The following is a 57,671-nucleotide window of genomic DNA, read 5'->3' as shown; positions in this document are numbered from 1 at the left end:
CCATGAAACCTACCGCGGCACAGAGCTACGTAACCTTCATGAATGATAATTTATTTAACCATATTGACATTGATAAAGCAAATATCCATATCCCTGACGGTACGCTGGAGCAATACCAGATAGCCCAGTTTTGCCTGGAGTATGAGCAGAAAATAACCGCGTTGGATGGCATTGACATTCAAATTTTGGGGATAGGCCGTACCGGGCACATTGGTTTTAATGAACCGGGATCTGCCCCCAACTCGGGCACGCGCCTGGTAACTTTGGATGACCTGACCCGCAGTGATGCCGCGCGTGATTTTGGCGGTAAAGAAAATGTGCCCGACAAGGCTATCACCATGGGGATTGGCACCATATTTAAAGCCCGCGAAATTATATTAATGGCCTGGAACCAAAAAAAGGCCGACATTATAAAAAAAGCGGTCGAGGGTGAAATATCAGGCGAAGTACCTGCCACTTACCTGCAACTATCAGACCATGTGGAATTTATTTTAGACGAGGGTGCAGCATCTGCTTTAACTCGTTTTAATACGCCCTGGCTGGTTAAAGACTGCGTATGGACAAAGGCGCTTAAAAAGAAAGCGATAATATGGCTGGCTAATACGCTTGACAAACCTATACTAAAACTAACCGAAGAAGATTATAACAATCATGGCATGGCGCAATTGGCCGTACAACAAGGGCCGGTATATGATATTAATATTGATATTTTTAACAAGCTGCAACACACCATTACCGGCTGGCCAGGCGGCAAACCAAATGCTGATGATTCTCAACGACCGGAAAGAGCTGAGCCTGCCTTAAAGCGGGTCATTATATTTTCGCCGCATCCGGATGATGATGTAATATCAATGGGTGGTACGTTTATCCGATTGGTTGACCAGGGACATGATGTACATGTGGCCTACCAAACATCGGGCAATACCGCGGTTTGGGATGATGATGTATTGCGTTACATGGAGTTTGCCATTGATTTTAATAAAAGTATAGGCGATGATAATACCCGGCTTAAAGGTATTTATGACGATATGCGCCAATTTTTTATCCGTAAGCAACCTAACCAGATCGATACCGCCGAAGTACGAGATGTAAAAGGTTTTATCCGCAAAAGCGAGGCAATATCAGGCGCACGTTATGCCGGGTTGGAAGATGATCATATACATTTTATGGCTTTGCCTTTTTATGAAACCGGTAAAACAAGAAAAAACACCGTAGGCGAAGAGGACATAAAGCTCACCATGCAACTGTTACAACAAGTAAAACCGCACCAGATATTTGCCGCCGGCGATTTTGCCGATCCGCATGGTACACATGTGGTTTGTTTTAATATTATACTGGCCGCACTGGATCGTTTACAATTGACCGAGGATTGGGTGAAAGATTGCTGGTTATGGATGTATCGGGGCGCCTGGCATGAATTTGCCATATACGAAATTGAAATGGCCGTACCCCTTTCTCCGCAAGAAGTGATAGGCAAACGCAACGCTATTTTCAAGCACCAGTCGCAAAAAGACCGGCCGGTTTTCCCCGGCGAGGACGCGCGCGAATTTTGGGTACGGGCCGAGGACCGTAACCGTGACACAGCACGTTGCTATGATGAACTTGGCCTGGCCGAATATGAAGCTATGGAAGCTTTTGTTCGCTATAAATTTTAACAGGTACATTTAGCTGTAATGGCAGCATCGCCCGAAATGAGGCGGGTGGTGTTTGCCGTTATCAGCGTTATATAAAAAAGCACCTGCTAATCATCATTATCTTTCTTTTTCTTTTCTAAAATAACAAACGCGCTGCGTTTAGGTGCAGGCATTACAGCATTCTCGCCTTTTATTGCTTTCCAGATCACCTCGTTCATATCCCTGTCGGGCACTTTATCTTCATTGGCCAGGTTAAAAAACTCTGATCGCCTGCTGCTTTCGTTAACCGCTACGTTACGGCTTTCAATGTTAACTTTTGCAGGTATTAACTGATAAGGGGTAAGCACAGGTTTATTTGTAAAACATTCATAAAATGGTAATGCGGCCGCATCATACTGGCTCATTGGCGGCAGGCCCAAAATCAGTTCAATAGTACGCAGCATCCCCGATGTTGAATACATGCTATGTATTACCGTATTGCGTTTTACATAAGGCCCGGCAACATATACCGGCGAACGGTGCGCATCGATATGATCGGGGCCGGACTGCGCGTCATCTTCCAGGATAAATACCACTGATTCTTTCCAGATAGGGCTTTGCGACAAATGCTCAACTATACGGCCTACGGCCAGATCATTGTCGGCAACGGAAGCTATAGGCGAATACTCACCGACCTTTTGGCCACTGGTATGGTCCTGGCTTATACGCAGCGTATTTAATTGCGGCACCGCATGAATGTTTAACAGCGAGTCAAAATCGCGTATCCAGGCATTAGCCCGTACCTGATCCTTGATCTTTAAATTGAAGCCGGGCGAGTAAGGGCCCATGTGTCCCTGTAGCGACTTGAGTGAAGCTTTCTTGTACGAACCGAACTCGCCGTAGCTGCGGTAAGTTACACCGGCACGTTTACAATAATCCCAAATATATCCATCATTAGCGCCCGATGCCTGGCCGCTATAGGCAGGTCCGCGCGATGCATAATTTGTTGGCCATGTTTTCTCAATAATGTCTGTAGCGTAAGCGCCCATGCTCCAGTTATGACCGTCCTCGCTCACTTCGGCATCTACATAAAAATTATCAAGCAATACAAACTGTTTAGCCAGCGCGTGCTGATTGGGTGTTATATTTTTACCGAAAATACATAGCGAAGTATCACCATTTCCCTCGGGCATATCGCCTAATACCTGATCGTAAGTACGATTTTCTTTTATAATGTAAAAAACATACTTAATGGGCGACTTCTCGCCAAGCTTGCGCGGTATTGGGTTGCCGGCTTCTCCATCCGCTTGAATGGTTTTTTTTGGTGTAAAGGGTGTGTTGGCATACACCTGCTTTGTATAGGCTTTAAGCTGCTCGGGTTTTGGCGCGTCAATAAAAGACAGCGCTCCTTTAAATAAACCGCCGATATACTGTATCTTGCTATTAGCGGTTTGGCCCACATGTTCGCCTATATTATTATCTTTTAAAAATGGTTGGGGCCCTAGCGGGTTTGCTTTAGAGGTTAAGCCCTTGCCGTTAGCTACAATAATTTTACCGCCTAATGTTTTAACATTGGTTGGGTACCAGCCAACGGGTATAAAACCCTGGCTCTGGCTGTTTCCAAATTTTGACACATCAAAAACAGCCAGGCAATTATTGTCAGCATTGGCAATATAAAGCGTCTTTTCATCTGCTGATAATGCAAGCCCATTAGTGGTAGAGCCTACCAATTTGGTTGGATACAAAGCAGTTGCTATTGTTTCTGTAAGCTTATTAGTTTTGGTATCAATTACTGCAACCGTATTATCATTAGCGTTGGCCACAAAAAGGCGGTCGCCCCTCTTATCCAGCAATAACTCATTAGGATGACTGCCAGAATAAATAGTGGTAGTAACGGCACCGCTAAGCGTATTATAAACCGCTACCCCTTTACCTCCCCATAGCGAAATATACAGCGTCTTTTCATCAGGCGATAAAACACAATCGTAAGCAATAGTTGATAGCTGTAGTTTGCTTAAAATACTTTTGCTGCCTGGGTCAATAACATATAATGAGCTGTCGCCTTTAGTAACGGCATATAGCCTTGAGTTATTTTTATTAGTAACCAGGCCTGTAGGACAAACAATTTTTTTTGGCCAGGGCAGCCCCAATTTAATGGTATCTGCAATAGCTAATTTATTATGTTGTATATGGAAGTCAAGCACCCAGTTATCATAACCGCCCGATACATATAAATGATCTTCGTCATGGCTAAAGGCCAAACCGTACCAGGATTTCTTCAATACTTTTTCGTCCAAAACTTTTTCACTTTTAGGATCAATGAGTTGAACCGATTGTGTGCTTTGCCCGTTATTGGTAACCGCCAGTAATTTGCCACTGCCGCTCAATTGCATATTCAAAGGCAAATCACCCAAAGCGAGTTGCCGGCCTGCCGGGCTTAGCTTCCACCCGTTGGGTAAAAGTACCTGGTCGGTGTTTGTAATCTTTCCAGGCACTTGTGCATCAGCGCGTAAACTAATAAAAACCAAACCAGCTATATATAACAGCTTTAGTTGAAAAGTGATTCTTGACATAGTTTTAAATTTTTGTTAAATGTTACGGCGTCATTTTTACCGTTGTAAAAATGGCTTTTTATAAAATTGAAATTTGCAATTTTTCCGTTACATAAGTATATCTGCATCAATTGATAACCCTCAAGTAAAAACAGATGCGACATGTGGTATATTATAAATTAAATATTGATATTTAGCTTTTCACTAAACCTTATAATATGCGATATAAATATTTGATCCTGGCATTAACACTTACGCTTAGTTTTAACGCATTTAGCCAGGCCCCACCTGCTGAGTTTATGACCGGCCTGAAACAAATTATGGCTTCTGACAGGGTTAATGCCAAACAGAACTTTTTAATTTCCATTAATAAAGAACCCGCCTTTTTTGGCTCGTATCATTTTTTGGGCAGTATTTATCAGTCTGCCAACAACCTTGACTCGGCGGCCTGGTATTTTAAAAAGTCGATTATGCTGAATAGCAATAACATGAACCATACTAAAGAAATGACTTATTTGCGATTGATAAACAATTACGCATACCAGCACGATTTTAAAAACGGCTTTGCTATTGCATGGGAATCATTAAAACTTTATCCTGATAACAAGACCATACAATCAGCCCTGAAAGATCTTTGCTTATGGTCTTTTTATATTAAATATGATCATTTAGACGCTTCGTACTTAGCTATGGATATTAAGGATGAATTTGTAGTAAACTCTATTAATCAGGAGTATTTGATCATGAGGAAATTAAGGGTTGATGATGACGCACCGGTTATGGTTAACCAAAGCTTAGTATCTAAAAACAAAGCAAATTATGATGTATTTAACTGCACGTTGCCTGCCACCAAAAAAAGCATAACGCTTAACTTTAAACTAAACTGGGATATGCTGAAAGACTTTGGCGGTAAAATACCACCAACCGAGCCTGTTATAAATAACGCTAAAAATCCGGTTTATGAAAGAATTGGCGCAATGCTGATTGCTGATGACAAAACCGATGTAAAGCTAGCGATAGAAAAATGGGGAATTAATTAAACAGGCAACATAAACCAAAAGGTACTGCCCTTGCCTAATTGGCTGTCGACCCCTATTTGGCCGTCATGCTTTTTGATGATCTCGGCACAGATGTAAAGCCCAAGCCCAAGGCCCGAACCTTGAATGCCATGTGTTTGAACGCGATAATACCTGTCAAACAAATGATCTAATTTATCTTGTGTAATGCCTGGCCCCTCATCTGTTACAGACACTTTGGCCATATTATCTATCTTTTCAATATGCACCTTAATAATTTTTGTTTCCGGAGCATATTTAATGGCATTATTTACAAAATTGATGATCACCTGGTTCATCCTGTCAGCATCCGCGTAAACCTTTAGTTTCATGTCCCCTTCGGTAACAATGTCATACAAACCCTCTATGCGGATATAACCACAGCATTCCTCTATCATTTCTGATAGGACGAATTTTGTTTTGTTTAACTGTATTTGCCCTTCGTTAACCTTGGTGGCATTTAACAGATCTTCAATTAAAACGGTTACCTTATCTAAACTTTTGTTGGATTGCGCTATCAAATTTGGCAGCATTGTATGAGTAGGATTATCTTTCATACGGTTTAAAAGCTGTAACGATGCTTTCAACGTAGTTATCGGCGTTTTAAGCTCATGGCTGGCAATACTTATAAAATCATCCTTTTGCTGCTGTAATAATCGCAATTCATGAATATCAGTTGCTGTGCCAACCCATAGCAAAGTTTCGCCATCCTCATTGTTAATAGGCATCAGGCGGCTTAGGTGCCATCTGTAAATACCCTCGTCATTTTTAAGGCGTATCTGAAACTCGCCGCCATCAATGCTGTTTCTTATTTTTCTAAACTGTTCCAGCGTATATTGCAGATCCTCGGGGTGGATTATTTTACGCCATCCCCATGTTTTAGTTTGCTCATTAGTTAGCCCGGTATAATCATACCAGCGCTGGTTATAAAATATAACTTCTCCCGCAAAAGTATTTGTCCACGCTATCTGGGGGATGGTTTCCATCATGTTTCTAAACTGGGTTTCGCTTTCGGCCAGCGCTTTTGTACGGTTTGCTACCCGTTCTTCCAACTCCTGGTTTAACAGCGTAAGGTCCTGGTTTATTACCCTAACTTTTTCTTCCTGCTTAATAAGTAAGTGTGTTTTTTCATTCAGTTCATCGTTAGCTTGTCTTAGCTCTTCCTGCTGTACATTTAATTCGGCCGTTAATACAGCCAGATCCTCTGCCCTCTTTTCTTTCTCTTCGTTTTGTATAACCAGCTCTTTATTAGCAACAATTAGTTCGGCCGCACGGTTCTCCTTTTCTTCGTTTTGAAAAGCAAGCTCTATGTTAGCTATCAACAGCTCGGCAGCACGGTTTTCTTTCTCCCCATTCTGAAAAGCAAGCTCAACGTTAGCTATCAACAATTCGGCGGCCCGGTTTTCTTTCTCGCCGTTTTGAAAAACCAGCTCTTTATTAGCAATAATTAGTTCGGCCGCACGGTTCTCCTTTTCTTCGTTTTGAAAAGCAAGCTCTATATTAGCTATCAACAGCTCGGCTGCACGGTTTTCTTTCTCCCCATTCTGAAAAGCAAGCTCAACATTAGCTATCAGCAATTCGGCGGCCCGGCTTTCTTTCTCGCCGTTTTGAAAAACCAATTCATTATTAGCTATAACCAATTCGGCGGCCCGGTTTTCTTTCTCGTTATTTTGAAAAACAAGTTCAGTATTAGCGATAGCCAGTTCGGCCGCGCGATTTTCTTTTTCTTTATTCTGAAAAGCTAGTTCTTTATTGGCTATTACCAATTCGGCGGCGCGATTAGTTTCGCCTACTTTTTGCAGCGCGAGTTCTACATTGGCCGTGACCAATTCGGCAGCGCGGTTTCTCTTTTCTTCGATCTGAAAAGCTAATTCTTTATTAGCAACCGCTAGCTCGGCAGCCCGACTTTTTTTCTCTTCATTTTGAAAAGCAAGTTCTTTATTAGCTACCGCCAGTTCGGCCGCACGGTTTTTTTTCTCCTCGTTTTGAAAAGCCAGCTCTTTATTAGCTAACGCCAATTCGGCGGCGCGGCTTTTTTTCTCACTGTTCTGAAAAGCAAGCTCCCGGTTAGCTACAACCAATTCGGCAGCACGATTCTCCTTTTCGCGATTTTGAAACGCTAGCTCTTTATTGGCAATCACCAATTCTGCAGCACGGTTTTCCCTCTCCTTGTTTTGAAAAGCAAGTTCTTTGTTGGCAATTACTAGTTGATCCGAAATTTTCTTTTCCATAATTTACTTAAAAAGTATTGATTTAGCATTGCCAAATACATTTATGGGCTTGATAAATTAACGGCTTAAAGCGTATTCTTTTTTAGGTAGGTATGGTAAAGGTAACATTAATTACATGGTTTATTTTTTATATTTATAAAACCAACCTTTTACTACAGCAACTGGCATCCCGATAGTCATTAGGATGCCAGTCTAAAGGATTCCTATGGATGTATATGCTGTATACGTATGCACTCACCAGATATAAAACGTGCATACGACAAATACATCACCATTAAAGCCTACCTTTACCACCCACGCATGGAAGAAAGAAAATATTTAACAACCTGGAGAAGATACATACCGGTAATACGCTTGCATCTTAAAAGAAGCCTTACCTCAGAGCAAAGCTTTAAATTAAACATTACAGATTTTGAATCGGCCGGTGACCGCGGCAAATCAGGCTACACGTTTAACATCACAATGGAAAACGGTAAAGTAACCAACAACATCAGCGGATCAGCCGTAGCGCGCGATCTGTATGAGGCCCTGAAAACAGATGACTTGATCAAAGCCATGTTACAGGATAAAGCTATAAAAATAAGCGTTGGTAAATCATTTTTATTAAGTATAAAAACAAGCCATATATCAGCTTATAAGGAAGTATAACATTTTAAAAAAATATGAATTAGCCGGCATAAAAACATGCCGGCTTTTTTAATAAAAAAGCCGGGTAAGTTGTTGTATTGTAGCGTTTTATTATTTATATCTTTATATAAACTAAACATACAACAACATGAAAAAAATTATCCTTGGTGCAGCCGCGGTTGCTGCTCTTTTCCTTTCTGCCTGCAATAGTAAGACAGGAACAACTGCTAAAACAGGCGATAGTACAGCTACCACCTTAGCTAAAAACAAACAAACTGCTTTAAACTCAGATCTTGCTTTTAATAAAGGTGATGTAGATGGCGCGTTTAAAGACTATGCAACTGATTTTGTTGAATATGGTGAAGGATCTTCCAAACCCATTAAGAACGTTGATTCACTGAAAATAAATCTGAAACAGTTTTTTGCCTCATTCCCTGATTTTAAGGGCGAGAAATTGCATGCCGTTGCAGAAGGTGATACGGTAATAATAACCGGTATTTGGGGTGGTACTTTTAAAAACCAATTCATGAAAATGAAAGCCACCGGCAAATCATTTAAAAGCCCTGATGTAGATATCTTTACATTTAATAAGGATGGCAAAATAACTTCGCATAGTAGTATACAATCAAATATTTCGGCTATGTACCAATTGGGTGTACCGTTGACTACGAAGAAAAAGTAGTTTTATTCAATATCTATAAAAAAGGCAGATAAGTTGATTACTTACCTGCTTTTTTTATTTTTTTTGTGAATTTAAGTTGTTTAATAAGCCTATCTTTAAAAACAATCTTTCATCTTAATATCTTACTATAGTAGCAAGTTGACATTCAGGCATATTGCTTATTGTTATTCATAATGGCGAAAGCAATAAAAGAAAAAATTTCATCAAATCAGTTTCCGGTTGTTGGCATTGGTGCCTCTGCAGGCGGTTTGGAAGCTGTGTGCTCATTTTTAAAGGCGCTGCCTGCTAAACCGGGTATGGCATTTGTTTTTATACAACATTTAAGCCCTACCCACGAAAGTACTTTGCCGGAGATACTTCAAAAAGTAACCCCATTCCCTGTTCAGCAAATTACGGATAACATACATTTAGAGCCTGATAATCTATATATTATCCCCCAAAATAAAATAGTAACTACCACTGATGGCATTTTAAAACTGGCGCCTTTAGATAAGAAAAATAAAAAAGGTAATACTATTGATCTTTTCTTTTCTTCATTAGGTGTGGTACACCAGAGTTATGCCGTTGGCATTGTGTTATCCGGCGCTTTGAGTGATGGTACAGTGGGTTTACAAGTAATAAAGTCATATGGTGGTTTAACTTTTGCCCAGGACGAAGGTTCGGCAGCATTTGATAGCATGCCCAGGAGCGCTGTACAGGCCGGGGTAGTAGACTTTGTATTACCGCCCGAGCAAATTGCCCGACACCTTATAGATATTAATCATCCTTTTACAGCTTATACATCCGTAGAAATATCAAACACGCTCCCCCAGCAGGATAACGAAACGTTTAAACAAATATTAACCGTACTGCGTGTGCGCCGCGGTGTTGATTTTACTTATTATAAAAAAAGCACCCTAAAGCGCCGTATTATTAGGCGTATGGCACTTAATAAAATAGAAAGGCCTGTTGATTACCTGCTCTATCTGCGCGAAAATAAATTAGAGCAGGATGCTTTGTATAACGATATGCTAATATCGGTCACCAACTTTTTTCGTGATCCTCAAAGCTTTGATGTTTTATGTAAGGATATATTCCCGGTTTTATTAAATAGTAAAACCGATGTTGAGCCATTAAGAATATGGATAGCCGGCTGCGCTACCGGCGAAGAAGCTTACTCTGTGGCTATATGCCTGCAAGAACAACTTGGCGACAAAGCTGCGGCTATAAAAATACAAATATTTGCTACTGATATTTCTGAAACAGCCATTGCCAAAGCCCGTACCGGCATTTACCGCCAAACAGAATTAACAGGAGTATCGCCTTCACGGCTGCAACAATTTTTTACCAAACTAGACGGCAGCTACCAGGTAAATAAAATCATACGCGATATGTGCGTATTTGCCCATCATAATTTATTAAAAGACCCGCCATTTTCAAAGATAGACCTGGTGAGTTGCCGCAATGTAATGATATATCTGGAGCCTGTTTTACAAAAAAGGGCCCTAACTACCTTTAATTATTCTCTTAATAAGGGTGGTTACCTGATGCTGGGCAAATCAGAAACTATTGGTACCAGCACTGATATTTTCACCCCATATAATAGTACCGAAAAACTATACCACAGAAAGGGCCCGTTAGGCAGGTTTATGACGGTTAGCTCGCCCGGCAGGGAACAAACATTTCGTGAAATTGATAAAAACATTCAGAAAGAAAACTCTAGTAACGATATTTTTAAAATAGCTGATGAAGCTATGTTGGCTAATTTTATGCCTGCTAGTGTATTGGTAAATGACAAATTTGACGTTGTACAGTTTCGCGGTTCAACAGAAACCTGGTTAACCCCCCCTACCGGTAAACCAAGCTTTAATTTGTTAAAAATGGCGCGCGAAGGTTTAGGTTTCGAGTTGCGCAATATGCTGCATACGGCTAAAAAAACAAACTTGCCGGTGCGTAAGTTTGGTATGTTTTTTAAGATTAATAACTTGCAGCACTTTGTTAACATACAAGTTTTAAAACTTAAAGAAACAGCAGAAGAACATTACCTGGTCATTTTCCAATCTGCATCATCAACAGGGATTCAGCAAGCTATTTTCGAAACAACTTCGTTAACCGAAGATATGAATCATAGCGCTTCTGAATTACGTATTGAGCAGTTGGAAAGAGAGCTGATACAAACCAGGGCAGATATGCGTATCGTATCCGAAGAACAGGAAACTGCCAACGAAGAATTGCAAAGCGCTAACGAAGAATTGTTATCGGGTGGTGAAGAACTACAAAGCCTTAACGAAGAACTGGAAACCTCAAAAGAAGAGCTGCAAAGCACTAACGAAGAGATTATCATAGTGAATAAAGAACTATTGGATCGTAACGATCAATTAAACAATACCCGTTTATATGCAGAGGGTATTGTTAGCACCATCCGCGATCCATTAATTATATTGGATGAAGACTTGCGTGTAAAACGTGCCACAGGTGGTTTCTATACTAAATTTAAACTAACCGAAGAAGAGACAGAAGGCGCTTTAATATATGAGTTAGGTAATCGCCAATGGGATATACCGCAGCTTAGGGAATTGTTGGAGAGTGTATTGCCGGCTAAAAAAGCATTGGCAGACGTTGAGGTTACGCAGATATTCCCGGCGATAGGAAAACGTATAATGTGCCTTAATGCCCGCGAAATTGACAATATTAATGGCGAAAAATTAATACTGCTGGCTATTGAAGATATTACTGCTAAACGTAAAATTGAAGACGGATTGGCAGAAGTAGAACGCTTACTAAGCGAAAGCAAGGAACGTTTAAAATTCGCGGTAGATTCGGCAGGGCTGGGTACCTGGGATTATGACCCGCAGATAAGAGAGCTAATTTGGGATAAGCGTTGTAAAGAAATGTTTGACCTACCACCGTCGCGTACGGTTGATATCGCATCGTTTTTTGAATTAATACATGCCGATGATGTTGAGCGCGTACAAACCAGTATAGCAGAAGCATTGGGTGACAAAGACTCGGGCGAGTTTGACCTGGAGTTTCGTACCATACCTATTAATGGCAAACCTAAATGGCTCAAGGCTAAGGGCCGCGCATATTTTAATGAAGAAGGTATTGCTATAAGGTTTATTGGCACCTTGTTGGATATTACCGTTCAGAAACTAATAGACGAAGCTACGAGAGATTTACTACGTAAAAAAGACGAATTTATCAGTATTGCCAGCCATGAGTTAAAAACGCCTATTACCAGTCTTAAAGCCGCGTTGCAGATGATAGAGCGCATAACCTCTAGAACCGAAGAAATGAAACCGGCACACGGTTTTGTGCAAAAAGGCATTAAACAGGTTGACAAGCTAATTGAGTTGATAAAAGATCTGCTTGAAGTTACCAAAATACAAGCTGGTAAGCTTGAACTAAAGAAAACCCGCTTTATACTGGATGAACTGATAACGGAATGTTGCGAAGACCTGCAAGTACAGTCTGACAAACATCAACTAATTATTGAAGGCGAAAAACTTATTGACATTTATGCAGATAGGAATCGATTAGAGCAGGTGATTATCAACTTAATATCCAATGCTGTTAAATATTCGCCCGATGGCGAAAAGGTTGTAATTAATGTATCCGGTGGTACTAACGAAGTAAAAGTTTCTATTACTGATTTTGGCATCGGTATCCCTAATGATAAGATACCTTTCTTGTTCGACAGGTTTTTCCGGGTTGATGATACTTCACAAAAATATTCGGGCCTGGGCCTGGGTCTTTATATCTCGGCAGAGATTGTTAGGCGGCACGATGGGTATATAGGTATTGAAAGCACTCCCGGCGAAGGCTCTACATTTTGGTTTACTATTCCGGCTAGCAAATAGTTGATCAGTCACGTTTTTCTTTTTTTATCTTTATAAATACTATAACTCAATTAGTCCTTTCTAACTGTAAGATGTCTATGATGAAATACAACTCTCATTGCTGACGAATAAGTTAGTTTTGTCAACAATTGGTAAAGTTGGATTACTTCTTGCTATATATTTATTGCAGGCATTAAACCGTTTGCGATTTTTTAGTCTATAATAATAACAGTACTAAATAAGCTGTAGAATTATAAAAATAATATTATGAAAAGGATATATCAGTATTTAATGTTAACAGTTTTAAGCGGCTTTTTATGTTTGTCTTTAGCTGTTCCTGCTAATGCTCAACGAGGTGGTGGACATTCAGGTGGTGGTGGTGGCGGTGGCAATTCAGGCGGCGGCGGAAGCTTTAGTCACGGTGGCGGCGGCGGTGGCGGAAGCTTTAGTCACGGTGGCGGCGGTAGCGGTTTTTCTCGTGGCGGTGGATTTTCGGGCGGTGGCCGTAGTAGCAGCTTTAGTTCGCCCCGTCAAAGTTATAGCGGCGGTTTTTCAAGGGGACAAAGTAGCAACAGCTTCAGCTCTCCTCAAAGATCGTTGCGCAGTAATGCGTTCGGCAGTCCGTCTTCCGCTTACAGGGGCGGGTCGGTTGGTGGCAATAACGGTTTAACCTTTAGAAGAGGTGGTGTAGGCAGCAATTTTAACGGTGGATATTCAAGAGGAGGCCGTTACTATCCCGGTGGTTATACTAGCCGTGGTTATAGTGGTGGCCGTAGTTACGGTTATCGTTATAGCCCATGGAGCAATCGCGGTGGTTATTTTTACAATCGTGGCTTTTATAGCAGCTTATATTACCCCCGTTTGGGCTTTGGTTTAGGTGTATTGCCCTATGGCTACTATCCATTTTATTGGGGCGATGCACAGTTTTACTACAGCGGCGGTTATTTTTACCAATATGATAACAACCAATATACAGTAGTTGAGCCACCTATAGGTGCAGCGGTTAATACTTTGCCAAGCAACGCGCAGGCAATTACTATAAACGGCCAGCAATACTACGAAGCTAACGGTGTTTACTATACCCCGGTAACTAAGGACGATGGCAGCGTTGTTTACCAGGTTGCCGGTAAAGATGGGCAGTTAGATACTTACTCTAACCAGGATAACGGTTACGCGCCGCAAAACGACGGATATGTGGGAAGGCAAAATAACAACAGTGGCAACCAGCAAGCAGTTGCGATGCCTGAGATTGGCGACCTGTTTTACAGCCTGCCATCTGACAGCCGTAAAATAAAGATCAATGGCCAAACCTACTATGTATCGCCTGATGATTTTTATTACCAGGAAACTCAAGATCAGAATGGCAAAAAAGCCTATAAAGTTATGGGCACGCCTGATGACAATCCGGGTAACTAATAATAAGGATATAAATTACTTTAATGCAGGGCGGGCACTTTATCAGTACCCGCCCTGTTTTGTTTCACAAAAACATGAAACAAGTGAAACAGATGAAACACTATTTTGACTCAACCTATTTAAAATAAGCTATTTACAAAAACCTGATGAAACAAAATGAAACAACCTATACGTCAGGGTTTTTATGTGTAAAGTATAAATATACTACTGATCATCAAACACTTGTATTTCATTGATTTTAAAACCATAAAACACGCTTTTTTGTTTCACCGCTCACAGCTAAATAAGGCTTTGGATTAGGGTACTGCCAAACAAGCACCACCACAAGATCTGTTTTTATTGCTATAACACCAACAACAGCGAGTATTAGCTTATAACAAAAAAGCCCCTTACCGGGGCATTGAATTAGCTAAAAAATGTGTCCACTATACTCGCAGTTACATTATCAGTCTAATACTCTCCAAACGTTTCATCCTTAAAGCACCATAGCCATTGCTCGCCAGGCTCGGCAGATATTACTACCGGGTGTTGGGTGGCATGATAATGTTGGGTGGCATGTTTATTTGGCGAACTATCGCAGCATAACGTAACGCCGCAGGTTTGGCAGGTGCGCAAGTGCATCCAGTCATCGCCTGTTTTAATGCACTCTTCGCATACATAATCTTTTGGCTGTATAATGGTTGTTATTTGCTGCAGGTGCTTGCAAGTTGGTTCGTTTTCCATCAGCTATAAAATATTAAAGGGGTTAGTGCGGGCGTGGGTTATTTTGGCTTCAAACAACTCGGCCATTTTAGCGGCGCGCCATTTTGCTTCTTCGGCTTTTAAGCCGGTAAACAGTTCGTCAACAGTTTTATTAAACAGCGCCAGCCAGGTAGCAAAGTGTTCATGACTAACAGGCAATTGTGCATGCGGCGCAAATGGGCTGCCAAAGTAAGTATGCTCATCCAGCAAAACTGTTTGCCAAAAGCGGTACATTTTTTCTAAATGGATGGGCCACTTGTCCTGTATGCGCTCATTAAATATGGGGGCCAACAACTCGTCTGTCCCTATCCTGTCGTAAAAAGCATCAACCAGTATTTTTATATCGGCCAGCGTTAATATCTGTGTCTGTTGCTGCATGTTATTGGCGTGCTTTGGTGTTACTTCTAACAGGTGTCATGTGGATAGTAAACGTTGTTCCCAGTTTTTCGGCACTGGTGACACTAATATTACCGCCGTGTTTTTCAACTATCTGCTTAACAATACTCAATCCCAACCCTACAGATTCCTCTCCTCTTATCCCCCTGCGGCTGGCGCGAGAGAAGCGATCGAAAATATAAGGCAGCAGACGATCGGGTATGCCCATACCAAAATCTTTCACATCAATAAATATCTGTCCATCGGCATTGTGCAGCTTTACCTCAACTCGTTCACTCTCGCCCGAAAACTTAATGGCGTTGCTGATGAGGTTATCCATAACCCGTTGCATTTTCTCCATATTAATATGGGTATAAATGGGCGTGTCCGTACCGTAATATAATATATTTGTGTGGTCGGTTTTATTCTTAACCCACTCGTCAACTATTTTAAGCAGATATTGGTTAAGCTCCACCTCTACAATATCAAAAACATTTTCTTTATCGTTATGAGCGGTCTCTATCAGGTCATTAATTATAGAGGTAGCCTTATCGCACGATGCTTTTATCATTTGCAGGTTTTCCTGGTTTTCGGCATTAATAGTGCTGTCGTCCTTCATCATCATAGCCAACGTGTAAATTGCCGTTAACGGGTTACGCAGATCATGAGCCACAATACCCAGTATTTCGTTTTTTAAACGGCTGCCTGTTTCAATTTCTATATTCTTTTCCTCGATAGCTTTTAGTTTTAAATAGTTATCGGCACGGTACGAGAACAGGTAGCGCGAAATACAAAAATACAGGATTAGCAACACAAACGACACCACATTATTTAGCAACTGCTCGCTAAAATCAGGCTGATAAGTGGGTATCACCAACATAAAAATAACGCTGGTTACCACTGCAATTATAAGGGTTTCATAATACTCGATTGTGAAAAACACGCCGGCAAGCATTAATGCCGCCAAATACATAACCAGTGTATTGCGCGGGTTGTGCATAGCAAAAAAAGTAACCCGCATACCATTGGTTATTACAAACATGGCAAACAGTATTACTAGCACATGACCTAATTTGGTTAATAACCGGTTACGTTCATAATAGTTAAGGAGCAATACAGCGGCGAAGTAAAATAATGGACTAATTAAAGTCGATATCATGTTTGCCCGCGACAACTCGTCAGCATGGTTAATATTGTTAAAAGGCAGGTTGGTAAAAGTACCCAGTATACGTATGCTTAAATTAATAAGGAAGTAAATTAAACTGATGGTTTTTACAGTTCTTAGGTTTTGACGGGTGCAGTAACTCCTAAAAGCCGCTCGGCTCGCCTGATTGATCCTTGTGAAAAAGTAAACCGTCATCCTTAATTATTTGGCATAGCTAATATACAGAATCTGTTAATAATATTCCTCAACGTGTATTGATATTTCTTTAAATTGTATATACAAGTAAACTCATAGTTAAAATGCTTCACCCACATCAATAAATAAACCCTTTGATCCCTGCGTACCGAAACCATAATCAAACGAAATGCTGGTTTTTGACACCTTGTTTAATTTTATGCGCAGCCCCGGTCCAAAAGCAGGCTGTATAGATTGCAACCTGGTACCCTGCGCGGCCGAGAACGATTCGGCATTGGCGAATACAACACCGCCAATTAATCCGTTTGCCGATATCCTGAACCTGTACTCGGCCTCACCATAGATCATTTGCGCGCCGCGAAATCTTCCTTGTATATATCCCCTGCCCGTTGCCGAGTTTGAATCCCACGATACACTTGGCAGATCTAAGTAGGATGGATTACCATTTAGTATGATCCAGTCGAAACTCCACAAGGCTATTACATTATCAGAACTGGCCGGGAACTTAAAATACTTTCGCACATCAACCATTACCGAATGCCATTTGCTGGTGCTGCCCATAGCCGGTATGCTGCTGCGATATTGCAAGGATGCAAAACCACCTTTTGACGGATTAATCACATTATCCCTCGAATCAAAAAAAGTGCTGAACGTAAACCCCGATGCGATGGAGCGTGATGTTTTACCATACAAGGCATAATCAGACACCGTGCCGTTGATATTGCCTTTATCGGATACATTATAATGATCGTCAAACATATACCCTATACCTGCATAAAAATCACCACCGATATGCCGGTAAACGGTTTCATAAAAACGTATAAAATTATAATCCATCGGGTTCTCGTTAACCATGTTCGAGCCGCTGCCTAATCCAAAGGTACTTTGTGGATATTTGTAATAACGGTAATCGCCAATGTAATTGTATTTGTTGTTTTTGCTCCAGATACTGCTTTGCAGCGGGACACTAAACTGCTTATTTTCTGTGTATGACGTACTGGCCACAATAGTTGATACGCGCGATTTTGGCCCGGTACGGAAAGCCACATTGCCCGATAATACAATTGCCAGCTTTGATACCAGCGTGTATCCAATTGCCGGGACAATGGAAATTACTGGTTTTGATGTGATAGAATCATCAGCCGGGGCGGCGTTTTTATGGAAAGCCTGTCCTATTATTTCGTATAGATCTTTTTGAGGGGTGCCTTTGGACGACAGTACCGTTGTGTCCTTTTTTGTTTTTTTGGCCGATGTGTCTGTATATATTTTAGTAAGGGGTATATTTTTATTTTGTTGGGCGTAAAGCCGTTGGCTAAACAATAGCGCAATTAGCAAACCGCAAAAAGTATAAGGTAGCCTCATTTAATAAGTAACCATATTCAAATTAGATGTAAATAATGGCGTGTACAAAGCTAAATTAATTATTTTGATCTATACCCCATGAATTTACGCTTAACATTTTTAGATATTTATTACCCGTTACTAGTCATTATTTATTTACTTTGCCAACCACAAATATTTATTGTTGATATGACTTACTGCCTGGGAATAAAGGTTAAAGAGGGCCTGCTTGCAATTGCCGATACACGTATTACATCAGGAACAGATACTACTGTAAAAAAGAAAATTTCGATAGAACAAAAAGACGGATTTTCGCTTTTTATCATGACAAGCGGCCTGCGATCAACCAGGGATAAGGCCATTGTTTATTTTACCGAGTTATTAGAAACAACAGAATATAATAAGCTATACAAAGCTGTAAACGCCTTTGGCGAGCAGGTTAAAAGAGTAGTTAAAGAGGATAAGGAATCATTAGAAAAAGCCGGCTTTAATTTTGATTTGCATAGCATAATTGGCGGGCAGTTAAAAGATGACGATGAGCATAAACTATTTTTGCTATACCCGGAGGGAAACTGGGTGGAGCTTGGGCAGGGCGCTCCATTTATCATCATAGGTAACTCCGGCCATGGAAAGCCTATTTTAAACCGTACCTTAAATGAAGATTCGAGTTTAAAGCTGGCGCTAAAGGTTGGGTTTTTATCGTTCGACTCTACCCGTGTAAGCTCGAACAATGTAGATTTTCCGATAGATGTGGCCATTTATAAAAAAGACAGCTTTAACATTATCGAGCAACGCTACGAGAAAAAAGACCTTGAAAATATCTCTACCCAATGGGCCGAAGAACTAAAGGCAGCATTAGAACATGTATCCGAGGATTGGATGAATGTCGCATTTGATAAACTAACTTAAAACATACCCTATGAAATTCAATGTATTCACCGAAATGGAATATCAAGTGAGGTCGGCGAGTACATTGATATTAAACATCAATGCTTTACGCACCCCGCATCAAACCGTATTAAGTGAAGAGTTTATTATTGACCCATACATTAAAACCGAAGAACTAATATCTGCAAATGGCGAGAATCGCATGGTTAGGTTTGAGGTTAGTAAATTTGGCACAATAAAAGTTACTTATAAAGCAACCGTTGATAATTGCTATAAAACTGTCAACTACGAGGGCCAATACGAAACACCGGTAGCGCAGTTTGACCATAATATACTTCCCTATCTATATCCAAGTCGCTATTGCCAATCGGATAAATTGTATAGGCTGGCGCATAATATGTTTGGGCATATTGTTAACCCGTTTACCAAAGTAATAGCCCTTACCGACTGGATATACCGCAACGTACAATACCTAAGCGGATCAACCAATTCAGAAACATCGGCGTTTGATACTGTTACCGAGCAGCAGGGTGTATGCCGTGATTTCGCGCATTTGGGCATAGCGCTTTGTCGCGCCTTAACCATACCCGCGCGTTATTTTACAGGTTACGCTTATCAATTAACTCCGCCGGATTTCCATGCCTGCTTTGAGGCTTATTTAAACGGCGAATGGATATTGTTTGATGCCACCAAACTGGTACCACTAAACGGCATGGTAAAAATAGCCACCGGCCGTGATGCCGCCGACACCGCCATAGCCAACATCTTCGGCGAAGCCGATTTTACATCAATGGTAGTAAGCTGCGAACTGGCCGAAGAAGGTTTTGAGCCTTTGATGTATGGACATATTGATTATATGGGAATAGCGTATTTGTAAGCCCCTTCCAACCCTCCCCGGCAGGGAGGGCTTTTGAATAGCTTATTTAAAGTCTCCCCTACCGCGGGAGATTTAGAGGGGGCTTACGCCGGTTTAACCGGGCTGCCTATCCAATCTGTTCCAGGTGACAGGCGCTCGCCTTTCATAACTAATGATAGTGCTTCAATGCGGGTATCATCGCCTAATTCACTATCATATAAAATAATGGTACCGGCACCAATGCTGCTCCTTGCCCCTATTTTAACGGTGCCTGTTTTCATCACCCTATCTTCAAATAAGTGAGTTTGCGGGCCGCAATCCTGGTTAAGGGCGGCATCATCGGCAATCGTTACCATATCAAATTCGGTAATGTCGGTCGTGTTCATCCAAACCCGTTTGCCAATTTTAACACCCATCAGGCGCATTATATACGGCAGCCAAGGGGTGCCTTGCAGGTAATCCAGCAAAAACGGAATAGCCAATGCTTCGTAAGTAGATGTAACGGCTTCGCTTTTCCATACGGCCCAGCTCCACATAGGTTTTTGTTGAGCCTTGTATTTGCCTATAAATACCCACTTTAACACTAACGTCAACAAAAACGATGGTATCCCCATAAAAAATAAATAGTAGAATGGGAACAATAGAATGATCTTCCATAACGGATCATCAATCAACAGATCATGCGCGTAAGCGATGAAAAATATAGAGAAGCAAATAATTGCGCTCTCGGGTAATATAATACGTATAAACTCAACAAGCCCACGGGCAAACTTGCGGTAATTATTGGGGCGAATGGTTAGCTCTTCACCAAACGGCGTACTTTCCTGCCTGCGCGGCAACGGTATAGCCGGCGAACCAAACCAATCCCTGGCGGTACTATTGGCCTGTTGCTGCTCATCAGGTGGAGTGGATAGCACACCTATCAGCATATCACTGTTTAAGTTATACCCTTGCGGGATCAATGCACTGTTACCCACAAAGCTTTTATTGCCGATAGTAGTTTTACTCAATATCAATTGCTGCGCGCGGATATCGGCTTCGCCTAAAGTAACCGCATCGGCCACAAAAGCACCATCGCCAATTTCCAATAGCGGATGCGTAACACTACTTGCGGTTGAGATCTCGGTGTTTTTGCCAATTTTGGCACCCAGCAGCCTAAAATAAGTTGCCACATAAATGGTAGCATATATAGGGTGCATTACAATCAAGCTTAATGACATTAGCTGATCTGCAAACCACTTACGTACATAAAACATGCTATAAACCGAGTACTTGCCCGGTTTTATGCCGCGCTGTAATAAGCGGGTAAGTAGTACAGTTTCAAAAGTAAAGAGCAGTATGTACAGCAAGGCCAGCACGGGTATGTGCACCATATAATTAAAGTTATAATCGGGTGCGGCGTTATCCATCCGGTTTATGGTGATGATGGTTGGCAGCAACGGCAATAAAATGATGAATGGAAATATCATCATACAGGCAATAAATATCAGCTTATACTTTCTGCGGATAAAGGTTGATACGGCTACAGGATGCGGAAGATCCTCAATGTTTTTAGTTTCTTTTAACTGAGCCGGACTACCCTGCCAAACTTCGCCTGATTTAATAGTTTTACCTGCGGGCAAAAAGCTCAGGTCCTGCAACTCGCCCCAGGCTTCAATATGGCTATCGCCTGATATGATAGCGCTGCTGCCTATATAAGCATGATCACCCAAATGTATGCGGCGCAGTTTAAGCAAACCGTTCTCTACAAAAGCATTATTTAAGTTAGTTTGCGAGCTTAGGCTTACATCACTACCAATGGTGATTAAATCCTCGGCGCCAAAGCTAAAATCGCTTATCTGGGCGTTGGGTGCCACCTTCATCCCCAGCCATTGTAAATAAAGCGGGTAAAGCGGCGTGCCGTTTAAAAACTGGGCCGGCAACAAGCGCTGCATACTTTTTACAAACCACCATCTAAAATAATAGCTGCCCCATAAAGGATAATCGCCCTCTTTAATTTTACCAATCACCAGCCATTTGGCACCAATAGAAAGTATGGTAAATATTGGCGGGATAAAGGAGAATAGCACCAGCGATGTGATGATAGCGTAAAGCACATTCTCGGTTTCCTGGTCTACGTAATAATAACCCAGGTACGGGATAAATATCTGGAAGGCAAACAATCCATAGATCAACAATAATGAAACTGTTTGCGCCGACCAGCACAATAAGTAACGATGTAATGGTACTTTGTTATAAGCTTTTTTGTGTTTGGGTTTAACTTCGGGTTGTTGCTCCCAAACGGATATTAAATTACTAAGCGGCCTATTGATATAAATATCTTTTAACGAAGCACCGGGTAAATTGGCATCGCGCCGTAGCTGCGATACAAAACCTGCCGCTAATAAAGAGTGTCCGCCCAGGTCGTCAAAAAAGTCCATCTCGGGTGTGATCTCTTTATTCGGGAAGATCCCGCGCAACGTAGCCAGTATCCTGTCAGCCGCCGGGGCGTTAAGGTCAATGGCGTTTTGCGGATTATTGCTTATGGCGGTAAATGACTCAGGCACCGGCAAGGCCTTGCGGTTTATTTTACCGCTTGGCATACGGGGCATTTCATCAATTTTAACAATAGTGCCGGGCACCATGTAAGTAGGCAATGTTTTAGCCAACTCAATGCGGAACAGGTTTTCTTCTATCTCATTAATGCCGTCCATCACCACGTATCCTACCAATTGATCCTGCCCGTTGCCATCTTTTTTTACAGCAACTACTGCCGATGCAACGCCGGTTATATTATTTAACCTTACCTCTATCTCGCCCAGCTCAATACGGAAACCACGCAGCTTTATCTGGTCGTCAAAACGGCCGCGCAAGTCAACGCTGCCATCGGGGTTTATAACCGCGGCATCGCCGGTACGATAAACCATATCGCCGGGTAAAACATCAAGCGATCTGGGTTTGGGTACAAATTTTTGCTTGGTCAGCTCAGGCAATTTCACATAGCCTGTGGCAACTCCGGGGCCGGTAATTACCAGCTCGCCTTCTTCGCCTATTAGCACCAGGTTTAAATCTTTATCAACTACAGCAAGGTTATAGTTAGGCAAGGGGTCGCCGATTATAATTTTATCGCCTGCTTTTAGCAAGGCTATTGTAGCGGTAACCGTAGTTTCTGTTGGGCCATAACTATTATAAAAATCAATACCGGGGCGCGCCCATTTAGCTAATACCTGCGGTGTGCAGGCCTCACCCCCTGCGTTTACCAGGCGTAACGAGTTTTCGCTATCATCCATCACCGCCAATAAGCTGGGTACGGCGTGCAGTATGGTTATCTTTTCATTTTTTATTACATCGCCCAACTCATCAATAGCTTTTGATGTGGTATTATCGGCCACCCAAATGGTAGCGCCGGCAAAGTAACTTATCCAGGTTTCTTCGCACCACATATCAAACGATACTGAAAACCCCTGGTAAACTTTGTCCGTTTCTTTAATATCAAAAACAACCTGCTCTGACCGTACCAAGTGGCAAATTTGCTTTTGGCTTATAGGTATGCCTTTAGGCTTACCTGTACTGCCCGATGTATAAAGCACATAAGCACAATCATTTGGCTGTGGGCCTTGGGCTACTTTAATATGCTCGTATGGGGCTGGCATTGGCGGTACTAATAACCGGGGGCAAGGCGAGTTTAATTTTTGTAAGCTGAATATCCCATCAGCGCCTACTTCATCTAGTATTAGTTCCACACGCTCGGCGGGTATCTCCCTGTCAACCGGCACATACGTGGCGCCCGATTTTACTATGCCCAAAATGGCTACATGCAGCTCTAAACCACGTTGCCACCATACCCCTACTTTACTGTTACGGGCAATCCCTTTTTTATTTAGATACTGAGCAACGGCGTTACTCCAGCGGTCAAGTTCGGCGTAGGTTAAGCTTTGGTTATGAAAAATTAAGGCGGTTTTATCCGGATACTTTGCAGCCGATCCAGAAAATAATGTTGCCAGTGTTTCCTGGCGGATAAGATCAGGGCGGTCAGCTCCGAGTACAATACTCAGTGAATTCATATTAAATATATAGTTACTTTAGGGGTATTGGTTTATAATATAGCTAGGCTTAACTACACATCAATAGTAAGCATTGTTAGTTTATATTTCAGATAAAATAAACCAGATATAGTTTAACCCGTTATAATTGAAACAATATTATTACAAATGATAATTTGCTATCATACAGAAATACTAAGTCCATGGACCAATGAGGAGCTGCAACAAAAAATGGAGTTGATTCCTGATGGGATAAAGCAGAAAATATTGTTAAAAAGAAATCATCTGGATGTACAACTATCTGTATGCGGCAACCTGTTGATCTTGGCTCTGATAAAGTATTTTGATGCAGACCTTACCCTGGCCGAAATTGTTTACAACGATTACCAGCGCCCTTATTTTAATGATGGGTTTGATTTTAATATATCACACTCGGGCAACCGGGTAATTGGCTGTGCTACGCTAAACGGAAAGGTAGGTATTGATATTGAACTGATGAAACCTGTGGATATTAACTACGATGACTATTTTACGGCTACCGAGCAGGAAAACATCCGTAATGCTAAAAACCCTGATACCGAATTTTTTACTTACTGGACACGCAAGGAAGCCTTGTTAAAAGCGGTAGGTACAGGTGTTTATACACCGTTGCTGGATATTGATGTATCTGCCGATAGTTTTATTTATAAGGGCGATAATTACTACTTATCTCCCATTGATATTGCCACTGACTACAAAGCTTGTGTAGCCCATACTGCGGAACAGGAAATATCTATACAAAAGCTTTTTATTTAGAGAATTACAATTTAAAATTTACGGGTACGGTATATGAAACCCTTACCGGCCTACCATATTGCACACCAGGCAACCAATTGGGCGATTTTTTTAGTACACGCAAAGCCTCGGCTGTTAGCCTTATGTCCGGGTCCCTAAGTACTTCAAAGTCGGTCAATGAGCCATCTTTTTGGACAACAAATTTAATTAGTACTATTCCTTGAATACGGTTTGTTGTAGCACCATAAGGATATTTTATATTATTGCCTAAATATGTGCCAAAGGCAGATAAACCACCCGGGAATTGCGGTTGAACATCGCGTTTGTTATAATTATAAGTTACATTATTTCCATCAACAGCTTTACCGGATATTAAATTTCCGTTGTCATACTCTTCGTCAAAAGTTATTTTGTCGGTCTTGTGGTCGTATCCGCCTTTCCATTTTCCATTTTTTAAGCCTGATTTTATTTCGCCTTCTTCATATATATGTTTAAAATCATCATCATAACCAATATAATAGCCATTACCATCCGTGGCAATAACCTTACCCGTACTGTCTGCGCAATCCAGTATTAAAACATCGCCCGTCATAACATTTCCCTGATTTGCTTTTTCTATCGATAGAACTTTTTTATGGACGTATAATTTTCCGTTTTTAAAAAATTCATAATTATCACCTTCGCGGATACCGCCTTTATAATTAACCAAGTCCTTCTTTTTACCTGATGGGTAATAGCTTACACATGCCCCTTCAAACCAAGGGGGATCTACTCTTGAGCTTTTTCCCGATAACTTAATCTTGTTATTTTTATAATATTCAGCAACATTATACAAGGTCGATCCTGAGTCGGGTTCACTTACTACTCTTATAAAATCGGCGCTATCAATGTTTGACACTATCATTCCTGAGTTCTTTAAGAAATAAACATTTTGCTTTTTTTGCGCAAAACTTTGAGTGATAAAAAACAGGCAGCAAATTGCGGTGATGAGAAATTTCAATTTCATGGATAAGGTTATAGGTTGCTAAAATAATGATTTAGTTAATAATATGCTGGTTTTAATCTTTGCGGTTTTTTTTAATTATACTGTTCGCTATGGCTCGAAATGACATGAATTTTGTTTATTGATGATGAAAGACTTACGAAGTTTTAAAAACTTCGTAAGTCTGAAAAGCATATTACTCCACCACCCTCACCTTTAAAAAACTAGGATGCTCCTTAGAAGTATATATCCTATGCGTTGCCTTTTTAAAATCGCTCTCATTGGCTTTCATAATATTTACAAAAGTTTGCGGGTTACGGTCTATAAGCGGGAACCAGGTGCTTTGTACCTGTACCATTATTTTATGGCCCTTTTTAAAAGTGTGCAGCACATCCTGTAGTTCAAAATTAACAGGCGTTACCTGGCCGGGCACAAATGGCTCGGGGTGCTCAAAGCTGTTGCGATATTTACCGCGGATAGGCTCACTCCGTACCATTTGCTCGTAGCCTGCCATTTTTACGCCTGTGCCGGTAAATTTATTGTTTGATGCAGTGTCAGGATAAACATCCAGCACCTTTACTACAAAATCGGCATCGGTGCCGGTGGTAGCTACTTTAAGGTTTGCCCAGATATTGCCGGCTATGGTAACATCCTTATCCAGTACATCGGTTTGATAGTTTAATACATCCTTACGATCAGCTAAAAAGCGCTGGTCGGCAGTCATGTATTCGCGCTGCATATCCATAGTTTGACTTTTGTCGGCTACAAACGGTACGGGATTAGCCGGGTCTGATACATATTCGTCATAACTATCTGTTATCGCTACAGGTGCTTTAAATGATAGTTTGCCGCCAGGCAACAGGTATAATTCCCTATCCTCGGTATTTCTTGGCGGCCATACATCATAGCTTTTCCATTTGTTAGTGCCGGTTTCAAAGGTTGATACGTTAGGTATGGCCATAGGCGTACCCTTTAAATAATGACTAAAAAAACGGTACTCAATATCATCCCGATAATGCGGGCCCTGTGGGCCGCCAAAATCCACATCGCCCAAATGATCGCCTAAACCACGCGCCCAGCCGCCGTGCACCCAAGGCCCCATGGCAAAGTAAATATGTGCGTTAGCCGGATTCTTTTTTACCAGCGTTTTATAAGTATTAATAGCACCATATAGATCTTCGGCATCATACCAGCCACCGGTAACCAGTACCGCTGTTTTAATATCGTGTAAGTGCGTTAATACGTTGCGGTCCTTCCAATGCTGGTCGTAATCCGGATGATCGATCATTTCATTCCAAAGGCGAATAGTATCTTTATAGTACTTATCGTTAGTGTTTTTCATCGGCCCCATCTTCATAAAAAAGTCGTAGCCATCCCTAGTACCGGCATTAAATGGCGTACCCCTGTGTTGGGTTGGTTTATCATCCTGCCGGTTAGTAAAGCCGGGATAAAAGCCAAAGTTGGCCACCAAAAAGAAAGCGCCATTATGCCAGCCGTCATCTCGCCATAAATCGGCAATAGGTGCCTGCGGCGATGCAGCTACCAAAGCAGGGTGACGGCTTAACAAAGCGGTGGTGGTATAAAAACCGGGATAGGATATCCCCCACGCTCCTACTTTACCATTATTGTTGGGTATATTTTTTAGCAGCCAATCAATCGTATCATAGGTGTCGGTACCTTCATCAACGTCTTTATTGGTTTTATGTATCTCCAGCTCGGGGGTCATTTCTTCATAAATACCTTCGCTCATCCAGCGGCCCCGCACATCCTGATAAACAAAAATATAACCGTCATGTATAAACTTTGGCGATGGGCCAATACTTAGTTTATAATCAGCCCCATAGGGTGCCACACTATAACAGGTCCGATCCATCATAAACGGATATTTTTTAGATTGGTCGTTAGGTATATATACCGATGTGAAAAGCTTTTTTCCATCGCGCATAGGTATCTGGTACTCATGCTTGGAATAGTTGGCTTTAATATAAGCGGCATCGTCCTGCGCACAGGCGGTTAAAGAGATCAGACAGGATATTAAGAAGAACAGTTTTTTCATAAACTAATTTAAGCCCTGAAAATACATAAATAAAGCTAAAAGGCTATTTGGAGTGCGTTTAAATACCGTAAAATACTTATACCCAGCTACTCTAAAAATATTTTTGCCGATTGTAACATTTTTGCTATGATTATGTTGTAACTTTATAATACCAATTAGTAAGGAGGTAGAATTATGAAAAAAGCACTAATGTTATGTTTGTTAGCTTTTGGTATAACTACGGCAAAAGCCCAATGCCCTATCAATGATATCCTAACCACAAAAGACCCACAAACCATAGCGAGCCTTATTGAAAACAACATAGATTGCATACGACAAGCACTGACGCAGAACCCGGATTATCAAACATTTAAGGTTTATGTAGATTATTTATACAATACATCAACACCGTGGATATACCACACTAATGTGCAAAAAGAGAAGCTGTTTGAAGATTTTTATAATACCTGGGGTGAAGCTTATCCAACCATGAGTTCGACCGCGCCGGTTAACCCTGATTTTTACGCGGCTGTAAAAACAATGATAGCCACCGACCCTGCATTTTTTGCTCAGAAAAAAGAGACTAAGATCCCGCTAAAATATCAACAATGGTTATATGTAAAGAACCTTGTTGCAAAATATGGCGAACGTAACGTAGTAATTTTAGCTAACGCCACCGGCAAAATTGCCAACCTGGCAACAGCAAATTACAACGCATTTGTATCTAATTAACCCCTACATCCGCCCGTGTAACAGCGGGTGGGTGGTTTTAACATATTTGTTGGAGAAAGCGATGGTGTTATGCCTATCGCTTTTTTTATGGAGTGTGGTTTGTCTAGTGGCGATTACTCATCTCCGTAGGAGTCCTTCGGACCGATCATCGCTTCGCTCGATCAACCTCTCTTCCGCAAGCGGGAAAGGGGGTTGGTCGCATTTATAAATTTATAGTAGATAGCTTTTCACTTTAGTCTTTTGCTTTAAGCTAAAATCTCGGCTATATCATCAAAACCTTTTTCGCGGGCCAGGTCGGCGGGTAGTTTGCCGCCTTCCATGCGGGCATTAACTTCGGCACCGTTTTCTAATAGCAGTATCAATAATTCTAAATTACCTGTTTGTGCCGCGGAGTGTAGCGGTGTTGAGCCTGCCTGTTGTTTTACATTTACCTGCGCGCCATTATCAATCAGCATACGGGCAATATTGGTATAATTACCTGCGGCCGCCGAGTGCAGCGGGAACACATTAAATCCATTATTTGATGGCAGGTTAACATCAGCACCTTTTAAAACCAGGTAGCGGGCAACCTCATACTGGCCAAAATAACAAGCAAGCCCTAATGGTGTAAAGCCATCATGGGCATATAAATTTACAGCATCGGGGTGGTTAAAAATAATATGCGCAACCACATCAAACTTACCTGCTGCCGATGCTTCAAACAGATCAATTTCCTCAACAAACTTTAAAAGCAGTTTGGTAACCTCGGGCTTTTTATAGTAGCATGATAGCATTAACGGCGAAACCTTATGGCTGGTTATTTGGGTCGCCAGCGCCGGGTTCTGCGTTAACAGGTTATTAAGGCCCGGTAAATCAGCTTCGGTGATATATTGCTCCAGTAGTTCTACGCTCATTATTGTCAATATTACTAAAAAATTAAAAATTACTGCGCATAGTTGTTTAATCTATTAACTTTATATTTGCACATACTTCTGTTACATAAGGGATGCCGGTAAAGGGAAATCAGTTTAAATCAAATAGTTTTAAAGAGGAAAATCTTCCTCGTCAATCTTCAGAAAAAGGCTCGAGGGAACGCCCGGTAAAGCCAAAAGTTGAACGGATGCCGGTTTTTGACCTGCAGGATGGCCGCGTTGTAAAAATACTGGGGCTGTTTTTTCTTATACTTTCGGTTTTCTTCGCCATTGCTTTTACCTCGTACCTGTTTACCTGGCAGCAAGATCAAAGTTATGTATCGGCAGCAAACGGCGGCTGGGGCAACTTGTTTAAAACACAGCAAGAGTTAATTGCAAACGGCATTAAAAACCCGGTGGTTGAAAACTGGCTGGGCAAATTTGGCGCTCTCTTGGCCAACCAGTTTATATTTGAGTGGTTTGGCATAGCTTCCTTTATTTTTGTATTTGTTTTCTTCGTGATAGGCTATCGGTTGCTGTTTAAAGTAAAACTGTATTCGGTTGCTAAAACTTTGGGGTATGCTTTCTTTGGATTGGTATTTATATCAGTAGCTATTGGTTTTGTACACGCCTTTATCATTGACTACCCCCATTTTTTAGAGGGCGAATTTGGTTATTGGAGCAATCGCTTATTGGATGCGCAGATAGGACAGGCCGGTATTGGCGGTATATTAATATTCGCGGCGCTAACTGTATTGATAATTGCTTATAATATCGATTTTAAAATACCCAAACGCGAACGCAAAGAAGCAATAGCCGATGGCTCAATGGACGCTTTTATGCCTGAGCCGATTAATTTGGTTGACGAAGAAATATCTCACCCGGTTGAGTGGCCAAAGGGCAATAATACCATGAAACCCGAGGCGTTTACACACCAGCCATTGGTACAGGAAGATCCTCATTTTCATGAAACAGTAGTATTAACGCCCGATAATGAAAACGTTGATCCTGACATGGGAGACGACATCCCGCTAACGCTAGAAACCGAGCGCCCTAACCCGATCCTTAACGTTGAAAAATCAGACGATGAAAAGGCCAGGAAATTGGTTGAACAGTATGGTACTTATGACCATACACTTGACCTTGCATCCTATAAATACCCTACCCTTGATCTGTTAGAAAACTATGGCTCGGGTAAAATAGCTGTAAACTCTGACGAACTGGAAGCCAACAAAAACAAAATTGTTGAAACGCTTAACCATTATAATATAGAGATTGATAAGATAAAAGCCACCATAGGCCCAACAGTAACCCTATATGAAATTATACCTGCGCCGGGTGTGCGGATCTCTAAGATCAAGAATTTAGAGGACGATATCGCGTTAAGTTTAGCGGCATTAGGTATCCGTATCATCGCGCCTATGCCGGGTAAGGGTACTATTGGTATTGAGGTGCCAAATCAGAACCCGGAAATGGTATCTATGCGGTCTATTTTGGCTACCGAGAAGTTTCAGAATACCACTATGGACCTGCCCATAGCTTTAGGTAAGACCATATCCAACGAAGTATTTATTGCCGATCTGGCTAAGATGCCTCACCTTTTGGTTGCCGGTGCTACAGGCCAGGGTAAATCGGTTGGTATTAATGCGATATTGGTTTCGCTGCTATACAAAAAGCACCCTGCCGAATTGAAGTTTGTGTTAGTCGACCCTAAAAAGGTAGAGTTAACGTTATTCCGCAAAATAGAGCGCCATTTCCTTGCTAAACTACCGGACGAGGCTGACGCGATTATAACCGATACCAAGAAAGTGGTTAACACCCTTAATTCGCTTTGTATTGAAATGGACCAGCGTTATGACTTGCTGAAAGACGCGCAGGTACGTAACCTTAAAGAGTATAACGCCAAATTCACCAATCGTAAAATAGCCGATCCGGAGAAACACCGTTACCTGCCATTTATTGTGTTAGTGATTGACGAGTTTGCCGACCTGATGATGACAGCCGGCAAAGAGGTAGAGCAACCAATAGCCCGTATAGCGCAGTTGGCCCGTGCAGTGGGAATACATTTGGTTATCGCTACGCAAAGGCCGTCTGTTAATATTATTACGGGTACTATTAAGGCCAACTTCCCATCAAGGCTGGCGTTTAGGGTATTGTCTAAGATTGACTCGCGTACCATATTGGATGCCGGCGGTGCCGACCAGTTGATTGGCCGTGGGGATATGTTGTTCTCGACAGGCAGTGATCTGATCCGCCTGCAATGCGCGTTTGTGGATACGCCCGAGGTTGAACGGATATCAGATTTTATTGGTAACCAGCGCGGCTACCCCACTGCCATGCTATTGCCGGAGTATGTCGGTGAAGGCGAAAGCAGCAGCAGCAAAGAATTTGACCCGGACGACCGCGACCCTATGTTTGAAGAAGCGGCCCGCCTGATAGTGATGCATCAACAAGGTTCGACCTCATTGATACAACGCAAGCTTAAACTGGGCTATAACCGCGCAGGTCGCATTATTGACCAACTTGAATCCGCAGGTATAGTTGGCCCGTTTGAGGGCAGCAAAGCCCGTGAGGTGCTGTATCCGGACGAGTATTCGTTGTTGCAATATTTGGAGACATTGGATAAATAAATAGCCCCTCCCAACCCTCCCCGGTAGGGAGGGCTTAAATAAAAAAACAAAGAAGTCTCCCCTACCGGGGGAGATTTAGAGGGGGCTAAGATACATTTATGAAAAAACTACTTATATATCTTCTATTAACCATACCAACAATTAACGCCATCGCCCAAAAAGACGCGCAGGCTAAAGCTATACTAAACCAGGTAAGCCAGAAATACAGATCGTACCCGGTTATAAAAAGCGATTTTAGCATCCTGGTTGATAACCCGCAGGCCGGCGTTAAAGAAACTCGTAACGGTACTTTAATAACCCAGCCAAAAAGCAATAAGTTTAAAGTAAGTTTATACAACAATACCGCGAAACCCGAGGTTGAGCAGGAAATAATAAGCGATGGCAAAAGCCAGTGGACCTACCTAAAACAAGACAAAGAAGTACAGCTAAGCAATGTAGATAACAGCAGCGAGAGCTTTAACCCTGCGCAGCTTTTCACCATGTATGAGCATGGCTACAAATACCTATACACCGGCGACCAAAAAATAGCCGGCAAAACCTACCAGTCTGTAGACCTTACGCCCGAGGACGATAAAAAGCAATTCTTTAAAATACGCCTGCTGATAGACAAGGTTAAGAAACAAATTTACAGCGCCCTTATCTTCGACAAAGGCGGCAGCAAATACACCTACACTGTACGCAGCTTTATAACTAACGCGCAAGTACCCACTAATACTTTTACGTTTGATACCAAAGCGCACCCCGGTGTTGAGGTGGTTAATTTGAAGTAGGTGTCACCTAACTACAACGTTGTCATTTCGACCAACGGGAGATATCTTATACGATAAACAGGTCGCACGTACAAGATTTCTCTCTCGTACTTCGTTCGAAATGGCATTTTTTTGGGACAAAACATTATTTTGATATCCAGGCTTTTATATCCAATTTAGTAGTACCAATGCTAAACCCTATGGTGCTATGAAAAAGCTGCTGCTTATATTTTGCATTATACTACCTTTCTACACAAACGCCCAAGATTTTAAAACCCTTATACACCAAGCTGATTCTTTAAACAAAAGATCAAAACATAAAAAAGCTTTGGCCTTATATGACAAGGCTATAGAACGGATAATTACTTATCAGGAAATAATTGATAATAACCAATGGTTTGATGTATGTAGAAAAGCCGGAGATTTGGCGGGTAATGATTATGCCAAATATTCGCCGGACAGGTATTTTGTTGATGGTGAAAAGTTTAAAGAAAAACTTGCGGATTTAAAAACGCAACATGTCAATTGCGTATTTACTTATACGCCCTATGCTGACGGAGGTCCCGGTATAAGTTACGTTGTTGACCCTACCCGCAAATTTCAATTCTTCCCATCTAATAACAAAAGATTACTGGTTTGGGCAAGTAATGATGCTATTTATATGCAGGCATTTGGCGATAATATTTATAAACCATTAAAAATGGATAATCAACAGTTGCTTGATTTTTTAAAAGAAAACCATAACAAGTTTGCTCTGGAAGAGATTGACCGCCAACGCCCCAAAATGATGGACGCATTCATCGCCTTTGCGTTCAATTTTTATTGGGGAGGCTCTACTTATTCCAAATCTATACACGAGCCTAAAAATCTTGTTGATCCAAAACAAAATGCCAATACTTATTTAGGTAAGCTTTTACCGCAAATACAAGCAGAAGCGGCCAAATATTATGACAGGTTAAAAACCGAGTAGCATTCATTAAAAATATCCTTTTTCCTTTCTGCATTATGCTTACTTTTGGATAATGCTTACCCTAACTACCCATACGCTCGAGAAATTGGAGCTGCTGTTAAAATCGGCAGGCTATAAGGTGCGGTATGAAAAAGGGAATTTTAAAACCGGGGCATGCCTGTTGCTAAACAGCAAGATGATAGTAGTTAACCGTTTCTCGAACTTAGAAAGCAAAATCCTGGCCCTGGCCGAGCTGATGCGCGACCTGGAGATTGACCATAATCTGCTTGACGATAAACAGGTTACTTTTTTACAGCAACTTAAACAAACCAAACTACAGCTGTGAGGGTAACGTTTTTAGGCACCGGAACATCGCAGGGCGTACCTGTTATTGCCTGCGACTGCGAGGTTTGCATCTCTGCGGACAAGCGGGATAATAGATTGCGGTCCTCTATTTTAATTGAGGCGGAGGATAAGACGGTTGCCATAGATTCCGGCCCCGATTTTAGGTACCAGATGCTTAGGGCCAATGTGCAGCACTTAGATGCCATTGTTTATACCCATGAGCATAAAGACCATGTTGCCGGTATGGACGATGTACGCGCCTTCAATTTTAAGCAGCAGGAACCCATGAATATCTACGCCGACCCGCGTGTGCAGGCGGCGCTGATGCGCGAGTTCCCTTATGTATTTGCTGAGTTTAAGTATCCCGGCATCCCCCAGATTGATTTTCATAATATAGAATTGGACCCATTTGATATTGGTAGCATCCATTTTATCCCTATCGAGGTGCTGCATTATAAATTGCCGGTGCTGGGTTTCCGCATAAATGATTTCACTTACATTACCGATGCTAAAACGGTATCAGACGCGGAGAAAGAAAAAATAAAAGGATCAAAAATATTGGTCATCAATGCGCTGCAAAAACAAAGCCATATCTCGCATTTTACGCAGGATGAAGCTGTAGCCTTTGCACAGGAAGTTGGTGCCGAAACAACTTACTTTACCCATATCAGCCATCGGCTAGGTAAACACCAGGATATAATGGCAGAGCTGCCGCCCGGTATTGAGCTGGCTTATGATGGTTTACAGCTTGACATTTAAAGTTCTATAAAACTAACATGGTCAATACAGCCTTTGTATTGTTTTTGATAGCCATGATTTCGCCTGTCAACTTTACCTCTTATGCGTATGGTATGATTATTAATACGGGTAAAGCCACCGTTATCATAATCAAAAAATCCAACCCTTGTGCCCGATAAATAAAGAGGACAATCGGTACTAAAATTTACCCACAGGGCCAAATTAGGGCGTATGATATATAAGCTATCGTTAAACAAAGCCGACCGCTCCTTGCCGGTAGTATAGCGCCCCGTTACCTCTACGTATTTTTGATCGTAATAATTTAGACTGTCCAGTAAATGCGCGTAATTAACCTTTTTAAAGGTGATGCTATTATCACAATCGCTGGCATAAACTTTTTTATGGTTATGGCATGATAGCATTACCGGCATCAGCAGCAATAGTAAAATATATATTTTGTAAACCGATGTCATAAATAATGATTGACTGCTGCTAAGTTAAACCGATGCAGGCATAGAAAGTTTCATGCCTTTGAGATAGCTAAGCTAATATAGCCATAATACATCGGGTCGGTATAATATTTTGCATCTCAAACCAATATGTTACAAAGCAATGTTTGATTAGGAATGTTTGAGTTTTTAAAAGCCTCTTTATTGAAGGAGCGAGAGCATGTCACCCTGAGGCACTCGAAGGGTGAGCGTAAAGGCCTTTGCCCGCATGCTTCGAGTGCCTCAGCATGACACCCTCTTTTGTCATTTCTTTTTTAGAATACGCGGGGTTTTAAAACTCTGAATGACAAATAAGTTTTTGACTGATTTGTCTATTAAAAGTGTTTATTTTTTTGTTAATTGTAACTACTTTAAATCCATCGCTTTATGCTTAGAAGGAATTTCTTAAAAACCGGCTCACTTGCTGGTGTAACCCTATCTGTTACGGCGCTTGCTCCGGGCAAGTTACTGGCCGCCACAACAACAGAAGCAACTGCTACAGTCGCTAATAATTTCGTTTTAAATGAAGTGACTATTGATGAGCTTCAGCATAAAATGAAGAGCGGCGAATTAACATCAGCAAAGATCACCCAATTATACCTGGACCGCATAGCCGCTATTGACAAAGCCGGGCCAAAACTAAACGCCATTATCGAGCTAAATAAGGACGCTATAAAAATAGCCCTGGCGATGGATAAAGAACGCAAAGCCGGTAAAGTACGTGGCCCCATGCATGGCATACCCGTTTTAATAAAAGACAACATAAACACCGGCGACAGCATGCACACCACCGCAGGCGCGTTAGCGCTGGCCGATAATGTAGTTAAGCATGATGCTTTTATAGTGCACCAGCTCCGCGAGGCAGGTGCCGTAATATTGGGCAAAACTAACCTGAGCGAATGGGCCAACTTCCGCTCAACCCGGTCGACAAGCGGGTGGAGCAGCCGCGGCGGTCAAACCCATAATCCTTATGTGCTAAACCGTAACCCAAGCGGATCGAGCGCCGGTACAGGTAGTGCCGTGTCAGCTAATTTATGTGTGTTGGGTATCGGCACCGAGACCAATGGCTCGGTAGTATCGCCGTCATCTGTAAATGGATTGGTGGGTATAAAACCTACGGTTGGTTTGTTAAGCAGGTCGGGCATTATACCTATATCAATAACGCAAGATACAGCCGGACCAATGGCACGCACTGTTAAGGACGCCGCTATTTTATTAGGTGTGCTGGCCGGTGTTGATCCGCAGGATAACTATACCCTCGCCAGCAAAGGCAAAGCCGAAAAAGATTACACTAAGTTTTTAGATGCCGATGGCTTAAAAGAGAAACGCCTGGGCATTGAAAAAAATGCTTTGCGTGGTAATGAAGAAATGGAAGCCATACTAAAAACCGCCATCGACATCCTAAAAAGCAAAGGTGCCGAGATTGTTGAAATTGAGTTGCTTAAAGAATTAAGAGTTGGCAGTGCCGAAAATACGGTACTGCAATATGAGTTTAAAGATGGTTTAAATAAATACCTAAGCGCGGCAAACTCCAAAACAAAAACCTTACAGGATGTGATAGACTTTAACAAAAACAATGCGGCCAAAGCCATGCCCTTTTTTAAACAGGAAACACTGGAGCAATCACAATTAAGAGGCGACCTATCAACTCAAGAATATATAGATGCCTTAAAAATTACCAGCACCGGCACACGTACTGTAATAGACACCATGCTCGAAAAAAACAAACTCGATGCTATCATCGGCCCAACCAACGGTTTCGCTGTTTGTATTGATCTGGTTAACGGCGACTATAATAATGGGTTCTCCTTTTCTTCGCCTGCTGCGATGGCGGGTTATCCGCATATTACGGTGCCTATGGGTGCCTGGAACTCGCTGCCTATTGGTTTATCTTTTTTTAGCACAGCTTACAGTGAGCCTGCCTTATTAAAACTGGCGTATGCTTATGAGCAGGCCTCTAAAAAAAGACACGCACCAAAGTTTAAGCCTGATCTTTTATCGTAATTTTGTAAGACAATGGCACAGGTAATACCCAAAAAGATATTAGCGCGTCAGCATGAAATTACGGCTGATTTTTTAAAGCATATTGACCTCCACCTGGACGATCTGTTAAAAAACGACCTGCCCGACATGTTCGAGATCCGCGACTTTGCCGAAATATTGCATATCCACCCTACCCATTTAAGCAATACCATTAAGCTAACTACGGGCAAATCGCCCTGTTTTTTCTTTGAAGAAAAGATAATGGCTATTGCTAAAGATATGTTAAAAGATAACCGCTTATCTATAGCCCAGATAGCTTTTAAACTGACATTTGATCCATCAAACTTCACCAAATTTTTTAAACGATTTGAGGGCGTAACTCCAAAACAATACCGAGAACATTTGTTAATGGAAGCCTACTCTCACTAAAAAAACTGAAACTGTCACCATTTAAACTGAACTGTTAACCATTTTTTAAGACGTTATTAGTTGCAACTTTGTGCTATCAGATCACAAAGAAAATGGAAACAAAAAATAAGATAGCCTTAGTAACCGGCGGCAGCCGCGGATTAGGCAAAAACGCGGCCCTTAAACTAGCTGCAAAAGGCATAGATGTAATTATTACCTATCGCAGTAAAAAAGAAGAAGCAGAAGCGGTAGTGGCGGAAATTGAAAGCCGCGGGCAAAAAGCTGCGGCCCTGCAACTGGATACCGGCATCAGCAAATCGTTCGATGATTTTGTACAGCAATTATCAGCTACGCTGAAAGAGAAATTTGGTAAAGAACAATTTGATTTCCTGATAAATAACGCGGGCATTGATGCCGCCGCCCCCTTTGCGCAAACTACCGAGGAAGATTTTGACAACCTGTTTAACATACACTTTAAAGGCGTTTACTTTTTAACCCAAAAAAGTTTGCCTTTAATAGCTGATGGCGGGCGCATTATCAATTTATCAACCGGGCTTACCCGTTTTGCAACACCAGGATATGCCGCCTATGCATCCATGAAAGGCGCTATTGAAGTATTTACCAAATACCTTGCTAAAGAGTTAGGCGCAAGAGGTATTGCTGCAAACATGGTGGCACCGGGAATTATTGAAACCGACTTTACCAAAAACGCGTTCGATTCGCACCCGCAACTGCATGATTACATGAACAGCATAACAGCGCTGGGCCGTGTAGGTGTGCCGGATGATATTGGCGGCATCATCGCATTTTTATGTACTGATGAGGCTCGCTGGATAAACGCGCAGCGCATTGAAGCATCGGGCGGTATGTTTTTGTAAAAAACTTGTAGAGACGCAAACTATTGCGTCTCTACTTTTAGGGTATTAGTATTATCTTGCCCTAAATTTTAACACTATGGAATTTGGCCGGGTAACTCCACATGAATTAGCAGAAATAGATTTTACATTACCGCCCGATCCTGAGTTAACCATAACCACCCTCGCGGCAGCAAAAAACAATTCGCCGCTACAGGTGCATGTTGGCTGTGCCAAATGGGGGCGTAAAGAATGGGTAGGCAAGATCTATCCACCTAAAACAAAAGACGCTAACTTCCTGGATGAATACGTAAAGCATTTTGATTGCATTGAGCTAAACGCCACATTCTATAACCTCTACCCTGCCTCCACCATTGGCAAATGGAAGGACAAAGCGGCTAGCAGTCCCGACTTTAAATTTTGCCCAAAGTTTTCGCAAAGCATCAGCCATATCCGCAGGCTTAAAAACGCCGAAGAAATTACAACTACTTTTTATGAAGGTATCTTGGCCTTCGGCGATAAGCTGGGCCCATTGTTTTTACAGTTGAGCGATAACTTTACACCCAAAAGCTTTCCCGAATTAAAAGTATATCTGGAACAATTACCAAAAGATATTCCCGTTTTTGTAGAGCTGCGGCATAAAGAATGGTTTGCCAATGACGAAGTGCGCCAAACTGTTTTCAACCTTTTCCATGAGCTAAACATAGGCGCGGTAATTACCGATGCATCCGGTAGGCGTGATTGTGTGCACATGCAGCTACCAACACCACACGCGTTTATTCGCTTTGTAGGTAACAGTTTGGATAGGACAGATTATACCCGGGTTGATGAATGGGTTGGCCGCATAAAACAATGGTGCGACCAGGGCCTACAATCCGTATGGTTTTTTATGCACCAGCATGACGAGCGTTACTCGCCCGAACTGGCCGATTATGTGTCTGAGCAGTTAAACCAAAAACTGGGCCTTAACCTGCATCGACCTCAATTTATTGACAGGGATAAAGGTTTGTTTGATTGAAGTTAAATGTTATAAGATAAGCGCAGCCCAACGTGCGCAAAAAAACATTATTTTTGCCTAGCATCATATGACCGATATCAACGCATTATACAAGCAAGCTGTACAGCTTTTACAGCAACTTATCTCCATCCCATCTTTTAGCAGGGAAGAAGACAGAACTGCCAACCTGCTTGAAAACTTTCTAAAAACACATGGCATCACGCCCAACCGTAAAATAAATAACCTCTGGGCCCGGAACAAGCATTTTGATGCAGCCAAGCCTACCATCCTGCTTAATTCGCACCACGATACGGTAAAACCAAACTCGGGCTATACCCGCGACCCTTATGACGCGATTACCGAAGATGGTAAGTTATTCGGCCTGGGCAGTAATGATGCCGGCGGCTGTTTGGTGTCGCTGATAGCAGTGTTCCTTTATTTTTATGATAGGACTGATTTGAAATATAACTTCTGTCTGGCTGCTACTGCCGAAGAAGAGATCTCGGGCGTTAATGGTCTAGAGTTAATTATCCCCGAGCTGGGACAGCTTGACTTTGGCATAGTTGGCGAACCAACACTTATGCAACTAGCCGTAGCCGAGCGCGGCTTAATGGTACTGGATTGCGTGGCTCACGGCAAAGCCGGCCACGCCGCCCGCGAAGAAGGCGACAACGCCATCTACAAAGCCATGAAGGATATTGAGTGGTTTCGCACCTATAAATTTCCTAAAAACAGTGATGTTTTTGGGCCGATAAAGATGTCCGTTACGGTTATTAATGCAGGGTCGCAGCATAATGTGGTACCCGCCAGCTGCAACTTTGTGGTTGATGTAAGGGTGACGGATGCTTACCGAAATGAAGAGGTATTAGAGATCATTCGCCAAAATGTTAAGTGCGATGTTACCCCGCGTTCTATCCGCTTAAAACCATCATCCATAGATCGTAAACACCCAATAGTACAGGCAGGCATCGCTTTGGGCAGGATAACCTATGGTTCCCCTACTACATCAGATCAATCATTACTAGATATCCAATCCATCAAAGTAGGCCCCGGTGATTCAGCACGGTCGCACATGGCTGATGAGTTTGTTTATGTGGAGGAGATTAGGGAAGGCATTGAGTTGTATGTGAAGATGTTGGAGCAGATAGTATAATCCTACCCCCCTTTCAATCTTATTCATTTATATCTTAGTACAGGACAGTACAGGATAGCTACCCTATAATTTATATTTAGGTTAGTGCTTTGTTATAAACCAATAGTTTCTCAATATAAATTTTCCTACAACAAGTTAGCAGTCTGCATGGGCTTATCTTGATTAATATTTACAATATGATCGTTAAAAATCTATTATTCCAAAAAGCTGCACGAAAGGCTACATTGCTATTTTTATCAATGATCTTTTTACAGGCTGCCGATGCGCAACAAGCAATAAAAATAGACCGCAAAGCTTTAGTAACCCGGCATAAACTCACCATCACCGACAGGAACTTACCAGGTCCTACCCAAGTAGGCAATGGCCATTTTGCTTTCGGATTTGATATTACCGGCTTGCAAACATTTTCGCAAGGTGCTAATACCATGTCCGATTGGGGCTGGCATAAGTTCCCTGAGCCTAACGGGCAAACACCTGCCGATTTTAAAGGCCAGGAATGGGATACCCAGGGCCGAATGGTATGGCATGACGTCTCAAATCCGGAGCAAAAAGAATTGATCAATTGGATGAGAGGAAATCCGCAGCGACTAAACCTGGGTCGTTTTGGTTTTATATTGAAGAAAAAAGACGGATCATCTGTTGTATTGAACGATCTGCAAAACCTGCTTCAAAAACTGGATATGTGGACCGGCATTGCAACAAGCACATTCGAGGTTGATGGGAAATCCGTAAAAATAACTACCATTGGCGACCCTAACCGCGACGGCATTGCCATACATGTAGAAGCACCGGATTTGAATGACGGGCAAATTGGTTTCTTTTTAGAGTTCCCTTATGCATCGCATGGCGAATTTGGCAATGGGGCCGATTGGAACAGTCCGGATAAACATCAAACACAAGCCAGCCTAACTAGTAATAGTGCAATTTTTCATCGCACGCTGGATGGTACCAAGTTTGACGTTAACTTAAAATGGGCAAACGGCGCGACCATTAAAAACACCAAACCACATCGGTATGAACTGATGCCTACGGGTAAAACCCAGGTAGATATTGTGCTATCATTTTCAAAAACTCCACTAAAAACCCCGCTATCAACTTTTGCTGATATTAAAAAAGCAAGTGAGATCCATTGGGCCAACTTCTGGAAAAGTGGTGGCGCCATTGATCTATCGGGCAGTAAAGATCCTCGATGGATGGAACTGGAAAGAAGGATAGTATTGTCGCAATACGTGATGGCGGTTAATGAGATCGGTTCGACCCCGCCACAGGAAAGTGGTCTGGTTAATAATGGCTGGTTTGGTAAATACCATTTCGAGATGATATGGTGGCACGAAGCGCATTACGCTCTTTGGGGGCGTTTGCCGTTGATGGATAAAAGCATGCGGGTGTACGACTCTAATTTACAAACCTCTATAGATCGTGCTAAAAAACAAGGTTATGAAGGCGCGCGTTGGCCAAAAACAGTAGGCGATAATGAGCACTGGGAATGGCCCAACGAGATAAACCCGCTGTTGATCTGGCAGCAACCGCATCCGATATTCTTTGCTGAGTTGGCGTATCGCACAAATCCCAACAAAGAGACATTAGCAAAATGGGGCAAAGTAGTGATACAGACAGCCAATTTTATGGCATCATACCCATATTATAACAAAGAGCAGGATCGTTACATATTAGGCTACCCACTACAGGTGGTATCAGAAAATGCTGACCCGAGGACTTGCTATAATCCTACGTTTGAGTTGAGTTATTGGCGAACCGGCTTATTGCTTGCTCAAAAATGGAGAAAGCGGTTAAAACTGCCTACCGAGCCAAAATATGCAGAGGTCTTAGCTAAACTATCCAAATTACCGGTAAAGGATGGCCTATATGAATCATGGGAAAACATAACCAACATGTGGACCAAGTACAATTTTGAGCACCCGGCATTAACGGGTGCTTACGGCCTGCTGCCCGGCGATGGCGTGGATGTCCCGACCATGGAAAGAACATTTAACAAAGTTGGTGAAACCTGGCGCTTTGATCGTACCTGGGGCTGGGATTTCCCGATGCTGGCTATGTGTGCTGCACGCCTGGGCCATGGCGATAAAGCCATTGAGTATCTATTAAATTATAAAAGCTTTGATTTGGAGCAACACGGCCTGGTAGGTGGTGGCGGGCCTTTCCCCTATTTCCCGGGTAATGGCGGGTTGTTATATGCTGTCGCGATGATGGCGGCTGGCTGGGACGGCGCGCCTAATGGCAATGCTCCCGGATTTCCGAAAGATGGGCAATGGATGGTGAAATGGGAAGGCTTGAAACGAGCATTGTAAGAAAGCTATTAAAAAAAACATCTGGGGCAAAGTAAGCTGAACAATCAATCTAGAAGGCTCCTACAGAGCCCTTGTAACGTGTACTGTAATTTTCTATAAACACGAGGCTCCGTTGGAGCCTTTTCTTTTTATCACTTTTTTCTGACTCCAGGGGAGTCGCCTGTTTATAGAAATAATATTAGCCAATTGATTTGGGCTCCGGAGGTGCCTCCTGATATTTTAATTTGTTTGCCGTACTTATACACCTCCTTCATCACCATCAATAAAATATTTCCCATATTTGCAGTATGAGCAAGCTTTGGCAAAAAACCATAAATGTTAATGAGCTGGTAGAGAACTTTACCATTGGGCGCGATACCGAATTTGATGCCCAAATGGCGGCCTTTGATGTACTGGGATCTTTAGCGCATACGCAAATGCTACAAAGCATTGGCCTGATGAGTGCCGATGACCTGGAACTGGTGCAATGCGAGCTTAAAAATATTTATGCAGATATTGCCAATGGTAAGTTTACTATTGAACCGGGTGTAGAAGATGTACACTCGCAGGTAGAAATGTTGTTGACCCAACGCATTGGCGATGCCGGCAAAAAGATCCACAGTGGCCGCTCGCGTAATGACCAGGTACTGGTTGATCTGAAACTATTTTTCAGACATGAACTACAGCAGGTGGTTGAAGAAACCCAAAAACTGTTCGATCAATTAATATCGCTTAGCGAAAAACATAAAGATACTTTACTACCCGGCTATACGCATTTGCAGGTGGCTATGCCATCGTCATTCGGGTTATGGTTTGGGGCGTATGCCGAAAGTTTGGTTGATGACCTGGAGCTGGTTTTAGCGGCTTATAAAATTACCAATAAAAATCCATTAGGTTCGGCAGCGGGATATGGCTCATCTTTCCCGTTAAACCGTACCATGACCACCGAGTTATTAGGTTTTGAAAGTTTGAACTACAATGTGGTTTATGCCCAAATGGGACGTGGTAAGACCGAGCGGATAATAGCGCAGGCTTTATCATCTATAGCGGCCACATTGGCTAAAATGGCAATGGACCAGGCTTTGTATTTAAGTCAGAATTTTGCGTTTGTAAGCTATCCGGATACATTGACCACCGGCAGCAGCATTATGCCGCATAAAAAGAACCCAGATGTTTGGGAAATTATGCGCGGCAAATGCAACCGTTTACAGGCATTGCCAAATGATGTTGCCATGATGACCACCAACCTACCCTCAGGCTATCACCGCGAGTTGCAGCTGCTGAAAGAACTACTATTCCCGGCGTTTACAGATCTGAAGAATTGCCTGCACATGGCCACCTTTATGCTGCAAAACATAACCGTAAATACCGAGATCCTGAACGACCCCAAATACGCTTACTTGTTTAGTGTGGAAGAAGTTAATAAGATGGTGCTAAACGGCATACCGTTTCGCGATGCATATAAACAAGTTGGCCTGGCTATAGAAAAAGGCGAATTTAACCCAGATAAAACTGTTAACCATACCCACGAGGGCAGCATAGGTAATTTAGGCAATGAATTTATTACTGATGCGATGGTTAAAATTGTCGGCAGCTTTAAATTTGACGCGGTTGATTGGGCGGTGGCTAAATTGGTGAAGTAAAAAACTATAATTTGTCATTGCGAGGAGGAACGACGAAGCAATCGCACGCTGCAAAGTTCGCGATTGCCACGCTTCGCTCGCAATGACACAAAGAAACAAATGAACGGACAAAACAGAAGCGACATATACCCCGGCCTTGAAGTTGACATTATCCTGAAAAAAGATCAACGGTCGGGCAAATTAACCCGTGGCATTGTGAAGGACCTGCTAACCAGTTCTGCCTACCACTCGCGTGGGATAAAGGTGAGATTAGAGGACGGACAAGTTGGCCGCGTAGCCGAAATTATTGACGAAGAATAGTATATTGCCTTCTAATAAATCGTTATACCCCAATGGCTAAAAACATCCTATCAAAAATCAAAAAACTACCAGAGAACGCCTTTTTTAAGTTTGATGCGCATTACCGGGTTGGTATATCATTTGCGGCGGCAATCATCGCATTTCTTTTAAGTTATACCAAATTTACCTGGCCGGCGGTGTCCTTGATTACCTGGGTGGCTTTCGCGTTAGCTGTTATCATAATGGACTGGATAATTATTTTAAATGCTCATCCCAAAGAGATCCGTAAAATAGCCAAGCTGCAAGATTCGAGCCGGTTCTTTATATTCTTGTTTGTAATTGCATCATCGGTTATAAGTTTGGGGGCTATAATGTTTTTATTAAAATCAACCAAAAGTCTCCCCGGTGCAGATGTTACCGGACATGTTTTATTGGCAATGGCATCGGTAATTGTTTCGTGGTGGTTGGTACATACGCTCTTTACCATGCGTTACGCGCACATGTATTACGATGAAGACACCGATGACGGCGAAAAAACCGAAGTCGGCGGACTTGAATTTCCAGGCAAATCAACCGAACCCGATTATTTAGATTTTGTGTATTTCTCGTTTGTTGTTGGTATGACTTTCCAGGTATCTGACGTTGAAATATCTGATCGTGGTATGCGCCGTTTGGCCTGGGTACATGGCTTGGTATCGTTTGCTTTTAATACGGCTATAGTTGCTTTAAGTATTAATATTGTGTCGAGCATGATATAGCGGCTGGGGACTCACCCCGCCTATGAGTAACTAACCTGTTAAAACTTTAACGATACCCCTATATCAAAATAAAAAACTGTCGTTTGCGCAGACAATCCTAAGGCCTTTACAACCGCTGCCGATTTAAACTCGTTTTGCGCCACTGCATAAATGGGCGTAGCTTTTAGGGTAAAGTTTCCTGCCGAGTATTCAACAGGTAAAGAAAACTCGTAGTCAAGTAAGCGATATTGACTTAATTCGGCTGTGTAGGCTTGTATTAGGGCAGTTTCGGCCGTGGTTTTTTTGGCATTTTTAAGTTTGCGGTAAACTAAGTAGCCATCATAAAAATTTTGTGTGCCGGTATTAGCTTCAATGGTAGGAGATATGGACAATTCATCATTAGCGCCAAATGTAAAATCATGGCAAACGCCAAGGTTCAGAAATATATCGCCGGCTATACCCTGCTTGTTAATATTATAATCGGCGTTTAAGGTAGTGCTTATAATATCGGCAATATTATAAGTTAGGTTGCCGCTAAAAGTACTGCTTACCGCCGAGCTTACCTGCGTACTGGTAGCGCTGTAAAATAGTTTGGAATAGGATATGCCGCCCGACAGACCATCAGTAATATCAAAATCATAGCCTAAAGTAAGGTCGCCGCCATCAAGCTTGTTTTTTTTACGTCCGGGGATAAGTTCCAGCCCGCCCGAAAGATAGATACCTGAGCTAAACGCATATTTAATTACCGGGCTAACGGTAGCCGTCCGTACAGAATCGGCCCGGCCCATAAATACAGAGTTGCTTAAATAATTTAAGCTGATATTCAGGCCCGATTTTTTGGCATCATCGTCACTTTCGCTCTTTTTGGTTTGGCCCAACGCCAATAAGCTGCAGCAGCTTAAGGCACAAAATAGTAGTGCTTTATAAAAATTAATAGTCATAATTAATAGGGGTAATTAGGCTAAGATATAATAAAAGCACAAAAAAGCAGATATCTAAAAAGATATCCGCTTTTTTCAATACAGCGAGTGTGCGGTACTTAGATCTTTATGATGCGGGTTTCTTTTTTACCCTCGTCATGTTTATGCGGTGCCAACATGGGCAGTAACTTAATAATGCCTATTAACGCGCCACCTATTAATGCCATAGCTTTAAAGCCAAAATGTACAAACGGTTTCATAACCTCCCAGTTATGTTTCCAGTTATCTGCGTGGTTTTGTTTTTGATTATATTTTACGGGGTTATTTGCCATATAGTTTCGTATTTATACCAATAAAAGTTATGAGCGGGAAAATTGTTTGGATTATTTAACGGTTATTTACCCCGATCCCGATAGCTATCGGGACGCTACGCTTGTCGATCCTCTCTTCGCCGTTAGCGGGAAGAGGATCACCGCAAACCAAACCACCCTATTTCTCACTTGCGAAAGAGAGGGTGGTCCAGCGTAGCGTAGACAGGGTGAGTAAACGGCGCAGGTTAAAATATTTAGGCCATTATAACCAATAAGTTTAATGTCAGGTGATTCACAAAAGTGATTCACTCAGATTTTTGCAATCACTCTAAAAATACATAAATAACTTATTTACAATTATTTAAAGCAAGTAACTTCTAGCTTTTGTACTGATTCAGGGTGATTCACTCTGTTTCGTTAATTAATTTATTTACAGAATGTTACAAGAAAAAAGTGATTCAGGTGATTCAAAGTGATTCACTATTTATGAATCACTACACCACTTTCTTCTTCAGTGTAATAACCGTAATCTCTGGCCAGATCCCCAATCTGCCCGAAAAGGCAAGGAAACCAAAACCACGGTTTACATAAAGGTATCGGTCCTTCTCGTTAACCAAACCCGCCCAATCCAAATAACGGTATTGTACCGGGCTCCACCTAAAACCGGCCACCTCAACGCCAAACTGCGCGCCATGCGTATGGCCAGACAGGGTTAGATGAATGTTCGCCGGGTTATAACGTACCTTCTCTTCCCAATGGCTGGGATCGTGCGATAGGAGTATTTTAAACGCTTTTGGGTCAACACCTGTTAATGCTTTATCCAGGTTGCCAATTTTAATAAAGCCATGCCCCCAGTTTTGTACACCGATGAGGATGATTTTTTGGCCGTCCTTTTCTATCTCTAAGTTTTCGTCTAACATCAGGCGGTAGCCCAGGTCTTTATGATGTTGTTTTAGTTTATCCAGGTTAGCGGCCTTTTCTGCCTCGCTATCCCAATGTATATAGTCGCCATAGTCATGATTACCCAGAATGGAGAACTGCCCGTATGACGCTCTTAATTGGCTAAAATTGGGTATATATTGTTTTATCTCCCAGGCGGCGTTGTTAACCAGGTCGCCGGTAAAAACAAAGAGATCGCTTTTTTGGCTTTGGGCCAGGTCAATGCCCCGCTGCATGGCAGTCACATTATCAAAACTGCCGGAGTGGATATCAGATAACTGCGTTATGGTAAAACCATCAAAAGCATCGGGCAGGTCATCATAGTAAATAGTTTGGCGATGTACCTTGTAATCATACTTCCCCCTAAACATGGCGTAGAAAAAGCCAAAGAATGGAAATGCCGCTAGCAGTATAGCCAACTCGCTAATAAACTTACGCCGCGCCGGGAAATAGGTATGACTAACCGAATCTTTATGTTTAGCTACGGTGTTAAATATACCAACCGCACTGCGCCCGACATCGCCCAAAAACAAAACGAGTACGAAAACCAACTTGGTAAAGAAAAAGGTAAGAAACAGGCTTAGCATCCACTCATGGAAAGGTGTCATCCCCTTTGCTGTACTATAACTGCCAAAGCCCAGTAAAAATGCCGCGGTTATACCAACAGAGATCACCAGAAACCCCCAGGGTACAATTTGACGCGAACGCTGCGATTGCCAATCGTTGGTAAAGGTTTTGAGGCCATTAAAAACATACCAGTCAAACAGCAGGCTTATGGCCGCAATTATTAAGAAAATATTTAAGAAAGCGCCTCTGTGCATTAATCCTGTATATAAGCCTGCAATTTAAAAAAGGAAAGGTAATTAGTAGATAGTAAAATTTAAACGCGATATAAAAACAAACCCCGTTAAATATAACAGGGTTTTAAATTATTAGTTACGATGATTATTATCGTGATGGTCATCGCGATGATCGCGGTCATGTCCATTATTATCACGCCCGTTTTGATCATTTCTGTGCATTCGCTGTTGGCGGTATTCCAGCGAACAACTTGAGATAGCTACTGACGTAAACAATATCAGTGCAATCATTTTTATAACATACTTTTTCATAACATTTAAGTTTTATAAACTAGTATGGTATAAAGACCGTGCCAATAAGCTATTTTTTTGGGTTAAACGGCTTATACCAATAAAAAGCAAACCAACATTTAAAAATGCAAACAGTAAAAACACGCTGTTTATAAATATTTGCTCATAGCTTAACTTGTTGCCATCAATAAAGCTATAAGGATAATAACCAGATATTGCGCCGCGTATTAAAACATAAAAGCAGTATAGCAATGGGTAAAGCAGCCAGTTGATAGCCTTTGCCCACGGTAATTTAGTTTTGGGTATAAATATCAACCAAAACAAAACAAACATTGCCGGGTCGAGCGAGTGCAATAGTTCATCGGCCAATTTAAACAAGCCGACAGGTGTATGCTGCGGCCGCAAAATAATTTGGTAAACCAGGCATACAATAGTAATGTAAACAGCAATTGCCGTTATAACCGATGACCTTGAAAAGAACTTACCCCATGCCGATGCAGGTGCTAATAATAGTAAGGTTACTGATAAAGCCACCAGTATATTATTCTGTATGGTATAATAACTTAATAAATGAACTATTGCTCCAGCCAGTGTACGCCCGGTAGACAAGAATTGCGCTATAGAAATATAAAATTGAAGGCATAAAGCAAACCAGGCTATTATTGCCAGCGCAGCCATATAAACTATCTTGATCTTATTTTTCATAGGTGATATCAGTTATCGGCTTATAATGATTAGTGAATTTACAATAAATAATTTAAACTGAATTAGCGCCCAACAAGTACACTTAAAATGGGTAGAAAATGTATATTTGTTTTGATCATAAACCAACCTTTCGCTTGTATCGCTTTAAATTAACAGTAATTACCGGGCATGCCTTATAAAAAGCATCTTACGCTATTTATAATAGCTTTAATAGCATTATTAATGCCGCATGTGCTTTTTGCCCAGGTACCGGCGCCTATAATAAGTTATAATCCGGTATCCTCTACCTTTAGTATAAATGCTCCTATTACCCCCTTAATGCCAATTAATGGAGGCGGGCCGATACCGGCTGCTATTTATGGGCAGGTTACTACAGTTGCCGGTAGCTCACCGGGTTTTGCTAACGGGATTGGTACCCTGGCTAAATTTAACCAACCTATTGATATTACTTTCGATAAGTATTCGGGCGCTTTTTATATAGCCGATAATGGCAATTTTGCCATTAGAAGGATGACAACCGGTGGCGTTGTATCCACCTATGCCGGCAGTAGCCGAGGGTATGCTGATGGTAGTGGGTTGATGGCCAAATTTAATAACCTGTCCAGTATAGGAACAGACGTATTAGGAAATGTATGGGTGAGCGAAAATGGCAATCAACTGATAAGAAAAATAGACCTGGTGAGTACAGTAAGTACTGTCGCAGGTACGCAAGGAATGACTGGTACTATAGACGGTACCGGAACTGGGGCCAAATTCAGTTCTCCGGGAGGCTTAGTATTTGATGCTGCGGGCATTTTGTATGAATGCGATTATGGCGGCGGATTGATAAGAAGTATTAACCCCACTACAGGAGTGGTTAAAACATTTGCCGGTAGTGCCTTGAGCGCCACAACTGATGGGGTAGGCACAGCTGCCAGCTTTTATAGCCCAAGGGATCTGGCGTTTGACAAGCAAGGAAATTTATTTGTGGCGGATATTAATGGCAATACAATTAGGAAGATAGATATGACAACCCTCCAGGTAACAACAATTGATTATGGTGCATACCCATATAGCATAGCTATAGGCGCAAGCGGTAATATATATATATCAGACCTGGTAGATAATGTAATCAAAGAACTTTCACCAAGTGGTAAAAAAACTGTTGTTGCCGGCAGCGCTAACCAGGCAGGGGCTGTTGATGGCATAGGTACAGCAGCATCGTTTAATAACCCATACGGTATAACGTTGGATGACCAGAGTAATATGTACGTGGCCGATTATGGTAACGGCCTGATCAGGAAAATAAATTTAAGTGGATATACCATAGATAAAGCCCTGCCGACCGGCCTCAGCTTTGATAAAAAAACAGGTATTATAAGTGGTACACCTACTGCAATATGGCCATTAACCGCCTACACCATTACGGGCTATAACACGGGCGGCAGCAGTGAAACTGTGATAAACCTGGAAGTAAATGCGCCAAGCTTACTTACGTTTAACCCCATAACCCCAAAAACAATTTGTGATGCTGATTTTAATCCCGGAGCTACCAGTATACAGCCTATAACCTATACCAGCAGTAATTCATCTGTAGCTACCATAGTTGCCAATAAAATTCATATTACCGGGGCTGGCACATCAACCATTACGGCAGGTAATGGTGGTACACCTATTGCACATGTTTTAACTGTTACGGCCCCTGTTGTGCCGGCTGTAGCTATAACAGCAGAAATCACAACGGCTACATGCCCAGGCAGGATGCTGGGTTTTGATGCCGTTGCAACCAATGCAGGTAATAACCCAACCTACCAGTGGAAAGTAAACGGCACAAATAGTGGTACAAATAGCCCCGTCTATAATAGTAGTACACTTAGTAATAATGACGTTATTACCTGTACAGTAACTAATAATGATTATTGTATAATACTTGTTTCGCCGCTGTCTAACTCATTAACCGTACAGGTTAATCCGCTGCTTACTGTGTCTGTAACTATTAGCGCTACTGCAACTACAATATATGATGGTACATCTGTAACTTTTACTGCTAAGACACCAAACGCATCGCCGGTTAATTCATATCAATGGTATATAAACACAACGGCTGAGGGTACCAGCACCCCCACTTTTACAAGCAACAAATTAATTGATGGCGATATTATTACCTGCATTATAGTGAGCGGTGGCTGCACGGTTGACAGCATAGTAACTTCAAATGCGATAACCGTAGCTGTTAAGCCAATTATTGCCATTGTGGTGCCTAACGCGTTTACGCCCAATGGCGATGGCATAAATGACCTTTGGAGCATACCAGAACTAGTAGGTTTCCCTAATAGCACGGTAGCTGTGTATAACAGATATGGTGCTTTGGTATATCATTCTATAGGGTACACAAAATCGTGGAATGGTATGTCAAATAATAGCGCATTGCCTGTGGGTACTTATTATTACGTTATCGACCCAAAAAATGCCCGGCAAAAAATAGTAAAAGGCTGGGTATCTATTTTGCGATAGTTAAACAAGCGTATAGCGGCTGGTAGATGTTAGTTTCTGCAAAATATCCGGCGGAACAAATTCCAGGTTAGGTGCGCTCATATATTATTTAGGTTGTGATTTTTGGGTTGATTTTTTTGCCATTACAGCCTGCCAGGCTGTAGTTAAAGCATCCAGCAGCATATCCTCTCGTACCTCTTTTAACTCAAAGAAAGTACAGCCCTGTAATCCCCATTTATTAGGCACGGGATAAATTATCGCCGGGTTAAAAGCCGAAAATACAGACTGATCAATTAACGATAGCTTTACCATCATCCGTTGTTCAGGCTCCCAAAGGGTAGCAAATATCCTCCCGTTGGCCCTGAAAGCTTGTTTATCAAAATGAGCATACTCATCCGTACCGGATAATGATAAAGCAAGTTGTCGGGCAGTTTCTATAGTGACCATATAATTGATGATAGCTAAGTTATCAAAATTCGCTCTAAAAAATTGCAGGTATGTTAAATACTTCTGATATTGTTTAATCTACATTATTAGTCAGAACCCATGCCCGATAACTCAAACGGAAATATAACCCTTGCTTATACTGACGATGGTATTGCCACTATCAGCTTTTATCATCCTGCGCAAAACTCATTACCAGCCGCATTACTTGATCTGTTAACAGTCAAGATCAACCATGCTGGCGAGAATGATCAAACACGTATTATCATCCTGAAAAGTGAGGGTGATCGCACCTTTTGCGCCGGTGCCAGCTTTGATGAGCTGTTGCAGATAAAAGATAAAGAGGCGGGCGCGATATTTTTTGCAGGATTTGCAAGGGTGATCAATGCCATACGCAAATCGCCCAAAATTGTTATTGCCAGGGTGCAGGGTAAATCCGTAGGCGGTGGAGTGGGCCTTGCCGCCGCCGCCGATTATTGCCTTGCTACCGAAGCGGCAGCCATTAAATTAAGCGAATTGGCTATAGGTATTGGCCCATTTGTTATATCGCCGGCGGTGATACGTAAAATTGGCTTACCTGCATTTTCGCAATTAACTATCCGCGCGGTTGATTTCCAGACGGCGCAATGGGCAAAGGAAAAAGGGCTATACAATGAAGTATATGATACCATTGCTGATATGGACAATGCCTTGAACGAGCTTACGCAAAAACTGGCATCATATCACCCGGAAGCATTAAACGGTTTAAAGCAAATATTATGGGAAGGGACTGATGATTGGGATGAATTGCTTGATGAGCGTGCGGCTATAAGCGGCGAATTGGTGCTATCAGAGTTTACGCAACAGGCGTTGCAGAATTTCTTTAAAAAATAAGGCATAAAGAAAGCCCCGCAAATGCGGGGCTTTCTTTATATTAGTAATGTCTTCTTACATTACGTTCACGGCTGTTTACATCACGTTCACGACTGTAACGGCGAACAACAACTGGTCTTCTGTAACCGTGTCTGTAATAAGGCCTGTGTTGTACTATCACTTCGCGCTGTGGTCTGCGTTCTACAACTACTTCTCTACGTGGAGGTGGAGTGCCTATTCTTACACCAACTCTTACCTGGGCGCTTGCTGCCTGGAAAGTACAGGCTAATATTACTGCTGCTATTGTTAATTTTAAAGTTTTCATTTTTAGTAGATTAAACAGAACATTTGTTTTTGTTGTTCTTGTATTTAAGACAATACCTGTGCCAAGAGGTTTAATAAAGTATTATAATGGCTTGTAACGAGTTGATTACAGGGAAAGAAAGTGAGTATGAGTAAAATAGTATTATGCCGCGGTTTGGTTTATGATATAGAATAGTGTGCAGTAACTACTACATCACCCACATATTTAGCACTAAATACAGCTAATTAAATTTATCAGGCGACATAAAAAAGCCCCCAATTAGTGGGGGCTTTTTGTTTACCTGTGTCTTCTTTCAAAATGTTCGTGGCCGAAATGGTTGCCGCGTGCATACATCTGCCTTCTGTAATAAGTACGCCTATAATATACTTCGCGTGCCGGGGCTGGTTCATAATATTCTTCACGTATCGGGGCGGGTTCATAATATACTTCACGGCGAACCGGATATCTTTCAATCACTTCTTCATGATAATAAGGATATGGCCTGTATGGCTCAACATACACCCTGCGTAACGGCGTACCGAAACTTATACCAAAACTTACCTGCGCGCTTGCTGCCTGAAAAGTACAGGCTAATATTAATGCTGCTATTGTTATTTTTAAAGCTTTCATGATCGTAATATTTATACAACAACTTACATTGTTGTCGTTATAAATAAGACAATAGCTGTGCCAGTAGGTTTAAAAGAAAAGTTTGTGAAATAGACAAAAAAGTGCCAACGGCAAGAGTCATAGGCAATTAAATTAATTAATATTAGAGCATATAAGACCTGCGAAGTTTTTGAAACTTCGCAGGTCTTATCAAAAAATGTGTCTTATTAATAGTTCATTATAGCCACAACCGGGTAATGATCAGATGGTGCTTTGCCGTTGTAAGAGTTGGTTAATATGGCGTAACGCTTGACATTAAACTGCTTGGTTACAAAAATATGATCTATACGGCTATCAGTCTTGGTATTTAAATTAAAGCTGTTGAAAGAGCCGTTAGTAGCCAGTTTTATAGGTGCAAGTGTATAGCAATCTTTCAATACACCGGTACTTATCACTTCGGCATAGCTTTCGTTGTATTGGTCAACGTTAAAATCGCCGGTAAATATGGTAGCGCTGTTGCCGGCCATTTCTTTTATCTTTCTTAATACCAGGCTGGCGCTTTCTTTACGGGCGACAACACCAATATGGTCCATGTGCAGGTTAAAGAAATAGAATGTAAACCCGGTTTTTATATCCTGAAATTGCGCCCAAGTACAAATGCGTGGTAAAACAGCATCCCAGCCCTTATTTGGCCTGTCGGTAATGGTTGATAACCAGAAATTACCCTGTTTAAGTATTTTAAACCTGGTTGCTTTATAAAATATAGCCGAAAATTCGCCTTTCTTTTTGCCGTCATCGCGGCCAATACCTATCCATTTATAACCGGGCAAGCTATCAACCATGTTGTTAAGCATATTGTATTTGCCTTCCTGCGTTCCAAAAATATCCAGGTCATTAAACTGCACGATCTTACAGATCACCGGAAACCTGTAACCCCAGCCGTTGCCTTTAAGCGAATCTTCTTTATTATCGTTACGCAGGTTATAAGTACCTATGTTTAATTGCTGGCTAAAAGCCACTCCGCTTAAAATTAAGCAGGCAAGTGTAGTAAGGAGAAGTTTTTTCATGTGTTTTATTGGTTGACCAAATATAGAAAAGTCTGTGTTATTAAGCGTTTAATCCGGGGAAATTTAACATAGAATTAATATACATGAATATACAAGTAAAACATTTTGTCATTGCGAGCGTAGCGCAGCAATCGCAAGGATGCAATACGGATAATAGTTCGCGATTGCCGCGCTACGACAGACGAGGTAGTAAGTACTATTCGTACACCTTTAAACTGTTTTTTAGTAATCGCATTTCTTCCTGAATATCCTCAATACGCTCCAGTAAATGCGTAATAGCTTCAATACCGGCGATGTTAATGTCCAGTTCATTATGCAGGCGTATCATGCGTTCCAGCTTGTGTAATTCGCTTTCGGGGATATGTGGCGTATTATTAACTATAGTGATCTGTACCAGGCCAGCTTCCTGCAGGTCGGTAATAAAGGCGTGTTCCAGGTGGTGGTACACACAAAAATCGGTAGTTGCTATTAAATGCTTTGCGCTCATAACAATTTAATTTATGCTGATGATTTAGCCAGTTCTTCAAATAGTTGTCTTTGCTTATCGGTAAGTTTGGTGGGTAGCTGTAAGTCGTAGGTAATGTACAGGTCTCCAAACTCGCCTTCTTTTTTATAAACCGGCAAGCCCTTGCCTTTTAGCTTAACCTTGGTACCGTTTTGTGTTTCAGGTGCTACTTTAACTTTTACTTTGCCGGTCATGGTTTCGGCAGTTATTTCGCCGCCAAGTATGGCCGTGTAAATATCAAGTTTTGCCGTGCTGTACAGATCTGCACCCTTACGTTTGAACCGCTGATCATCAGCAACCAAAATTTTAATATACAGATCCCCGCCCGGCCCGCCATTGGCACCCGGCCCACCGTGGCCAGCAATTTTTATAGTTTGACCATTCTCCGCCCCGGCAGGTATGGTAATGCGTATATTTTTGCCGTTAACGGTAAGTGTTTGTTTATGACTTTCGGTTATATCTTTTAAGCTGAGTTGTAATTCGGCATTATAATCCTGACCGCGGTATTTGGCCTGCCGCCGTTGCCCGCCACCGCCTGCCGCGCCGCCAAACATCGATTGGAAAAAATCCGAAAAATCATCTCCGCCGCCGCCACCAAATCCTTCAAAATCAAATGCCTGCCCGCCACCACCATAACTGCGCTGCTGCCTGCTTTGTTGCTGCCGCGCTTGTTCGTATTGTTCGCCATGTTGCCAGTTTTCGCCGTATTGATCATACTTCTTGCGTTTTTCCGGATCGCTTAAAACTTCGTTAGCCTCATTTAGTTGCTGAAATTTTTTATGTGCTTCCTGGTCGTTGGGATTAAGATCGGGGTGATATTTACGCGCGAGCTTGCGGTAAGCAGATTTTATATCTTTATCTGTAGCTGTTTTAGTAACGCCTAATATTTGATAATAATCAATAAATGCCATAATGGTGTTGTAGAAACGCAATACTTTGCGTCTTTAATAAACCATGAAAGTAGTGGATTAGTTTTAATAAACAAATGACTTACGTCATTAAGCTTATTAATCAGAAATCAGATGTCCTCGTCCGGCAGCGTTTAATATAATTACGAAAATCAAGCACAATGCCCGCAAAAAAATACACTATCAACGGGAAACCAACCGACAAAAAAGAAGTATAAATAAAGAAAAGTCTTATTTTAGATATAGAAATATTAAAACGCTCGCCCAGATAGGTACAAACCCCAAAGGAGTAACGTTCAAAAAAAGTGAGTATTCGCTGTAACATAATAATCAGGCTAACTTTAGTATCTTATTACCAACGCTGCATTGCAGGCATTTCTTATAATTACAATAATAGTTCTTTAATTCCAATAAAGCCTGCGATTCGAACGCTGAATTTGCTTTTACACCCAAACTGTTAAAATCGGCTATGATATTATTTTGCTCACCGGGCAGGCTTTCCAATAATTTTAAGCTCCTATCCATAAAATGCTGTAGCTGGTGATGCTTGCCATAGCTGAACAAAAATAAAACCAATGTGTTTAATAACAAAATATCAACCGATGCCTGCCCCAGGTTTTTAGATGACGGCTTAGCTTCTTTATCAAAACGGTAATGCGTTTCCCAATAAGGGTTCACTTTTATATCGGTAAACAAATTCTGTAAACCTTTAATTTCCCGGATATCCAGCACTTTTGACAGCAGGTGATTGGAGTTAACAATAAGCGCTGCAAATTGAGCCAGCCTAATGGTGGGGAAGTTTTGCGGGCGCAGCCGCATAAATTTCCATAGATGGTTTTCGATAGGTGTGAGGCTGTATTTTTTACGCAAAAAATCGTATTCCTTTTTGAGGTTCTGCGGATAAGTATCCGTGAAATCCTCGTTTAAAAAACCCGCCTGTCCGAAAATCAGCGCTTCAATTTGCAGTGGGTTATTTTTGTGCTTGGCTAATATGTTTTGCGATAATGATTTCGCCAATAATTCAAATGGGACTGCATTGGTTTTAAACCCAAAGTTGGCTGCTAAAAACTGGTAAAACGTTTCTTCCCAATCGCCACGGTTAATTTGCAGGGCCGCCGTTACGGCTGCCGCTCTTTTCTCCAGGCGTTCTATTAATATCCTTGTAAACCAGGTGCGCAGGGTAAAATCATCCAGTTTGCCAATACTTGCCTCGCAGGGAATAATGGTTTGATTGCCGAATACCAGGTTATGGTAGCGGTTATATAAGTCGGGCGAGATGCGGTCTTTCAATTCCAGCGTGGGTACGCGGCGGC

Annotated in this window: 50 protein-coding genes (1 of these 50 running past the window's edge); 26 read left to right on the top strand and 24 right to left on the bottom strand. The window is 41.9% G+C overall.

The window, feature by feature from the left end:
* Positions 1–1,655, top strand: the 3' portion of a protein-coding gene (nagB, locus tag JWQ34_RS11910) for a glucosamine-6-phosphate deaminase (protein WP_299357495.1). Its footprint begins 265 nt before the window's first position; 1,655 of the gene's 1,920 nt are visible here — the last part of the coding sequence; its start codon lies beyond the left edge, outside the window; it ends in the stop codon at positions 1,653–1,655.
* A gap of 86 nt (positions 1,656–1,741) precedes the next feature.
* Here nagB and JWQ34_RS11905 read toward each other — a convergent pair whose 3' ends face one another.
* Positions 1,742–4,186, bottom strand: coding sequence for a bifunctional YncE family protein/alkaline phosphatase family protein (locus JWQ34_RS11905; protein ID WP_299357494.1), 2,445 nt, complete (start codon positions 4,184–4,186; stop codon positions 1,742–1,744).
* A 197-nt stretch (positions 4,187–4,383) separates the two neighbouring features.
* Between JWQ34_RS11905 and JWQ34_RS11900 the strand changes: the two genes are divergently transcribed.
* Positions 4,384–5,205, top strand: a complete 822-nt coding sequence (locus tag JWQ34_RS11900; protein WP_299357493.1) for a hypothetical protein — start codon at positions 4,384–4,386, stop codon at positions 5,203–5,205.
* On the opposite strand, the gene JWQ34_RS11895 is transcribed toward JWQ34_RS11900, so the two are convergent.
* A complete protein-coding gene (locus tag JWQ34_RS11895) occupies positions 5,202–7,451 on the bottom strand; it encodes a PAS domain-containing sensor histidine kinase (protein ID WP_299357492.1) in 2,250 nt (749 codons plus the stop codon). The two genes, JWQ34_RS11900 and JWQ34_RS11895, sit on opposite strands and share 4 nt — an antisense overlap.
* Before the next feature lie 228 nt (positions 7,452–7,679).
* Between JWQ34_RS11895 and JWQ34_RS11890 the strand changes: the two genes are divergently transcribed.
* The 4 genes from JWQ34_RS11890 (at position 7,680) to JWQ34_RS11875 (ending at position 13,994) form a co-directional block, all read left to right on the top strand.
* Positions 7,680–8,099, top strand: a complete 420-nt coding sequence (locus JWQ34_RS11890) for a hypothetical protein (RefSeq protein ID WP_299357490.1) — start codon at positions 7,680–7,682, stop codon at positions 8,097–8,099.
* Positions 8,100–8,226: 127 nt separating this feature from the next.
* Positions 8,227–8,760: an ester cyclase gene (locus tag JWQ34_RS11885; RefSeq protein ID WP_299357489.1), complete on the top strand. Its 534-nt coding sequence runs from the start codon at positions 8,227–8,229 to the stop codon at positions 8,758–8,760.
* 173 nt (positions 8,761–8,933) lie between these two features.
* Positions 8,934–12,599, top strand: a complete 3,666-nt coding sequence (locus tag JWQ34_RS11880; protein WP_299357488.1) for a CheR family methyltransferase — start codon at positions 8,934–8,936, stop codon at positions 12,597–12,599.
* A 246-nt stretch (positions 12,600–12,845) separates the two neighbouring features.
* Entirely contained in the window at positions 12,846–13,994 is a 1,149-nt protein-coding gene (locus JWQ34_RS11875) for a DUF6515 family protein (protein WP_299357487.1), read from the top strand.
* Between the two features lie 450 nt (positions 13,995–14,444).
* Here the strand turns inward: JWQ34_RS11875 and JWQ34_RS11870 are convergent, their stop codons facing one another.
* The 4 genes from JWQ34_RS11870 to JWQ34_RS11855 all read right to left on the bottom strand — a co-directional run bounded on the left by JWQ34_RS11870 (position 14,445) and on the right by JWQ34_RS11855 (position 17,832).
* A complete protein-coding gene (locus JWQ34_RS11870; RefSeq protein WP_299357486.1) occupies positions 14,445–14,717 on the bottom strand; it encodes a UBP-type zinc finger domain-containing protein in 273 nt (90 codons plus the stop codon).
* Positions 14,718–14,720: 3 nt separating this feature from the next.
* Positions 14,721–15,113 carry a group III truncated hemoglobin gene (locus JWQ34_RS11865; protein WP_299357485.1) on the bottom strand — a complete coding sequence of 131 codons (393 nt, stop codon included), beginning with the start codon at positions 15,111–15,113 and terminating at the stop codon, positions 14,721–14,723.
* 1 nt (position 15,114) lies between these two features.
* On the bottom strand, positions 15,115–16,470 hold the full coding sequence (locus JWQ34_RS11860; RefSeq protein WP_299357484.1) for a HAMP domain-containing sensor histidine kinase: 1,356 nt from the start codon (positions 16,468–16,470) through the stop codon (positions 15,115–15,117).
* A 99-nt stretch (positions 16,471–16,569) separates the two neighbouring features.
* A complete protein-coding gene (locus JWQ34_RS11855; protein ID WP_299357483.1) occupies positions 16,570–17,832 on the bottom strand; it encodes a BamA/TamA family outer membrane protein in 1,263 nt (420 codons plus the stop codon).
* 78 nt (positions 17,833–17,910) lie between these two features.
* Between JWQ34_RS11855 and JWQ34_RS11850 the strand changes: the two genes are divergently transcribed.
* Together JWQ34_RS11850 and JWQ34_RS11845 are read left to right on the top strand one after the other, a co-directional pair.
* A complete protein-coding gene (locus JWQ34_RS11850) occupies positions 17,911–18,720 on the top strand; it encodes a peptidase (protein WP_299357482.1) in 810 nt (269 codons plus the stop codon).
* A gap of 10 nt (positions 18,721–18,730) precedes the next feature.
* Entirely contained in the window at positions 18,731–19,576 is an 846-nt protein-coding gene (locus JWQ34_RS11845) for a transglutaminase family protein (protein ID WP_299357481.1), read from the top strand.
* An 83-nt stretch (positions 19,577–19,659) separates the two neighbouring features.
* Here the strand turns inward: JWQ34_RS11845 and JWQ34_RS11840 are convergent, their stop codons facing one another.
* Positions 19,660–23,598, bottom strand: coding sequence for a Pls/PosA family non-ribosomal peptide synthetase (locus JWQ34_RS11840; RefSeq protein ID WP_299357480.1), 3,939 nt, complete (start codon positions 23,596–23,598; stop codon positions 19,660–19,662).
* A 147-nt stretch (positions 23,599–23,745) separates the two neighbouring features.
* On the opposite strand from JWQ34_RS11840, the gene JWQ34_RS11835 reads away from it, so the two are divergent.
* Complete coding sequence (locus tag JWQ34_RS11835) at positions 23,746–24,372, top strand: 4'-phosphopantetheinyl transferase superfamily protein (protein ID WP_299357479.1); 627 nt, start codon at positions 23,746–23,748, stop codon at positions 24,370–24,372.
* 4 nt (positions 24,373–24,376) lie between these two features.
* Here the strand turns inward: JWQ34_RS11835 and JWQ34_RS11830 are convergent, their stop codons facing one another.
* Both JWQ34_RS11830 and JWQ34_RS11825 read right to left on the bottom strand, forming a co-directional pair.
* Positions 24,377–25,357: a TonB family protein gene (locus tag JWQ34_RS11830; RefSeq protein ID WP_299357478.1), complete on the bottom strand. Its 981-nt coding sequence runs from the start codon at positions 25,355–25,357 to the stop codon at positions 24,377–24,379.
* A 172-nt stretch (positions 25,358–25,529) separates the two neighbouring features.
* Positions 25,530–27,389 carry a CocE/NonD family hydrolase gene (locus JWQ34_RS11825; protein WP_299357477.1) on the bottom strand — a complete coding sequence of 620 codons (1,860 nt, stop codon included), beginning with the start codon at positions 27,387–27,389 and terminating at the stop codon, positions 25,530–25,532.
* Positions 27,390–27,563: 174 nt separating this feature from the next.
* On the opposite strand from JWQ34_RS11825, the gene JWQ34_RS11820 reads away from it, so the two are divergent.
* Positions 27,564–28,100, top strand: a complete 537-nt coding sequence (locus JWQ34_RS11820) for a hypothetical protein (protein ID WP_299357476.1) — start codon at positions 27,564–27,566, stop codon at positions 28,098–28,100.
* 245 nt (positions 28,101–28,345) lie between these two features.
* Here the strand turns inward: JWQ34_RS11820 and JWQ34_RS11815 are convergent, their stop codons facing one another.
* Entirely contained in the window at positions 28,346–28,993 is a 648-nt protein-coding gene (locus tag JWQ34_RS11815) for an ankyrin repeat domain-containing protein (RefSeq protein ID WP_299357475.1), read from the bottom strand.
* Positions 28,994–29,085: 92 nt separating this feature from the next.
* On the opposite strand from JWQ34_RS11815, the gene JWQ34_RS11810 reads away from it, so the two are divergent.
* From JWQ34_RS11810 to JWQ34_RS11790, 5 genes are all read left to right on the top strand, one after another.
* Positions 29,086–31,620: a DNA translocase FtsK gene (locus JWQ34_RS11810; RefSeq protein ID WP_299357474.1), complete on the top strand. Its 2,535-nt coding sequence runs from the start codon at positions 29,086–29,088 to the stop codon at positions 31,618–31,620.
* A gap of 98 nt (positions 31,621–31,718) precedes the next feature.
* Complete coding sequence (locus JWQ34_RS11805; protein ID WP_299357473.1) at positions 31,719–32,390, top strand: outer membrane lipoprotein carrier protein LolA; 672 nt, start codon at positions 31,719–31,721, stop codon at positions 32,388–32,390.
* Positions 32,391–32,577: 187 nt separating this feature from the next.
* The gene (locus JWQ34_RS11800; RefSeq protein ID WP_299357472.1) at positions 32,578–33,339 is read left to right on the top strand and encodes a hypothetical protein; all 762 of its coding nucleotides are present in this window, start codon (positions 32,578–32,580) and stop codon (positions 33,337–33,339) included.
* Positions 33,340–33,391: 52 nt separating this feature from the next.
* Positions 33,392–33,664 (top strand): hypothetical protein, encoded by a 273-nt coding sequence (locus JWQ34_RS11795; protein WP_299357471.1) that lies wholly within the window; start codon positions 33,392–33,394, stop codon positions 33,662–33,664.
* Positions 33,661–34,422 (top strand): MBL fold metallo-hydrolase, encoded by a 762-nt coding sequence (locus JWQ34_RS11790; RefSeq protein ID WP_299357470.1) that lies wholly within the window; start codon positions 33,661–33,663, stop codon positions 34,420–34,422. Before JWQ34_RS11795 ends, JWQ34_RS11790 begins: the two co-directional genes overlap by 4 nt.
* Here the strand turns inward: JWQ34_RS11790 and JWQ34_RS11785 are convergent.
* The gene (locus tag JWQ34_RS11785) at positions 34,419–34,874 is read right to left on the bottom strand and encodes a hypothetical protein (RefSeq protein ID WP_299357469.1); all 456 of its coding nucleotides are present in this window, start codon (positions 34,872–34,874) and stop codon (positions 34,419–34,421) included. The genes JWQ34_RS11790 and JWQ34_RS11785 overlap by 4 nt on opposite strands.
* A 402-nt stretch (positions 34,875–35,276) precedes the next feature.
* Here JWQ34_RS11785 and JWQ34_RS11780 point away from each other — a divergent pair, with 402 nt between their 5' ends.
* The 9 genes from JWQ34_RS11780 to JWQ34_RS11740 all read left to right on the top strand — a co-directional run bounded on the left by JWQ34_RS11780 (position 35,277) and on the right by JWQ34_RS11740 (position 45,252).
* Entirely contained in the window at positions 35,277–36,893 is a 1,617-nt protein-coding gene (locus tag JWQ34_RS11780) for an amidase (protein ID WP_299357468.1), read from the top strand.
* Positions 36,894–36,905: 12 nt separating this feature from the next.
* On the top strand, positions 36,906–37,301 hold the full coding sequence (locus JWQ34_RS11775) for a helix-turn-helix domain-containing protein (RefSeq protein ID WP_367278613.1): 396 nt from the start codon (positions 36,906–36,908) through the stop codon (positions 37,299–37,301).
* Between the two features lie 92 nt (positions 37,302–37,393).
* Complete coding sequence (locus JWQ34_RS11770; protein ID WP_299357467.1) at positions 37,394–38,158, top strand: SDR family oxidoreductase; 765 nt, start codon at positions 37,394–37,396, stop codon at positions 38,156–38,158.
* A 76-nt stretch (positions 38,159–38,234) separates the two neighbouring features.
* Positions 38,235–39,152 (top strand): DUF72 domain-containing protein, encoded by a 918-nt coding sequence (locus JWQ34_RS11765; RefSeq protein ID WP_299357466.1) that lies wholly within the window; start codon positions 38,235–38,237, stop codon positions 39,150–39,152.
* Between the two features lie 67 nt (positions 39,153–39,219).
* Positions 39,220–40,284, top strand: coding sequence for a M20 family metallo-hydrolase (locus JWQ34_RS11760; protein ID WP_299357465.1), 1,065 nt, complete (start codon positions 39,220–39,222; stop codon positions 40,282–40,284).
* A 176-nt stretch (positions 40,285–40,460) separates the two neighbouring features.
* On the top strand, positions 40,461–42,593 hold the full coding sequence (locus JWQ34_RS11755) for a hypothetical protein (RefSeq protein ID WP_299357464.1): 2,133 nt from the start codon (positions 40,461–40,463) through the stop codon (positions 42,591–42,593).
* Positions 42,594–42,880: 287 nt separating this feature from the next.
* Positions 42,881–44,215 carry an argininosuccinate lyase gene (gene argH / locus JWQ34_RS11750; protein ID WP_299357463.1) on the top strand — a complete coding sequence of 445 codons (1,335 nt, stop codon included), beginning with the start codon at positions 42,881–42,883 and terminating at the stop codon, positions 44,213–44,215.
* A gap of 99 nt (positions 44,216–44,314) precedes the next feature.
* The gene (locus JWQ34_RS11745; RefSeq protein ID WP_299357462.1) at positions 44,315–44,515 is read left to right on the top strand and encodes a YwbE family protein; all 201 of its coding nucleotides are present in this window, start codon (positions 44,315–44,317) and stop codon (positions 44,513–44,515) included.
* 32 nt (positions 44,516–44,547) lie between these two features.
* Positions 44,548–45,252, top strand: a complete 705-nt coding sequence (locus JWQ34_RS11740) for a DUF1345 domain-containing protein (protein ID WP_299357461.1) — start codon at positions 44,548–44,550, stop codon at positions 45,250–45,252.
* 38 nt (positions 45,253–45,290) lie between these two features.
* Here JWQ34_RS11740 and JWQ34_RS11735 read toward each other — a convergent pair whose 3' ends face one another.
* The 5 genes from JWQ34_RS11735 to JWQ34_RS11715 all read right to left on the bottom strand — a co-directional run bounded on the left by JWQ34_RS11735 (position 45,291) and on the right by JWQ34_RS11715 (position 49,197).
* Complete coding sequence (locus JWQ34_RS11735; RefSeq protein WP_299357460.1) at positions 45,291–46,172, bottom strand: hypothetical protein; 882 nt, start codon at positions 46,170–46,172, stop codon at positions 45,291–45,293.
* A gap of 98 nt (positions 46,173–46,270) precedes the next feature.
* Complete coding sequence (locus JWQ34_RS11730) at positions 46,271–46,483, bottom strand: hypothetical protein (protein ID WP_299357459.1); 213 nt, start codon at positions 46,481–46,483, stop codon at positions 46,271–46,273.
* Positions 46,484–46,956: 473 nt separating this feature from the next.
* The gene (locus JWQ34_RS11725; protein WP_299357458.1) at positions 46,957–48,222 is read right to left on the bottom strand and encodes a metallophosphoesterase; all 1,266 of its coding nucleotides are present in this window, start codon (positions 48,220–48,222) and stop codon (positions 46,957–46,959) included.
* A 111-nt stretch (positions 48,223–48,333) separates the two neighbouring features.
* Positions 48,334–48,513 (bottom strand): hypothetical protein, encoded by a 180-nt coding sequence (locus JWQ34_RS11720; RefSeq protein WP_299357457.1) that lies wholly within the window; start codon positions 48,511–48,513, stop codon positions 48,334–48,336.
* Positions 48,514–48,525: 12 nt separating this feature from the next.
* Positions 48,526–49,197 (bottom strand): Pr6Pr family membrane protein, encoded by a 672-nt coding sequence (locus tag JWQ34_RS11715; protein WP_299357456.1) that lies wholly within the window; start codon positions 49,195–49,197, stop codon positions 48,526–48,528.
* A gap of 168 nt (positions 49,198–49,365) precedes the next feature.
* Between JWQ34_RS11715 and JWQ34_RS11710 the strand changes: the two genes are divergently transcribed.
* Positions 49,366–51,690: a gliding motility-associated C-terminal domain-containing protein gene (locus JWQ34_RS11710; protein ID WP_299357455.1), complete on the top strand. Its 2,325-nt coding sequence runs from the start codon at positions 49,366–49,368 to the stop codon at positions 51,688–51,690.
* An 84-nt stretch (positions 51,691–51,774) separates the two neighbouring features.
* Here the strand turns inward: JWQ34_RS11710 and JWQ34_RS11705 are convergent, their stop codons facing one another.
* The gene (locus JWQ34_RS11705) at positions 51,775–52,116 is read right to left on the bottom strand and encodes an MmcQ/YjbR family DNA-binding protein (RefSeq protein ID WP_299357454.1); all 342 of its coding nucleotides are present in this window, start codon (positions 52,114–52,116) and stop codon (positions 51,775–51,777) included.
* A 99-nt stretch (positions 52,117–52,215) separates the two neighbouring features.
* Between JWQ34_RS11705 and JWQ34_RS11700 the strand changes: the two genes are divergently transcribed.
* A complete protein-coding gene (locus JWQ34_RS11700; RefSeq protein WP_299357453.1) occupies positions 52,216–52,986 on the top strand; it encodes an enoyl-CoA hydratase/isomerase family protein in 771 nt (256 codons plus the stop codon).
* A 40-nt stretch (positions 52,987–53,026) separates the two neighbouring features.
* Here the strand turns inward: JWQ34_RS11700 and JWQ34_RS11695 are convergent, their stop codons facing one another.
* The 7 genes from JWQ34_RS11695 to JWQ34_RS11665 form a co-directional block, all read right to left on the bottom strand.
* Positions 53,027–53,290: a hypothetical protein gene (locus tag JWQ34_RS11695; RefSeq protein ID WP_299357452.1), complete on the bottom strand. Its 264-nt coding sequence runs from the start codon at positions 53,288–53,290 to the stop codon at positions 53,027–53,029.
* A gap of 276 nt (positions 53,291–53,566) precedes the next feature.
* Positions 53,567–53,899 carry a hypothetical protein gene (locus JWQ34_RS11690; RefSeq protein ID WP_299357451.1) on the bottom strand — a complete coding sequence of 111 codons (333 nt, stop codon included), beginning with the start codon at positions 53,897–53,899 and terminating at the stop codon, positions 53,567–53,569.
* Between the two features lie 206 nt (positions 53,900–54,105).
* Complete coding sequence (locus JWQ34_RS11685) at positions 54,106–54,945, bottom strand: endonuclease/exonuclease/phosphatase family protein (protein ID WP_299357450.1); 840 nt, start codon at positions 54,943–54,945, stop codon at positions 54,106–54,108.
* Positions 54,946–55,141: 196 nt separating this feature from the next.
* Positions 55,142–55,432 carry a chaperone modulator CbpM gene (locus JWQ34_RS11680; RefSeq protein WP_299357449.1) on the bottom strand — a complete coding sequence of 97 codons (291 nt, stop codon included), beginning with the start codon at positions 55,430–55,432 and terminating at the stop codon, positions 55,142–55,144.
* Positions 55,433–55,443: 11 nt separating this feature from the next.
* A complete protein-coding gene (locus JWQ34_RS11675; protein ID WP_299357448.1) occupies positions 55,444–56,361 on the bottom strand; it encodes a J domain-containing protein in 918 nt (305 codons plus the stop codon).
* A gap of 100 nt (positions 56,362–56,461) precedes the next feature.
* Positions 56,462–56,683 carry a PspC domain-containing protein gene (locus JWQ34_RS11670; RefSeq protein WP_299357447.1) on the bottom strand — a complete coding sequence of 74 codons (222 nt, stop codon included), beginning with the start codon at positions 56,681–56,683 and terminating at the stop codon, positions 56,462–56,464.
* A 5-nt stretch (positions 56,684–56,688) separates the two neighbouring features.
* Positions 56,689–57,671, bottom strand: a 983-nt coding sequence (locus JWQ34_RS11665) for a DUF2851 family protein (RefSeq protein WP_299357446.1), incomplete at its 5' end; no start/stop codon positions are given.

The organism is Mucilaginibacter sp. (assembly GCF_028288185.1).
Taxonomy (GTDB): domain Bacteria; phylum Bacteroidota; class Bacteroidia; order Sphingobacteriales; family Sphingobacteriaceae; genus Mucilaginibacter.
This window is presented reverse-complemented; position numbering and strand designations above follow the sequence as displayed.

Bases quoted from the DNA above. Each gene is read 5' to 3' on its own strand.
- JWQ34_RS11905 (WP_299357494.1), bottom strand. From the start codon at position 4,186: ATGTCAAGAATCACTTTTCAACTAAAGCTGTTATATATAGCTGGTTTG.
- JWQ34_RS11900 (WP_299357493.1), top strand. From the start codon at position 4,384: ATGCGATATAAATATTTGATCCTGGCATTAACACTTACGCTTAGTTTT.
- JWQ34_RS11895 (WP_299357492.1), bottom strand. From the start codon at position 7,451: ATGGAAAAGAAAATTTCGGATCAACTAGTAATTGCCAACAAAGAACTT.
- JWQ34_RS11890 (WP_299357490.1), top strand. From the start codon at position 7,680: ATGCACTCACCAGATATAAAACGTGCATACGACAAATACATCACCATT.
- JWQ34_RS11885 (WP_299357489.1), top strand. From the start codon at position 8,227: ATGAAAAAAATTATCCTTGGTGCAGCCGCGGTTGCTGCTCTTTTCCTT.
- JWQ34_RS11880 (WP_299357488.1), top strand. From the start codon at position 8,934: ATGGCGAAAGCAATAAAAGAAAAAATTTCATCAAATCAGTTTCCGGTT.
- JWQ34_RS11875 (WP_299357487.1), top strand. From the start codon at position 12,846: ATGAAAAGGATATATCAGTATTTAATGTTAACAGTTTTAAGCGGCTTT.
- JWQ34_RS11870 (WP_299357486.1), bottom strand. From the start codon at position 14,717: ATGGAAAACGAACCAACTTGCAAGCACCTGCAGCAAATAACAACCATT.
- JWQ34_RS11865 (WP_299357485.1), bottom strand. From the start codon at position 15,113: ATGCAGCAACAGACACAGATATTAACGCTGGCCGATATAAAAATACTG.
- JWQ34_RS11860 (WP_299357484.1), bottom strand. From the start codon at position 16,470: ATGACGGTTTACTTTTTCACAAGGATCAATCAGGCGAGCCGAGCGGCT.
- JWQ34_RS11855 (WP_299357483.1), bottom strand. From the start codon at position 17,832: ATGAGGCTACCTTATACTTTTTGCGGTTTGCTAATTGCGCTATTGTTT.
- JWQ34_RS11850 (WP_299357482.1), top strand. From the start codon at position 17,911: ATGAATTTACGCTTAACATTTTTAGATATTTATTACCCGTTACTAGTC.
- JWQ34_RS11845 (WP_299357481.1), top strand. From the start codon at position 18,731: ATGAAATTCAATGTATTCACCGAAATGGAATATCAAGTGAGGTCGGCG.
- JWQ34_RS11840 (WP_299357480.1), bottom strand. From the start codon at position 23,598: ATGAATTCACTGAGTATTGTACTCGGAGCTGACCGCCCTGATCTTATC.
- JWQ34_RS11835 (WP_299357479.1), top strand. From the start codon at position 23,746: ATGATAATTTGCTATCATACAGAAATACTAAGTCCATGGACCAATGAG.
- JWQ34_RS11830 (WP_299357478.1), bottom strand. From the start codon at position 25,357: ATGAAATTGAAATTTCTCATCACCGCAATTTGCTGCCTGTTTTTTATC.
- JWQ34_RS11825 (WP_299357477.1), bottom strand. From the start codon at position 27,389: ATGAAAAAACTGTTCTTCTTAATATCCTGTCTGATCTCTTTAACCGCC.
- JWQ34_RS11820 (WP_299357476.1), top strand. From the start codon at position 27,564: ATGAAAAAAGCACTAATGTTATGTTTGTTAGCTTTTGGTATAACTACG.
- JWQ34_RS11815 (WP_299357475.1), bottom strand. From the start codon at position 28,993: ATGAGCGTAGAACTACTGGAGCAATATATCACCGAAGCTGATTTACCG.
- JWQ34_RS11810 (WP_299357474.1), top strand. From the start codon at position 29,086: ATGCCGGTAAAGGGAAATCAGTTTAAATCAAATAGTTTTAAAGAGGAA.
- JWQ34_RS11805 (WP_299357473.1), top strand. From the start codon at position 31,719: ATGAAAAAACTACTTATATATCTTCTATTAACCATACCAACAATTAAC.
- JWQ34_RS11800 (WP_299357472.1), top strand. From the start codon at position 32,578: ATGAAAAAGCTGCTGCTTATATTTTGCATTATACTACCTTTCTACACA.
- JWQ34_RS11795 (WP_299357471.1), top strand. From the start codon at position 33,392: ATGCTTACCCTAACTACCCATACGCTCGAGAAATTGGAGCTGCTGTTA.
- JWQ34_RS11785 (WP_299357469.1), bottom strand. From the start codon at position 34,874: ATGACATCGGTTTACAAAATATATATTTTACTATTGCTGCTGATGCCG.
- JWQ34_RS11780 (WP_299357468.1), top strand. From the start codon at position 35,277: ATGCTTAGAAGGAATTTCTTAAAAACCGGCTCACTTGCTGGTGTAACC.
- JWQ34_RS11775 (WP_367278613.1), top strand. From the start codon at position 36,906: ATGGCACAGGTAATACCCAAAAAGATATTAGCGCGTCAGCATGAAATT.
- JWQ34_RS11770 (WP_299357467.1), top strand. From the start codon at position 37,394: ATGGAAACAAAAAATAAGATAGCCTTAGTAACCGGCGGCAGCCGCGGA.
- JWQ34_RS11765 (WP_299357466.1), top strand. From the start codon at position 38,235: ATGGAATTTGGCCGGGTAACTCCACATGAATTAGCAGAAATAGATTTT.
- JWQ34_RS11760 (WP_299357465.1), top strand. From the start codon at position 39,220: ATGACCGATATCAACGCATTATACAAGCAAGCTGTACAGCTTTTACAG.
- JWQ34_RS11755 (WP_299357464.1), top strand. From the start codon at position 40,461: ATGATCGTTAAAAATCTATTATTCCAAAAAGCTGCACGAAAGGCTACA.
- argH (WP_299357463.1), top strand. From the start codon at position 42,881: ATGAGCAAGCTTTGGCAAAAAACCATAAATGTTAATGAGCTGGTAGAG.
- JWQ34_RS11745 (WP_299357462.1), top strand. From the start codon at position 44,315: ATGAACGGACAAAACAGAAGCGACATATACCCCGGCCTTGAAGTTGAC.
- JWQ34_RS11740 (WP_299357461.1), top strand. From the start codon at position 44,548: ATGGCTAAAAACATCCTATCAAAAATCAAAAAACTACCAGAGAACGCC.
- JWQ34_RS11735 (WP_299357460.1), bottom strand. From the start codon at position 46,172: ATGACTATTAATTTTTATAAAGCACTACTATTTTGTGCCTTAAGCTGC.
- JWQ34_RS11730 (WP_299357459.1), bottom strand. From the start codon at position 46,483: ATGGCAAATAACCCCGTAAAATATAATCAAAAACAAAACCACGCAGAT.
- JWQ34_RS11725 (WP_299357458.1), bottom strand. From the start codon at position 48,222: ATGCACAGAGGCGCTTTCTTAAATATTTTCTTAATAATTGCGGCCATA.
- JWQ34_RS11720 (WP_299357457.1), bottom strand. From the start codon at position 48,513: ATGAAAAAGTATGTTATAAAAATGATTGCACTGATATTGTTTACGTCA.
- JWQ34_RS11715 (WP_299357456.1), bottom strand. From the start codon at position 49,197: ATGAAAAATAAGATCAAGATAGTTTATATGGCTGCGCTGGCAATAATA.
- JWQ34_RS11710 (WP_299357455.1), top strand. From the start codon at position 49,366: ATGCCTTATAAAAAGCATCTTACGCTATTTATAATAGCTTTAATAGCA.
- JWQ34_RS11705 (WP_299357454.1), bottom strand. From the start codon at position 52,116: ATGGTCACTATAGAAACTGCCCGACAACTTGCTTTATCATTATCCGGT.
- JWQ34_RS11700 (WP_299357453.1), top strand. From the start codon at position 52,216: ATGCCCGATAACTCAAACGGAAATATAACCCTTGCTTATACTGACGAT.
- JWQ34_RS11695 (WP_299357452.1), bottom strand. From the start codon at position 53,290: ATGAAAACTTTAAAATTAACAATAGCAGCAGTAATATTAGCCTGTACT.
- JWQ34_RS11690 (WP_299357451.1), bottom strand. From the start codon at position 53,899: ATGAAAGCTTTAAAAATAACAATAGCAGCATTAATATTAGCCTGTACT.
- JWQ34_RS11685 (WP_299357450.1), bottom strand. From the start codon at position 54,945: ATGAAAAAACTTCTCCTTACTACACTTGCCTGCTTAATTTTAAGCGGA.
- JWQ34_RS11680 (WP_299357449.1), bottom strand. From the start codon at position 55,432: ATGAGCGCAAAGCATTTAATAGCAACTACCGATTTTTGTGTGTACCAC.
- JWQ34_RS11675 (WP_299357448.1), bottom strand. From the start codon at position 56,361: ATGGCATTTATTGATTATTATCAAATATTAGGCGTTACTAAAACAGCT.
- JWQ34_RS11670 (WP_299357447.1), bottom strand. From the start codon at position 56,683: ATGTTACAGCGAATACTCACTTTTTTTGAACGTTACTCCTTTGGGGTT.